Origin of the sequence: Burkholderia sp. Bp9142 (assembly GCF_003853415.1) — a bacterium.
Taxonomy (GTDB): domain Bacteria; phylum Pseudomonadota; class Gammaproteobacteria; order Burkholderiales; family Burkholderiaceae; genus Burkholderia.
On the sequence record NZ_QTPP01000020.1, the window covers coordinates 1 to 55610 of the forward strand.

Annotated in this window: 53 protein-coding genes, 1 tRNA gene, 1 pseudogene and 2 riboswitches; of the genes and pseudogenes, 33 read left to right on the forward strand and 22 right to left on the reverse strand. The window is 67.7% G+C overall.

Going from position 1 to position 55610, the window contains the following annotated elements:
- From DIE22_RS21490 to DIE22_RS21505, 4 genes are all read right to left on the reverse strand, one after another.
- Window positions 1-452 (reverse strand): transposase (locus DIE22_RS21490; protein ID WP_409410198.1); only part of this gene is annotated, 452 nt, incomplete at its 3' end.
- 119 nt (window positions 453-571) lie between these two features.
- Window positions 572-1042, reverse strand: a complete 471-nt coding sequence (locus DIE22_RS21495) for an OB-fold protein (RefSeq protein WP_124606059.1) — start codon at window positions 1040-1042, stop codon at window positions 572-574.
- Window positions 1043-1094: 52 nt separating this feature from the next.
- A complete protein-coding gene (locus DIE22_RS21500; RefSeq protein WP_124606060.1) occupies window positions 1095-1850 on the reverse strand; it encodes an alpha/beta hydrolase in 756 nt (251 codons plus the stop codon).
- Between the two features lie 54 nt (window positions 1851-1904).
- Entirely contained in the window at window positions 1905-2360 is a 456-nt protein-coding gene (locus DIE22_RS21505; RefSeq protein ID WP_124606106.1) for a helix-turn-helix domain-containing protein, read from the reverse strand.
- A gap of 82 nt (window positions 2361-2442) precedes the next feature.
- On the opposite strand from DIE22_RS21505, the gene DIE22_RS21510 reads away from it, so the two are divergent.
- From DIE22_RS21510 to DIE22_RS21570, 12 genes and pseudogenes are all read left to right on the forward strand, one after another.
- The gene (locus DIE22_RS21510) at window positions 2443-2679 is read left to right on the forward strand and encodes a hypothetical protein (protein ID WP_185640664.1); all 237 of its coding nucleotides are present in this window, start codon (window positions 2443-2445) and stop codon (window positions 2677-2679) included.
- 3 nt (window positions 2680-2682) lie between these two features.
- Window positions 2683-2961, forward strand: coding sequence for a hypothetical protein (locus DIE22_RS21515; RefSeq protein WP_006757082.1), 279 nt, complete (start codon window positions 2683-2685; stop codon window positions 2959-2961).
- Window positions 2962-2972: 11 nt separating this feature from the next.
- Window positions 2973-3221 carry an ogr/Delta-like zinc finger family protein gene (locus tag DIE22_RS21520; protein ID WP_124606061.1) on the forward strand — a complete coding sequence of 83 codons (249 nt, stop codon included), beginning with the start codon at window positions 2973-2975 and terminating at the stop codon, window positions 3219-3221.
- Window positions 3222-3309: 88 nt separating this feature from the next.
- Window positions 3310-3504 (forward strand): hypothetical protein, encoded by a 195-nt coding sequence (locus DIE22_RS21525; RefSeq protein WP_124606062.1) that lies wholly within the window; start codon window positions 3310-3312, stop codon window positions 3502-3504.
- A 4-nt stretch (window positions 3505-3508) separates the two neighbouring features.
- Window positions 3509-3703 (forward strand): hypothetical protein, encoded by a 195-nt coding sequence (locus DIE22_RS21530; RefSeq protein WP_124606063.1) that lies wholly within the window; start codon window positions 3509-3511, stop codon window positions 3701-3703.
- A 43-nt stretch (window positions 3704-3746) separates the two neighbouring features.
- On the forward strand, window positions 3747-3941 hold the full coding sequence (locus DIE22_RS21535; RefSeq protein WP_124606064.1) for a hypothetical protein: 195 nt from the start codon (window positions 3747-3749) through the stop codon (window positions 3939-3941).
- A 4-nt stretch (window positions 3942-3945) separates the two neighbouring features.
- Window positions 3946-4332 (forward strand): hypothetical protein, encoded by a 387-nt coding sequence (locus tag DIE22_RS21540; protein WP_124606065.1) that lies wholly within the window; start codon window positions 3946-3948, stop codon window positions 4330-4332.
- Window positions 4333-4494: 162 nt separating this feature from the next.
- Complete coding sequence (locus DIE22_RS21545; RefSeq protein ID WP_124606108.1) at window positions 4495-4857, forward strand: hypothetical protein; 363 nt, start codon at window positions 4495-4497, stop codon at window positions 4855-4857.
- Window positions 4854-5102: a hypothetical protein gene (locus tag DIE22_RS21550; RefSeq protein ID WP_124606066.1), complete on the forward strand. Its 249-nt coding sequence runs from the start codon at window positions 4854-4856 to the stop codon at window positions 5100-5102. The genes DIE22_RS21545 and DIE22_RS21550 overlap by 4 nt, the downstream gene beginning before the upstream one ends.
- A 2-nt stretch (window positions 5103-5104) precedes the next feature.
- Window positions 5105-7897 (forward strand): toprim domain-containing protein, encoded by a 2793-nt coding sequence (locus DIE22_RS21555; RefSeq protein WP_124606067.1) that lies wholly within the window; start codon window positions 5105-5107, stop codon window positions 7895-7897.
- 719 nt (window positions 7898-8616) lie between these two features.
- Window positions 8617-8721, forward strand: a pseudogene (locus tag DIE22_RS38925) (DNA-binding protein); the annotation flags it as partial.
- Window positions 8722-8786: 65 nt separating this feature from the next.
- Entirely contained in the window at window positions 8787-9863 is a 1077-nt protein-coding gene (locus tag DIE22_RS21570; RefSeq protein WP_124606069.1) for a tyrosine-type recombinase/integrase, read from the forward strand.
- A 65-nt stretch (window positions 9864-9928) separates the two neighbouring features.
- On the opposite strand, the gene DIE22_RS21575 is transcribed toward DIE22_RS21570, so the two are convergent.
- A tRNA-Arg gene (locus tag DIE22_RS21575) sits at window positions 9929-10004 on the reverse strand.
- Window positions 10005-10265: 261 nt separating this feature from the next.
- Here DIE22_RS21575 and DIE22_RS21580 point away from each other — a divergent pair.
- Window positions 10266-11147, forward strand: coding sequence for a cytochrome c5 family protein (locus DIE22_RS21580; protein ID WP_124606070.1), 882 nt, complete (start codon window positions 10266-10268; stop codon window positions 11145-11147).
- Between the two features lie 97 nt (window positions 11148-11244).
- On the opposite strand, the gene DIE22_RS21585 is transcribed toward DIE22_RS21580, so the two are convergent.
- Window positions 11245-13332 (reverse strand): UvrD-helicase domain-containing protein, encoded by a 2088-nt coding sequence (locus DIE22_RS21585; RefSeq protein ID WP_124606071.1) that lies wholly within the window; start codon window positions 13330-13332, stop codon window positions 11245-11247.
- Window positions 13333-13772: 440 nt separating this feature from the next.
- Here DIE22_RS21585 and DIE22_RS21590 point away from each other — a divergent pair, with 440 nt between their 5' ends.
- The 7 genes from DIE22_RS21590 to DIE22_RS21620 all read left to right on the forward strand — a co-directional run bounded on the left by DIE22_RS21590 (window position 13773) and on the right by DIE22_RS21620 (window position 23196).
- Window positions 13773-14825, forward strand: a complete 1053-nt coding sequence (locus tag DIE22_RS21590; protein ID WP_124606072.1) for an oxidoreductase — start codon at window positions 13773-13775, stop codon at window positions 14823-14825.
- Window positions 14826-15040: 215 nt separating this feature from the next.
- Entirely contained in the window at window positions 15041-15412 is a 372-nt protein-coding gene (locus tag DIE22_RS21595) for a hypothetical protein (RefSeq protein ID WP_124501598.1), read from the forward strand.
- 120 nt (window positions 15413-15532) lie between these two features.
- A riboswitch (glycine riboswitch) is annotated at window positions 15533-15637 on the forward strand.
- A gap of 31 nt (window positions 15638-15668) precedes the next feature.
- A riboswitch (glycine riboswitch) is annotated at window positions 15669-15801 on the forward strand.
- An 84-nt stretch (window positions 15802-15885) separates the two neighbouring features.
- Window positions 15886-17004, forward strand: coding sequence for a glycine cleavage system aminomethyltransferase GcvT (gene gcvT, locus DIE22_RS21600; RefSeq protein ID WP_124501597.1), 1119 nt, complete (start codon window positions 15886-15888; stop codon window positions 17002-17004).
- A gap of 114 nt (window positions 17005-17118) precedes the next feature.
- Complete coding sequence (gcvH, locus tag DIE22_RS21605; RefSeq protein WP_124501596.1) at window positions 17119-17499, forward strand: glycine cleavage system protein GcvH; 381 nt, start codon at window positions 17119-17121, stop codon at window positions 17497-17499.
- A gap of 61 nt (window positions 17500-17560) precedes the next feature.
- Window positions 17561-20488 (forward strand): aminomethyl-transferring glycine dehydrogenase, encoded by a 2928-nt coding sequence (gene gcvP, locus DIE22_RS21610; protein ID WP_124501595.1) that lies wholly within the window; start codon window positions 17561-17563, stop codon window positions 20486-20488.
- A 152-nt stretch (window positions 20489-20640) separates the two neighbouring features.
- The gene (locus DIE22_RS21615; protein ID WP_124501594.1) at window positions 20641-21777 is read left to right on the forward strand and encodes an alginate lyase family protein; all 1137 of its coding nucleotides are present in this window, start codon (window positions 20641-20643) and stop codon (window positions 21775-21777) included.
- Window positions 21778-21807: 30 nt separating this feature from the next.
- Window positions 21808-23196, forward strand: coding sequence for an L-serine ammonia-lyase (locus tag DIE22_RS21620; RefSeq protein ID WP_124501593.1), 1389 nt, complete (start codon window positions 21808-21810; stop codon window positions 23194-23196).
- Between the two features lie 67 nt (window positions 23197-23263).
- Here the strand turns inward: DIE22_RS21620 and DIE22_RS21625 are convergent, their stop codons facing one another.
- Both DIE22_RS21625 and vapB read right to left on the reverse strand, forming a co-directional pair.
- A complete protein-coding gene (locus DIE22_RS21625; protein ID WP_124501592.1) occupies window positions 23264-23665 on the reverse strand; it encodes a type II toxin-antitoxin system VapC family toxin in 402 nt (133 codons plus the stop codon).
- Window positions 23665-23901 carry a type II toxin-antitoxin system VapB family antitoxin gene (vapB, locus tag DIE22_RS21630; RefSeq protein ID WP_124501591.1) on the reverse strand — a complete coding sequence of 79 codons (237 nt, stop codon included), beginning with the start codon at window positions 23899-23901 and terminating at the stop codon, window positions 23665-23667. The genes DIE22_RS21625 and vapB overlap by 1 nt, the downstream gene beginning before the upstream one ends.
- A 408-nt stretch (window positions 23902-24309) precedes the next feature.
- Here vapB and DIE22_RS21635 point away from each other — a divergent pair, with 408 nt between their 5' ends.
- Both DIE22_RS21635 and DIE22_RS21640 read left to right on the forward strand, forming a co-directional pair.
- Window positions 24310-26013: a thiamine pyrophosphate-binding protein gene (locus tag DIE22_RS21635; RefSeq protein ID WP_124606073.1), complete on the forward strand. Its 1704-nt coding sequence runs from the start codon at window positions 24310-24312 to the stop codon at window positions 26011-26013.
- On the forward strand, window positions 26010-27104 hold the full coding sequence (locus DIE22_RS21640) for a glycosyltransferase family 9 protein (protein WP_124606074.1): 1095 nt from the start codon (window positions 26010-26012) through the stop codon (window positions 27102-27104). The genes DIE22_RS21635 and DIE22_RS21640 overlap by 4 nt, the downstream gene beginning before the upstream one ends.
- Window positions 27105-27164: 60 nt before the next feature.
- Here DIE22_RS21640 and DIE22_RS21645 read toward each other — a convergent pair whose 3' ends face one another.
- The 3 genes from DIE22_RS21645 to DIE22_RS21660 form a co-directional block, all read right to left on the reverse strand.
- Window positions 27165-28199 carry a helix-turn-helix domain-containing protein gene (locus tag DIE22_RS21645; RefSeq protein WP_124501588.1) on the reverse strand — a complete coding sequence of 345 codons (1035 nt, stop codon included), beginning with the start codon at window positions 28197-28199 and terminating at the stop codon, window positions 27165-27167.
- A gap of 185 nt (window positions 28200-28384) precedes the next feature.
- On the reverse strand, window positions 28385-28927 hold the full coding sequence (locus tag DIE22_RS21655; protein ID WP_124606075.1) for a hypothetical protein: 543 nt from the start codon (window positions 28925-28927) through the stop codon (window positions 28385-28387).
- Window positions 28928-29260: 333 nt separating this feature from the next.
- Window positions 29261-30787, reverse strand: coding sequence for an aldehyde dehydrogenase family protein (locus DIE22_RS21660; protein WP_124501586.1), 1527 nt, complete (start codon window positions 30785-30787; stop codon window positions 29261-29263).
- 318 nt (window positions 30788-31105) lie between these two features.
- On the opposite strand from DIE22_RS21660, the gene DIE22_RS21665 reads away from it, so the two are divergent.
- Window positions 31106-31534, forward strand: coding sequence for a pyridoxamine 5'-phosphate oxidase family protein (locus tag DIE22_RS21665; RefSeq protein ID WP_124501585.1), 429 nt, complete (start codon window positions 31106-31108; stop codon window positions 31532-31534).
- A 247-nt stretch (window positions 31535-31781) separates the two neighbouring features.
- Here DIE22_RS21665 and DIE22_RS21670 read toward each other — a convergent pair whose 3' ends face one another.
- The gene (locus DIE22_RS21670) at window positions 31782-33389 is read right to left on the reverse strand and encodes an MFS transporter (protein ID WP_124606076.1); all 1608 of its coding nucleotides are present in this window, start codon (window positions 33387-33389) and stop codon (window positions 31782-31784) included.
- Between the two features lie 146 nt (window positions 33390-33535).
- Here DIE22_RS21670 and DIE22_RS21675 point away from each other — a divergent pair, with 146 nt between their 5' ends.
- Window positions 33536-34420, forward strand: a complete 885-nt coding sequence (locus DIE22_RS21675; RefSeq protein WP_124501583.1) for a LysR family transcriptional regulator — start codon at window positions 33536-33538, stop codon at window positions 34418-34420.
- Between the two features lie 30 nt (window positions 34421-34450).
- Here the strand turns inward: DIE22_RS21675 and eutC are convergent, their stop codons facing one another.
- The 4 genes from eutC to DIE22_RS21695 form a co-directional block, all read right to left on the reverse strand.
- On the reverse strand, window positions 34451-35245 hold the full coding sequence (eutC, locus tag DIE22_RS21680; RefSeq protein WP_124501582.1) for an ethanolamine ammonia-lyase subunit EutC: 795 nt from the start codon (window positions 35243-35245) through the stop codon (window positions 34451-34453).
- A complete protein-coding gene (locus tag DIE22_RS21685) occupies window positions 35242-36639 on the reverse strand; it encodes an ethanolamine ammonia-lyase subunit EutB (RefSeq protein ID WP_124501581.1) in 1398 nt (465 codons plus the stop codon). Before DIE22_RS21685 ends, eutC begins: the two co-directional genes overlap by 4 nt.
- Before the next feature lie 111 nt (window positions 36640-36750).
- Entirely contained in the window at window positions 36751-38163 is a 1413-nt protein-coding gene (eat, locus tag DIE22_RS21690) for an ethanolamine permease (protein WP_124606077.1), read from the reverse strand.
- A gap of 200 nt (window positions 38164-38363) precedes the next feature.
- Complete coding sequence (locus tag DIE22_RS21695; RefSeq protein WP_124499713.1) at window positions 38364-39827, reverse strand: mechanosensitive ion channel; 1464 nt, start codon at window positions 39825-39827, stop codon at window positions 38364-38366.
- Window positions 39828-40104: 277 nt separating this feature from the next.
- Here DIE22_RS21695 and DIE22_RS21700 point away from each other — a divergent pair, with 277 nt between their 5' ends.
- The gene (locus DIE22_RS21700; RefSeq protein WP_124606078.1) at window positions 40105-40983 is read left to right on the forward strand and encodes a GyrI-like domain-containing protein; all 879 of its coding nucleotides are present in this window, start codon (window positions 40105-40107) and stop codon (window positions 40981-40983) included.
- Between the two features lie 226 nt (window positions 40984-41209).
- Here the strand turns inward: DIE22_RS21700 and DIE22_RS21705 are convergent, their stop codons facing one another.
- Window positions 41210-41575 (reverse strand): zinc ribbon domain-containing protein, encoded by a 366-nt coding sequence (locus DIE22_RS21705; protein WP_124499711.1) that lies wholly within the window; start codon window positions 41573-41575, stop codon window positions 41210-41212.
- Window positions 41576-41585: 10 nt separating this feature from the next.
- Window positions 41586-44180, reverse strand: a complete 2595-nt coding sequence (locus DIE22_RS21710; protein ID WP_124606079.1) for a heavy metal translocating P-type ATPase — start codon at window positions 44178-44180, stop codon at window positions 41586-41588.
- An 81-nt stretch (window positions 44181-44261) separates the two neighbouring features.
- Here DIE22_RS21710 and cadR point away from each other — a divergent pair, with 81 nt between their 5' ends.
- Both cadR and DIE22_RS21720 read left to right on the forward strand, forming a co-directional pair.
- Window positions 44262-44693 carry a Cd(II)/Pb(II)-responsive transcriptional regulator gene (cadR, locus tag DIE22_RS21715; protein ID WP_124499709.1) on the forward strand — a complete coding sequence of 144 codons (432 nt, stop codon included), beginning with the start codon at window positions 44262-44264 and terminating at the stop codon, window positions 44691-44693.
- 68 nt (window positions 44694-44761) lie between these two features.
- Window positions 44762-45334 (forward strand): PadR family transcriptional regulator, encoded by a 573-nt coding sequence (locus DIE22_RS21720; RefSeq protein WP_124499708.1) that lies wholly within the window; start codon window positions 44762-44764, stop codon window positions 45332-45334.
- 26 nt (window positions 45335-45360) lie between these two features.
- Here the strand turns inward: DIE22_RS21720 and DIE22_RS21725 are convergent, their stop codons facing one another.
- The 4 genes from DIE22_RS21725 to DIE22_RS21745 all read right to left on the reverse strand — a co-directional run bounded on the left by DIE22_RS21725 (window position 45361) and on the right by DIE22_RS21745 (window position 49757).
- Window positions 45361-46791 carry an FAD-binding oxidoreductase gene (locus DIE22_RS21725; protein WP_124606080.1) on the reverse strand — a complete coding sequence of 477 codons (1431 nt, stop codon included), beginning with the start codon at window positions 46789-46791 and terminating at the stop codon, window positions 45361-45363.
- 11 nt (window positions 46792-46802) lie between these two features.
- Window positions 46803-47591: an ABC transporter substrate-binding protein gene (locus tag DIE22_RS21730; RefSeq protein WP_124499706.1), complete on the reverse strand. Its 789-nt coding sequence runs from the start codon at window positions 47589-47591 to the stop codon at window positions 46803-46805.
- Window positions 47592-47704: 113 nt separating this feature from the next.
- Complete coding sequence (locus tag DIE22_RS21735; protein ID WP_124606081.1) at window positions 47705-48859, reverse strand: pyridoxal phosphate-dependent aminotransferase; 1155 nt, start codon at window positions 48857-48859, stop codon at window positions 47705-47707.
- Window positions 48860-49088: 229 nt separating this feature from the next.
- Window positions 49089-49757 (reverse strand): TetR/AcrR family transcriptional regulator, encoded by a 669-nt coding sequence (locus tag DIE22_RS21745; protein ID WP_124606082.1) that lies wholly within the window; start codon window positions 49755-49757, stop codon window positions 49089-49091.
- 119 nt (window positions 49758-49876) lie between these two features.
- On the opposite strand from DIE22_RS21745, the gene DIE22_RS21750 reads away from it, so the two are divergent.
- The 6 genes from DIE22_RS21750 (at window position 49877) to DIE22_RS21775 (ending at window position 55552) form a co-directional block, all read left to right on the forward strand.
- Window positions 49877-51529, forward strand: a complete 1653-nt coding sequence (locus DIE22_RS21750) for an acyl-CoA dehydrogenase family protein (protein WP_124606083.1) — start codon at window positions 49877-49879, stop codon at window positions 51527-51529.
- 50 nt (window positions 51530-51579) lie between these two features.
- Window positions 51580-53088, forward strand: a complete 1509-nt coding sequence (locus DIE22_RS21755) for a class I adenylate-forming enzyme family protein (RefSeq protein ID WP_124606084.1) — start codon at window positions 51580-51582, stop codon at window positions 53086-53088.
- Between the two features lie 172 nt (window positions 53089-53260).
- Window positions 53261-53920 carry a PAAR domain-containing protein gene (locus DIE22_RS21760; RefSeq protein WP_124499701.1) on the forward strand — a complete coding sequence of 220 codons (660 nt, stop codon included), beginning with the start codon at window positions 53261-53263 and terminating at the stop codon, window positions 53918-53920.
- 10 nt (window positions 53921-53930) lie between these two features.
- Window positions 53931-54476 carry a hypothetical protein gene (locus tag DIE22_RS21765; protein ID WP_124499700.1) on the forward strand — a complete coding sequence of 182 codons (546 nt, stop codon included), beginning with the start codon at window positions 53931-53933 and terminating at the stop codon, window positions 54474-54476.
- A gap of 4 nt (window positions 54477-54480) precedes the next feature.
- Window positions 54481-55149, forward strand: a complete 669-nt coding sequence (locus tag DIE22_RS21770) for a M35 family metallo-endopeptidase (RefSeq protein ID WP_124499699.1) — start codon at window positions 54481-54483, stop codon at window positions 55147-55149.
- The gene (locus DIE22_RS21775; RefSeq protein ID WP_124499698.1) at window positions 55142-55552 is read left to right on the forward strand and encodes a hypothetical protein; all 411 of its coding nucleotides are present in this window, start codon (window positions 55142-55144) and stop codon (window positions 55550-55552) included. The genes DIE22_RS21770 and DIE22_RS21775 overlap by 8 nt, the downstream gene beginning before the upstream one ends.
- Window positions 55553-55610: the final 58 nt, after the last annotated feature.

Sequence of the window (55610 nt, forward strand, 5' to 3'; positions counted from 1 at the left end):
TCGGTGCCGTAGTGCTCGGCCAGAAATCCCTGAATCTCGCGCACGCTCATGCCGCGGGCGTACATCGCGATGATGCGTTCGTCGAAGCCGGTGAAACGGCGCTCGTGCTTGGGAATCAGGATCGGCTCGAAGCTGCCGTCACGGTCGCGGGGGACGTCGACCCGGACCGGACCACGATCGGTGATGACCGTCTTGCCGCTGGCGCCGTTGCGCTCGTTGACCTGACCGGGCGGCTTGGGCTGACCCGACGGGTAGCCCAGATGCAGGTTCATCTCAGCGCCCATCGCGCGCTCGATGATTGCCTTGTTGAACGCCAGCATCAGATCCTGGACCTCGGCCGGCGTCATCGGCCCCTTGACCAACTGGTCCAGCAATTCCTTGGGCAGTTCAGGCAGCGGCCCGCGGGCCGCTGCCTGACGCGCTACAGTTTGCCTTTTCTTCTTCATCGGCATATCCATGACTTTTACACCTCATGATATGCCTCGCCCACGAAATCACGGATAGGTCCCGTTTGACCGTCGCATCAAAAAAGCCCGCAATCGCGGGCTTCAGTTCATTCGTGCATCGACTGTTACGCCGGCGTGCAATCGCGCAGCATCGGGCTACCGATCAGCCGACCGTCACCTTCGCAAGTCCACGTCACCTTCTTGCCTTTCTCGAGCGACGCCGCAAGTGCTTCGTGTTCTTTGCTCAGGTACGCGTTGACGGGCATGAATTCGTTACTGGACCGAAGCTTCACCACGATATTGTCGAACGCATCCTTGTCGATGCTCTGAATCGTTCCGCTCACCGACAGGGCCTTGCCCTTGTATTTTTGGTCTGCGGCGACTTCGTTTTTTTCGTATGCAGTGAAAAGCGCACCGGCCGTTACACTGACTTTCTCAACCGGCTTGGCAGCCTCGCTTCCCGAGTTCGTCACGGTCGTTGAGTTCGACGCGGTTGATGTTCCTGTTGCGGGCTTCTCGCCAAAGATGGCTCCCACGATCCCAATAGCGAAAACAACACCGACAACGATGCCAAGCACTTTGAGCAATTTCTTCATAGGTCCCTCGGATAGGTAGCGCGTTGCGCCTGTTGGAAATTGGTATAGGAGGTCAGCGACGAGCTGCGTCAGCTTTCTGCCATGCTGCGCCGCCGTCGACGGCGACACACTGTCGGCGAACACCTGCCTGCATGACAACACTGCCTGGCGAATAGCGATCGCCGCCGTACTCGCAATGACCTGGCGGTTCTGTTGCCGGTGCTTGTGCGGGAGCATCAGAGCGGTGCGTTACAACATACAGCGCCACAGCAATGGCTCCCGCTGCAGTCGCCGCGACCGCCACCGCGAGCCAGGGCGATCGCTTGCTCTGTTGATGCACCGGTGTGGGCGCGGGCACTGGTGAGGGCGAGGGGGCGGGCTCCGGTGTCGTCGCTGTAACGGCCGGCGGTACAGGGTTCTCAGCCGGCAAATCGCTCGGCGCCACCGGCTGCGGCGCGGCGGGTTCCGGCTCTTTGGCTTCCTGTTGTGCTGGCGCGGTTGGCGTCTGTGCGAGCGTGCCGTTCCGTATCCAGCCATTGAGGTACTTGATCGCACGCTCATACACATTGCGCGGCATCTCGTCCATTCGCTCGAAGTCGAACACCGTCATGAGCCGACGGTACACCATCAGCTTATCCGTGCCGGTTTTCTCCTCGATCTCGAACGCCTTGCGCGCGATCGCGTTGCGCTGCCTATCGCTAATGAACTTCGTCACGACCGGAACCTGCTTCTCACTGTGGAAGTGAAAATTGACGTTCGCCTGTGCGCTGTTGCTCTTCACATCCCCGCCGGCAACTTGCCCGACATCACCACTGAACTTCTGATTCATTGACTTCTTTTTCTCCTACGGCTGGCCTTGCCGTTTAGTGCTCTTTCGCTGTGGTCAGCTTTCCCGCTTCTTCTTTCGTCCTGTACCACCCATGTTGATTGAGAAAGGGGCCGTCACATCACCGGTAACGTGCTGACCGACGTTGGCGCCTTCGAAATTCTGATGAACCGTCGTGGTTTTCGTGGACTTTGGTGCGGTAGGTGTCTGCGTCATTCCTCCGATCATCCCAAGCACGCCGGCTCGGCCCTTCGGGTCGAGCGAGCGATAACCTGCCACCAACACTTCCTCATCACCCGACAGCTCAGTCGTGTTTCGTTGCCCCGTAAGGACGTAGAGCACATCGACACCAGCAGCAGCGATCTGCGCCAGATACACCGCATCAGGTGCTCGCTCCCCTTTTTCATAAAGGACCTGAGTTTTCTCCGTCACGCCGCCGCGTTCAGCAAACGCGCGCTGCGATAGAGAGGTGCGCTTCCGCTCATCGCGCAATCGATCGCCAATATTTACCATTCGGTTTGTTTTATGTTGCATACACACCGAACGGTGTGTATTATCTGTGTTGTGCAAGGTTAACGAAGGGAAGTATACCGCCATGCTTCGTAAGAAAGCTCCCGTTACACGCTCGCCGCGCGGCGTGTTATCCAGCAAGCCCGTCTACATGCGACTGATGCCGGACGAGCGCCGCGCGCTTGAGGAACTGTCCGCGTTCCTGAACCGCTCCACATCGAGCGTCGCCCGCCTGATTTACCTCGAGGGTGTTGAGCGGTACCGGGCCAAAGTTACCGGCTCGGCCACTCAACCGCACTCAAGTTCTTTTGCCGGGCGTTGAGTCATGCAACCGCCCGCCCTCATCGAACCCGCGTTACGCCATGCGCTGCATGGTCCCAAACGTCACGAAGTACAAACAGCGCTCGGATGGGACGACTCCGAAGTCAGTCGCTTCTTGAGCGGTGGCAAGGGCATCGTCATCGACAAGATTGACACACTTGTTGCGGCGGTGGGCTTCGTGTGCGTGACCCGCAAATATCTCGACGCTGTCGCGACCTTGGGTGAAGTCGGCATGTTCTGCCAATGCGCGCGTCAAGGTCGCGGCGAATGCAGCCGCCCGTAGGAGCATCCGGAATGAAATTGAAGTGCCATCACTGCGGCAGCCGCGCCGTCATTCGAACCAGCCGCACCCTGTCCGCTCTCGTTCGCGAGGCGTACTGCCAGTGCACCAACATCGAATGCGCGACGACCTACAAGATTCACGTCGCGACCGTCCACACGATCGCGCCAAGCCTCAACCCGAATCCGCACGTCTACGTGCCGATCGGCAAAGTTGATCGGCTCCCGACCGATTCGCGTCAGCTCCCGCTGATCGACGCCTAAACCCTAGCCCGCTTTTTCGCTGAACACCCATCGCGCCCGCTCTGCGGGCGTGAGGGACTCCTTTTGCCTGAAATTTCTTGGAGGCCGTATGCAAACGCTAACTCCCGCTCCGATCGCCGCGCTCGCTGAATCGCTGTCCTACGACGAACGCGTCGCCTACCTCACGAAGATCTCTGCCGCCGACGTGCGCGTCGACGTGTTCGTCGCCTCTGCCCGTGCCCTGGGTTTCGTCGTGTCGTGGGACCTCGCACGCGGTACGCCGGTGCTCGACTGGATGCACTGACACGATGCGCGCGCCCCTCACCGACGTCGAGCTTCGCGAAGCCTGGGAAGGCTTGCGCATAGTCGGCGACTTCGACAACGCTCCCCCAGCCACCCGCATCGTCTTCAAAAACGCGGCGCGCACTTGGCTGAACCGGAAAGCCGCCCCCGAGCCCCCGTCAATCGATGGGAAGCGCCGTGCCGCAAACGACTTCGACTGACCGATCCGCGCCGGCCGCCGGCGCACTCACCTGGAACCACACCATGAAGCCCTACGTTTTCAGCATCGGCGTGCTGCTGATGCTTTCCCTCTCCCTCACCGGCGCCTACAGCCTTAGCGCCGACGTGCTGCGCCTGTTCGACGTTCGGAACGTCCGCGCGATCGCTTTCGCGATCGGCGTCGTCGCGATGATCGTCCTGGTCGCGGTGCTCGCCGTCACCGTTCCGCCGCGGGGTTGATGACATGGACGCACAAGAATTCGAAATCCTGGCCTTCAACGCCACCAACATGCCGCGCGATATGTACTTCTGCGCCACTGCCAATTCAACTTGGTCCGACCCGGACGTCATCCTCCACGCCGACGGCCGTATCACTGTCGCCGATCGCATGACGGTCGATGAAGCGGCCCGTGCATTCTGGATCGCGGTGCGACGCTTCAATCCGTTCCTGCCGAAGCTCGACCGCGAGCAATGCGTGCGCGTCATCGTCGCGAAGCTCATGTCGCACCACGGATTCGAGCTCGCCAACCCGAACGCGGACGTGCTCGAGCTCGAGAATCCCCGCGCCCGCGCTTCGGTATCTCTGGCGCGCGAGATCGTCGATGCGCTGCTCGCAGACAAGCAGGGGTGACGCGATGTCAAAAGCATGGAACAGCTACACCCGGGAAATCATGCTCGAAATGATCGCTGAGTGGCGAGCAGCGGAATTGGGTACGTGGGGACGCGTCCTGCTCCGGCGCCGAATCGGGGAGCTCCTGGACGAACTCGGCGGCCTGGCCGGGGAGTGGTGAACATGGCGCACGAACCCACCATCCGTTACGAGCTGCTGACTTCGGCCGGCCTGCGCACCGTCGCCGGCGATCACGTCGTCATTCCGAACGACGCCGGCGCCGCGTTCGGTATCCATGCCGAGCCGCACGTACGCGACGGCCACCCCGAAAAGTGGATCGTCACGCACCTGGCCTCGGGCATCCGGATCGGCCACGGCGCAACGCGTACCGCCGCACTCGCGAGGGCGACGTCGAATGTCGATCGCAACCGCGACCGCCTGCGCGCCACGCTCGACCAGGCGACGACCTCGCGCTACGAGCTGCAGCACGCCGTTCAACGCCTGCAACAGAACCGCAACGACATCCTCGGAGGTGCAGCAGCATGACGCACACGACCACCCCTCACGATGCCGCGCTCGCGGCTTCCATCGCGGCAGCCGCCGACGTCCTGCGCTTCGACCACGGGCCCGGCGGCCTGCAGCGCGTCGCGGTGCTCGCGCTGTTCGTCAGTGTCCTCGGCGATCGCCTGGCGCTGGCCTTCCCCGCGTCGGCCGGCGCGCTCCGCGCGCTCGTCGACAGCCCCGCGACACCCGGCAATCCTGCCGCCCTCTCTCTGCATCAACAGCAATAACGATGGCCTCGATCGACGAACTGAAACAACGCATCGACCTGCACGACCTCGCCGACCGCCTCGGCATGAAGCGCGGTCGCGGCGGCGACAAGGCGCTCTACCACTCGCCGCAGCACGACGACAAGAGCCCGTCTCTGTCGATCTACGTGAACCATCCGAAGCACGGCACCGGCTGGCGCGACCACAGCGCCGACGTCGGTGGCTCGTGCATCGACCTGGTCATTCACGTGCGCGGCGGCTCCGTCGCCGACGCGGTGCGCTACCTGCACGACGCGTACGGCATTCCGCTCGACCGTCCGGCGCCGGCCGAGCGCCGCGAGAAAACGACCGTCGAATACATCGCCGATCGGTGCTTCGCCGAACGCGACCAGGTGCGCGAATACCTTACCGGTCGTGGCATTTCCGCCAGCGCGATCGACGCGGCGATCGCCGCGCGCTCGCTAGGCTTCAACACGTGGACCAGCTCGAAGGTCGCCGCCGGCGAAGTCGGCCACGCCGGCCCGGCCGTTGCGTTCATCGTGCGCGGGGCCGGCGACGGTCGCGTCGTCGCCGTCGACATGCGCTATATCGATCCGGCGCTCAACGGCAGCGTCAAGACGCAAACCCAGGGCGACAAGGCCGGCTACGGCTGGACCGCGGACCCTCGCCGGCTTGACAAAGCGAAGCGCGTGTTCATCGTCGAAAGCGCGATCAATGCGCTGTCGATCGACACCTGTGCGCTGCTTGGCACGGCCGCACTCGCGCTGCGCGGTCTGGCGAACGTCGACGGCATCGACTTCGCGTTCTTGCGCGGCAAGCAGGTCGTAATCTGCCTGGACAACGACGAACCATTCGCGGACGGCCACCCGCGCGCCGGCCGCCGCCCTGGGCCAGAGGCTGCGTGGGCGCTTTACGAACGGCTCACGGCGCTGAACATCAGCGCCATGCTCGTCGACCAGGCCGGCTGGCTCGCCGACCTCGCGGACGGCGAGAAGACCGCCAAGCCCATCAACGACGTGAACGACTACCTGCAGATGCGCGGCGCGGCCGGGCTGCAACACGCGCTCGAGCAGCTCGAGCCGTGGCTCATCGCCGGCATGCCGGGCGACGCCACGCGACGCGGCCGGCCGCGCATTTTCCTGCCGTCGCACGACTTCGCGCAGTACTGGCGATTCCGCGTCCGGCCGGACTTCACCAGCTACATCACGAAGATGGACCGCAACGAGGAATCCGGCGTCGAAACGCCCGTCGTGACGGACCTGTGCGGCTTCCGCATTGCCGGCATCAGCCGCGTGTCCGTCGCGAGCGCGACGTCGACCATGACGGGCGACGCCGACCAGGCGCCCACCGTCTATTTCGCCGTGTCCGTCCAGGCGCCGCGCCACGGCGCGCAGCTCGTGCGCCGCGTGATGCTCGACGACCAGCTCCACAACGTCGACCAGTGGGGCAAGTTCGGCCCGATCTGGGCGCCGGCGCCATTCAAGCGGATGGTCAACATCCTCGAGCGCGGCGCCGACCTCGGCGCCCGTCAGGCAGCCAACTTCGTCGGCCTCGCCTGGCGCGACGGCCGCCTGATCGTCAACGAAGGCCCGGACTGCTACTTCACCGAAGCCGACAAGCAGTGCCCGTATCACAACCTGACCTTCCCGACCGGCCCGGCCAGCGACGCGCGCCGCGTCATCACCGCGTACCAGGCGACGTTCAAACAGAACGCCGCGACGATCCCGCTCGTGTGGGCGCTCGGCGGCCACCTGAAGGCGCTGCTCGGTTTCTGGCCGCACATTACGATTCAGGCGAACAAGGGCGCGGGTAAGTCGACACTCATCAAGCGCCTCGAGCGCTCGCTCGCGTTCACGATGTTCTCCGGGCAGTCGCTGCAGACCGAGTTCCGCCTGCTGACCAGCATCAGCCACACGAGCCACCCGGTCGGATGGGAAGAGCTGTCCGCGCGCCGGCAGGACGTGATCGACAAGGCAGTCGGCCTGCTGCAGGAGAACTACCAGTACACCGTGACACGTCGCGGCACCGACATGACGGAATACCTGTTGTGCGCGCCCGTGATGCTCGCCGGCGAGGACGTGCCCGTGCGCAGCCTGCTCGGCAAGCTCGTGCGCACGACGCTGACCGGCAAGCGCGGCCCGCTGATGCCCGATGATCTGCCGCGCTTCCCCGTTCGGCAGTGGCTCGAATTCCTCGCCGGCCTGGACAAGCGCGCCGTAGCCGACCAGTACGCGACGCTGCGCGACAAGGCCCTGGCCAACTGCCGCGCGAGCGGCGAGGACGACGGCGCGAAGCGGATGGCCGGCAACTATGCGGCCATCGCGCTCGCCTGGCGCTACCTGTGCGAGTTCGCCGGCATGGACCCGAGCGAAGGGGACTTCCCGCGCGACCTGCTCACCGAAATGAACGGCCACATCTCCGAGACCAGTTCCGATCGTGAGCCGTGGGTCTGGATCATGGAAACCGCGATGTCGGAAATGGACTGCGGCAACTACAAGCACCCGTTCACCTTCGACACTGTCGACGGCGAGTTCTGCCTGCTGCTGAATACCGGCCACGTCATGGACCACCTGGCGCACACGAGCGCACTGCGCGACAAATGGAACGGCCTGCCCGTGAAATCCGATCGCGTGTTCAAGGCGCAGCTCAAGCACGCCGGCGTCATCGTCGGCGACAAGGAAGTCGAGCGCCGGATCTACACGCGTCGCGTGCGCTACCTCACGCCGATCTCCGTCGACCGTCTGGCCGCGTTTGGCCTGCACGTGTCCATCCGCGAAGACTTGGCGACCGATGCATTGCAGGGGGCCGCAGCGTGACGCCCTCTCAGCCGATGCGGCCGCCGTGCGGCCGTACCCCTTCCCTCATCCTTTCTGGCCGCGTAGCGGCCCTGTATTCGGGTTTCCGGTGCGTGCGCCGATGCGCGCAGCAATCGGCGCACGCCGTCACGCGGCCGCCGTGCTGTCCGCTTCCCCCCGTACCCCCCGCGAGTCGAAACGGCCGGGCAACTGCGCTGGCCTTGAGGGAGGGGGGCCGCACGGACCGGTTTTTCCACAGGGAACGGGCAGGCAGCGCAGAAAACTCGGGGTTTTGGGGCGTCTTTGCTCGTAAGTCATTGATTGTTGAGAAGACACCCGCCCCGTGTCGCATCGCTTTTGCCCCCATTCATGCCGGTTTTGCCCCTAGTCCGATTTTGGCGCCGGCCGCCGTCGCCCCTTTCTCTTCTCTCTCTAATTCATTGAAAAAGAAGAAGAAAGAATACGAAGAAAGGCAAGGAATCAACCCGAATGCAACGCCCCGAGTCATGCCCGTTTTGCCCTCAATTCCGGACGCTGCCTATTTTTTAGGCCCCGAGTTAAGACGGCATGCCCCGCGTATTTGGGGGCAAATAGGGGCAATAAATGCCCAATAAAATCAATTGGTTATGACCGAATTTCGCCAAAACCCCCAATCCCCGATTTGCGCTGCGTATGCCTCCCCCACGAGTGGCGCGGGCGCCGTGTCGGCAAGCACCGTCGACCTGCTCGGCGCTGCGGCAATGCTCGGCGCGCACCCTGAAACGGTGCGCCTGAAAGCCAAGGCCGGCGCGCTGCCTGGTCGGAAGGTCGGCAAGCGCTGGATGTTTTTGACGGTTGCCCTGCAGCGCTACCTCGCCGGAGAATGGATTCCGCGAGTTGTGCAGGGCGACCCGCAGGAGAAATTGGAATCATGTCGCTCTATAAACGCAGTAACAGTCCCAACTGGTATTACCGCCTCACCCCGCCTGGCGGTGGTCCGGTCGTACAAGGCAGCACTGGCACCAGCAACAAAGCCCAGGCGGAAGAGCTGCACGATCGGCTGAAAGTCGATCTGTGGAACCAGGCGCGGCTCGGCCACAAGCCCCGCTACACCTGGAACGACGCCGTCGTGCGCTATGTCAGCGACCGCGAAGGGCTGTCGAGCCTGGATACATCGAAGACGCATCTGCGCTGGCTCGATCAGCACCTGTCGGGCGTCGCCCTGGTCGACATCGACCGCAACCGCATCGACGCGATCGCACTCGCCAAACGGAGGGAGCCGAAGATCATCCACACGAAGGCCGGGATCGTGACCACCGACCAGTACGTCAGCGCCGGCACCGTGACGCGCGTGATCGGTGTGCTGAAGGCCGTACTAAATGCGGCGGTCGAGTGGGAATGGCTGGACCGCGTGCCGGTCACGAAGCGCGCGAAGGTCGTGCAGAAGCGGATTCGCTGGCTCACGCAGCCGCAGGCCGAACGGTTGATCGCCGAGCTGCCCGACCACCTGGCCGAAATGGCGCGCTTTGCGCTCGAGACAGGGCTGCGCCGCTCGAACGTGACCGGGCTGCAGTGGTCGCAGGTCGACATCGTGCGGCGCGTCGCCTGGATTCATCCGGACCAGGCGAAGGCGAAGAAGGCGATCACGGTGCCGCTGTCCGATACGGCGATCGCGGTGCTGCTGCGCCAGCGGGCGAAGAAGCGCGCGCCCGAATGCGTCGACAACGTGTTCGTGTACCACGGCCGGCCGGTCTATCAGACCGTGACCGAAGCCTGGCGCAAGGCGCTGAAGCGCGCCGGCATCAGCGACTTCCGCTGGCACGATCTGCGCCACACCTGGGCGAGCTGGCACGTGCAGCGCGGCACGCCGTTGCAGGTGTTGAAGGAGCTGGGCGGATGGGAAACGCTGGAGATGGTGCAGCGCTACGCACACCTGTCAGCGGACCACCTGACGCAGTGGGTGCAGTCGCACACGCAGGCCGCCGAGCTGCACGTCGTCGCCGGCTGACTGTAATTTCACTGAAGTGGGAGAAAACGATGAAGTAGCGAAACCGCTGGAAGCCTTACTAGGCTTGGCGCGCCCGGCTGGGATCGAACCAGCAACCCCTGCCTTCGGAGGGCAGTACTCTATCCATTGAGCTACGGGCGCGTGTGACACTGACGACAGTGAAACGACCCCAACAAACCGGCCGCCCACCATTGGCAAGACGGCAAGGATACCCGGTTTCCCATGACGCGTCCACCTTGCCCGCCGAATCCCCGTCAGGCCCCCATTCGTGCGGGTAAACACGCGCCCTCGCGCCGCTCGCCGTGATGTAAACGTTCCGTCTATAATCGTCCGTGCTTCATTGGACTGCCATTTTGCCGTTGCACCGCGCTCACAATTCCTATTCACGGAGACGAGGCAAGCATGAGCGAAGCACCCCACGAATCTCCCGTCAAAACCCCCGGGCAGCTGATTGCCGTCGTCATCGCATCATTCGCGATTCCGATCGCCCTGATCGTCCTGTTTGCCACCTATGCCAACCACGCGTTCCGTTCGGGCGCGGGCACGGACGCGCTATCCGACGAACAGGTCGCCGCGCGCATCGCACCGATCGCGAAGGTCGACGTGAAAGACGCCAATGCGCCCCGCACGTACAAGACCGGCGAGGAAGTCTACAAGGCCGTGTGCGTGACCTGTCACGGCACGGGCGCCGCGGGCGCGCCGAAGTTCGGCAACAAGGACGACTGGGCGCCGCGCATCTCGCAGGGCTTCGACACGCTGCTGAAGACGGCGCTGTCGGGCAAGGGCGCGATGCCGCCGCGCGGCGGCACGAGCCCCGACGACGTCAGCGACTATGAAATCGCGCGCGCGATCGTCTACCTGGCGAACAACGACGGCGCGAACTTCCCCGAACCGGCTGCTCCGGCCGCCAACGCGGCGCCGGCAGCGAGCGGCGCGGCGGGCGCCGACGCATCGAACGCGCAGGCCGCCGCCGCGATGGCCGCGATCGCCGCGATTCCGAAGGCCGGCGAAAAGCCCGCGGCCGCGCCGACCAGCGCCGACGCCGCGTCGGCCGGCAAGGCGCTGTACACGCAGGTGTGCCAGGCGTGTCACGCGGCCGGCGTGCTCGGCGCGCCGAAGTTCGGCAGCAAGGAGGACTGGGCGCCGCGCCTGAAGGAATCGATGGATACGGTCTACAACTACGCGCTGCACGGCAAGGGCGCGATGCCGCCGAAGGGCGGGGCCAGCGCGTCCGACGCCGACGTGAAGGCGGCCGTCGACTACATGGTCAACGCGGCGAAGTAACGCCAGCCGGCCAGGAAAAACCCCCGCGGTGCTCGCGCATCGCGGGGGTTTCGTTTATCCGGATCGCCCGGGCGTCAGCGCGCCGAAACGCGCCGCATCACTTCTGCAACAACGCCTTCAGGCTCGCGAGGCGGTCCTTCGGCGTCATCGGCGCCTCCTCCGGCGTCGGCGGCGGCGCTTCGTCGAGCCCCATCTCCGGGATGAAGCGCGACGGCTCGCACACGACCGTCTCGCGCGCCCGCTTGCGCTTCTTGCACCAGTTCAGGTGCAGGCTGCGCTGCGCACGCGTGATCGCGACGTACATCAGCCGGCGCTCCTCCTCGATCCGCTCGCTGTCGATCGGGCCGTCGTCCTCGCTGCCGCCGCGGTGCGGCATGATGCCCTCCTCGACGCCGACCAGGAACACGTGCGGATACTCGAGCCCCTTCGACGCATGGACGGTCGACAGCCGCACGGCATCCGGATCCTCGTCCTTGCCTTCGAGCATCGACATCAGCGCGACGGTCTGGATCAGGCCGAGCAGGTTCTTGCCGGTATCGGCCAGGCCGTCCGCGTTGTGGAACCCTTCCGCCTCGCCGTCGACGGCTTCCGTCTCGGGCTTGGTGCCCTTGCGCTTCAGCCATTCGAGGAATTCGAGCACGTTCTGCCACTTCGACTGCGCCTGCCGCTCGTCGAACGCGTCGTACAGGTAGGCCTCGTAATGGATGGCCTCCATCATGTCGTCGAGCACGACGGTCGCGGGCTCCTTGTCCGCGCGATCGGTCAGGCGCTGGATGAAGTCGCAGAACATCCTGAGCGGCTCGACCTGCCGCGCGGACAGCCGCGCCTCGATCCCGCCCATGTACACGGCCTCGAACAGCGACACCTTCGCCTGGCCCGCGAACGAGCCGAGCGCCTCGAGCGTCGTGTTGCCGATCCCGCGGCGCGGCGTCGTGACCGCGCGGATGAACGCGGGATCGTCGTCGGCGTTCGCGATCAGGCGCAGGTACGCGCACAGATCCTTGATCTCGGCCTTGTCGAAGAAAGACTGGCCGCCCGACAGCACGTACGGGATCCGCTCGCGCCGCAGCACCTGCTCGAAGATCCGCGCCTGGAAGTTGCCGCGGTACAGGATCGCGTAGTCGCGGAATTGCGCGCGCCGCTCGAACTTGTGCGCGGACAGCCGGAACACGACCGATTCGGCTTCATGCTCCTCGTCGTTGCACGGCGTGACGGTGATCGAATCGCCCATCCCGTGCTCGGACCACAGCTTCTTCTCGAACAGCTTCGGGTTGTTCGCGATCACGTTGTTCGCGGCAGTCAGGATCCGTACCGTCGACCGGTAGTTCTGCTCGAGCTTGACCAGGTGCAGCCTGGGGAAATCCTTGCCGAGCTGCGCGAGGTTCTCGAGCGTCGCGCCGCGCCAGCCGTAGATCGCCTGGTCGTCGTCGCCCACCGCCGTGAACGCGGCGCGCGGGCCGGCGAGCAGCTTCAGCAGCTCGTACTGGCACGCGTTCGTGTCCTGGTATTCGTCGATCAGCAGGTAGCGCAGCTTGTTCTGCCAGCGGTCGCGCACCGGCTCGTTCTTCGCGAACAGCTCGGCCGGCAGGCGGATCAGGTCGTCGAAATCGACCGCCTGGTACGCATGCAGCGTCGCGACGTAGTTGCGGTAGACCAGCGCGGCCTGGTGCTCGTCCTCGTTGGCCGCGATCGTCATCGCCTCCTCGGGCATGATCAGGCCGTTCTTCCACAGCGAAATGGTGCTCTGGATCTTGCGGATCAGGCCCTTGTCGGTGGTGCCGATCTGCTCCTGGATCATCCCGAAGCAGTCGTCCGAATCCATGATCGAGAACTGCGGCTTCAGGCCGACGTGCTCGGCTTCCTGGCGCAGGATCTGCACGCCGAGCGAGTGAAACGTGCACACGGTGAGCTGGTTGACGGGCACCTTGCGGCCTTCCTTGCCGGGCGTGGTGAGCGTCTTGCCCTCCAGCAGCTTCGACACGCGCTCGCGCATTTCGGCGGCGGCCTTGTTCGTGAACGTGACGGCCGCGATGTGGCGCGGCTCGAAGCCTTTCGCTTCGATCAGGTGCGCGATCTTCTGCGTGATCACGCGGGTCTTGCCGCTGCCCGCGCCGGCGAGCACGAGGCAGGGACCGTCGAGGTAGCGCACCGCTTCGTTCTGAGCGGGGTTGAGGCCTGCGGACATGATGGCGGATGATGTTGCGGTTGACGGCGGAACGCCGGGAGGATGCCGCGCGCGGCAGGCCTGGAATGCAGGCGGACACGCGGGCAGGACGCGCATGTTAACACGTCGGCGGCGCGCTTTTCGCGAGCCCCGCCGGACGGGGCCGCGCGGGCAGGCTGGCCGTTTCGCGCCCTGCCCGATCGGCCAATCCGGCCCCATCCACGGCCCGATCGGCCACAATGGACGCACGTCGGCGCGGCAGCACCGGTCCCACGGCCGGCCGCGCGCAGTGCGCTCCCGTGCCGCGCCAAACGCCGGCCACGGCCGCGCGTGCGCCGCACCCTGCCGTGCGTTTTGCCGAACGCGTCGGTGCGGGCCGCCGCGCCATGCCAAAATAGCCGGTCGTCCTCGCGCCTCCACGGCGCGCCATCCTTTCGTTTCGTTCGCAGCCAGGGATTGCCATGTCGTCATTGCTCAGGATTGGTTTGATGGGTTTCGGTTTCGCCGGCGCGACGTTCCACGCGCCCGTGATCGCCACGAGCGGCCGCACCGAGGTCGCCGCGATCGCGACCGGGCAGCCCGATCGCGCACGCGCCGCGTATCCGGGCGCGCGCATCGTCCCCGATCTCGATACGATGCTCCGCCTCGACGACATCGACTGCGTGGTGATCGCCACGCCGAACGACACGCACTTCACGCTCGCGCGCCAGGTGCTCGAAGCCGGCCGCCACGTCGTCGTCGACAAGCCCGTCACGCTCACGGCCGACGAAGCGCTCGCGCTCGCGCGGCTCGCGAACGCGCGCAGCCGCCTGTTCGCGCCGTTCCACAACCGCCGCTGGGACGGCGACTTCCTCACCGTGCGCCGCGTCGTCGAATCCGGCGAACTCGGCCGGCTCACCTATTTCGCGTCGCACTTCGACCGCTTCCGGCCGACGCCGCGCATGCGCTGGCGCGAGGAGCCCGCACGCGGCGGCGGCCTGCTGCTCGACCTCGGCCCGCACCTGATCGACCAGGCGCTCGCACTGTTCGGGCTGCCGGAAACGGTCAGCGCCACGGTCAAGACGCGCCGCGACAACGGCACGGCGCCCGATTTCGTGCACCTGCTGCTCGGCTATCCGGACAAGGACGTCGCGCTGCACGCGAGCGCGCTGTCGGCAATCGAGCCCGCGCGCTTCACGCTGCACGGCACGCGCGGCAGCTACCAGAAGTTCGGGCTCGACACGCAGGAAGACCAGTTGAAGGCCGGTCTCACGCCGGACCACGTCGAGTTCGGCGGCGGCAACCCGCCCGGCGTGCTGCGCACGCTCGACGGCGACGTCGAGCTCGAGCGGCCGGTGCCGACGCTCGACGGCCAATATGCGGAGTTCTATCGCGCGCTCGCGGCGTCGGTCCACGACGGCGCGCCGTTCCCGGTCACGCCGCAGGACGCGGTCGACGTGATGACGATCATCGAGCTCGCCGCGCAGAGCGAGCACGAAGGCCGCCGGGTGCCGTTCGTGCGCCGCACCGTCTGACGGCCGCCGGCCGGGTCGGCGCCGATCCGGCCGCAGCCGCCCTCCCGCGTCATCCCGCGCCGCGCCGCACGCCGGCGGCGGCCATGCGTCAGCCGCCCCGGCGGCACGCTCCCGAACATTCCGTTACAAATGGTGCGGGAACGAAAGTCAGCGGTCGTCCGGTCTGAAGCGTTTCTCGAAAAGTCGATCCGACACCAAACCGTCAGGAGAATGTAATGCAACGGTTGATTCGCGCAGCGGCATGCTGCGTCCTGGTTTCCTCGCTCGCGGCCTGTGTCGTGCAGCCGCAGCGGCCGGTCCGGCAGGCGCCCCCGCCCCCGCCGCGACCGAATCCGCAGGTCGTCGCGAACGACCGCCTGCAGGAGGTCCAGGTCCGGATCGACAACCTGCACCGCCGGATCGACGCACGCGTCAACGGCGGCTACTACCCGCCGCCGTACGGCGCGCAGCTGCACCACCGCCTCGACGTGATCCGCCAGGAAGCGAACGACATGTCGACCCAGCACAACGGCGGCCTGTCCGGCGACGAGCAGCGCGTGCTGAACCAGGAACTCGACACGGCCGCGCGCGCGATCGGCGAGCAATGACCCGCCATGCCGGCCTGCTCCGGTGCCGGCAAAAAACGGCGGCGGCCCGCGCCGCCGCATGTCGCGAAGCGACATGCTTTTGCTCAAATTGACAATGCCCACCTGCTCGCGTACAGTCGCCCGCACGCGTCGGGAGAGCGTGTGACCGCGTAGCTAGCAACGCCGGTCGCGCCGCCGAAGGGGCACACCCGCAAACTCTCAGGCAAAAGGACCGACCGCGTCGGGGAATCCCGTCCGCGCATTGCGCGGGCCGCACTCCCCGCACTCTGGAGAGCGGCAGTAGCCCGTTGCGCACATGCAGCGCGGGCAAGCTGCCCACCGAAGGGGCGCGCGTTCGCCGGCCTTGCCCGCAACGCAATCTCTCAGGTATCGAGGACAGAGGGGCATGTACCGGATCGCTTCGCAGGCCATGGCCGCGACGGTCGGCACATGGCCGTTCTGACCCGCGCGCAAGCGCCTTGCCTGAGGCCTCGATGACTGCCCTGAATCACACCCCGCTCAACGCCGCGCACCGCGCGCTCAATGCCCGCATGGTCGACTTCGGCGGCTGGGACATGCCCGTCAACTACGGCTCGCAGATCGAAGAACACGAAGCCGTGCGCACCGACGCCGGCATGTTCGACGTGTCGCACATGTGCGTCGTCGACTTCACCGGCAGCCGCGTGCGCGCGTTCTTCGAGCACGCGATCGCGAACCACGTCGGCAAGCTCAAGACCCCCGGCAAGGCGCTCTACTCGTGCCTGCTCAATCCGCAGGGCGGCGTCATCGACGACCTGATCGTCTATTACTTCACCGAAGACTTCTTCCGCGTCGTCGTCAACGCCGGCACGGCCGAGAAGGACATCGCGTGGTTCAACCAGCTCAACGAACAAGGCGGCTACGGCCTGACCATCGCGCCGCGCCGCGATTTCGCGATCGTCGCCGTCCAGGGCCCGAACGCCCGCGAAAAAGTCTGGACGACGGTGCCCGCCGCGCGCGCCGCGACCAGCGAACTGAAGCCGTTCAACGCCGCGCAGGTCGCCGGCACGCCGTTCGGCGATCTCACCGTCGCGCGCACCGGCTACACCGGCGAAGACGGCTTCGAAGTGATCGTCCCGGCCGTGCACGTCGAAGCGCTGTGGACCGCGCTGCAGCAAAACGGCGTGCGCCCGTGCGGGCTCGGCGCCCGCGACACGCTGCGCCTCGAGGCCGGCATGAACCTGTACGGCCAGGACATGGACGAGACCGTGTCCCCGCTCGACGCCGGCCTCGCGTGGACGGTCGACCTGTCGGCGCCGCGCGAGTTCGTCGGCCGCGCCGCGCTCGAGCGCGACGGCACGCGCGCCGCGTTCGTCGGCCTGATCCTGCTGAAGGAAAACGGCAAGGCGGGCGGCGTGCTGCGCGCGCACCAGAAAGTCGTCACGCCGCACGGCGAAGGCGAGATCACGAGCGGCACGTTCTCGCCGTCGATGCAGGAATCGATCGCGTTCGCGCGCGTGCCGGCGGCCGTCCAGGTCGGCGACACCATTCATGTGCAGATTCGAGACAAGCAACTTCCCGCGCGCGTGGTAAAACTGCCGTTCGTGCGCAACGGCAAGGTCCTCGCTGCGTAACGACCGGGGGCCCGCCTCCCGGAAAGCCGGGAAATGGCGCCCGGCGCAACCCCATCCGGCGCGTCCCGGCGGCGCGCCAGCATAACGAACACATCTTTTATCCAGGAGCATCCGATGAGCAACGTCCCGGCCGAGCTGAAATACACCGACGAACACGAGTGGATCCGCACCGAGGCAGACGGCACGCTGACGGTCGGCATCACCGATCACGCGCAGAACACACTTGGCGACATCGTGTTCCTCGAGTTGCCGAAAGTCGGCACGCAGGTCAAGGCAGGCGACGCCATCGGCGTCGTCGAATCGGTGAAAGCCGCGTCGGACATCTACTCGCCCGTGACCGGCGAAGTGGTCGCGATCAACACGGACGTGGCCGACGCACCGGAAGAGGTGAATGGCGACGCGTACGACGCCTGGCTGTTCAAGATCAAGCTCGCGGCCGACGCATCGACCGACACCCTGCTCGACGCTGCCGCCTACAGCAAGCTGATCGACTAATTTTCCTTACCCGAACCGTGCGCGGCCGGCCAGCCGGCCCGCGCGGGACCAGAGTCACGCCATGAAGCTCGAACACCCGGACCGCCTGATGAACCGCACGCCCCTCTCGCTCGCCGCGCTCGAAACGCACGACGCGTTCGCAGAACGCCACATCGGCCCCGATGCCGCCAGCCAGCAGGCCATGCTCGACACGCTCGGCTTCGCGTCGCGCGCCGCGCTGATCGACGCCGTGATCCCGGCCTCGATCCGCCGTGCCGAAGCGCTGCCGCTCGGCCCGTTCGCGCAACCGAAAAGCGAGGCCGAAGCCCTCGCCGCGCTGCGCGCCCTCGCGGACAAGAACCAGGTGTTCCGCTCGTATATCGGCCAGGGCTATTACGACTCGCACACGCCGGCCGTGATCCTGCGCAACGTGCTCGAAAACCCGGCGTGGTACACGGCCTACACGCCGTACCAGCCCGAAATTTCCCAGGGTCGCCTCGAGGCGCTCCTGAACTTCCAGCAGATGGTCGCCGACCTCACGGGCCTCGCGATCTCGAACGCGTCGCTGCTGGATGAAGCCACCGCCGCGGCCGAAGCGATGACGCTGCTGCAGCGCACCGGCAAGCCGGCGTCGAACGTGTTCTACGTCGCCGACGACGTGCTGCCGCAGACGCTCGAAGTGATCCGCACGCGCGCGCTGCCGATCGGCATCGAGGTCAAGACGGGCCCGGCGGCCGACGCCGCGCAGGCCAACGCGTTCGGCGTGCTGCTGCAATACCCGGGCGTGAACGGCGACGTGCGCGACTACCGCGCGCTCACCGAAGCGATCCACGCGGCCGGCGGCCACGTCGTCGTCGCGGCCGACCTGCTCGCGCTGACCGTACTGACGCCGCCCGGCGAATGGGGCGCGGACGTCGCGGTCGGCAACACGCAGCGCTTCGGCGTGCCGATGGGCTTCGGCGGCCCGCACGCCGCCTACATGGCCGTGCGTGACGAATTCAAGCGCCAGATGCCGGGCCGCCTCGTCGGCGTGACCGTCGACGCGCAGGGCAAGCCCGCGCTGCGCCTCGCGCTGCAGACCCGCGAACAGCACATCCGCCGCGAGAAGGCAACGTCGAACGTGTGTACCGCGCAGGCGCTGCTCGCGATCATGGCGAGCATGTACGCGGTCTACCACGGCCCGCACGGCCTGAAGACGATCGCGCTGCGCGTGAACCGCATCGCGGCGCTCCTCGCCGCCGGCGTGAAGCAGCTTGGCTTCGCGACCGTCAACGACACGTTCTTCGACACGCTGACGATCGACACCGGCTCGCGCACCGCGCAGGTCCACGCATTCGCGAAGGCCGCGCGCATCAACCTGCGCCGCGTGAGCGACACGCAAGTCGGCGTGTCGGTCGACGAAACGACGACCCGCGACGACCTCGCCGATCTCCTCGCCGTGTTCGCGCAGGCCGCGGGCGGCACCGCGCCGGGCGTCGACGCGCTGGATGCGGGCCTCGCCGGCGTCGCCGCGCTGCCGGCCGGCCTCGAGCGCACGAGCGCGTACCTGACGCACCACGTGTTCAACCGCCATCATTCCGAAACCGAAATGCTGCGCTACCTGCGCAGCCTGTCGGACAAGGATCTGGCGCTCGACCGCTCGATGATCCCGCTCGGCTCGTGCACGATGAAGCTGAATGCGACGTCGGAAATGCTGCCGGTCACATGGCCCGAATTCGGCGCGATCCACCCGTTCGCGCCGGCCGAGCAGACCGCCGGCTACCGCGAGATGATCGACCAGCTCGAGCAGATGCTCGTCGCGGCCACCGGCTACGCGGCCGTGTCGCTGCAGCCGAACGCCGGCTCGCAGGGCGAGTACGCGGGCCTGCTGATCATCCACGCGTACCACGCATCGCGCGGCGAAGCGCATCGCGACGTGTGCCTGATCCCGGCGTCCGCGCACGGCACGAACCCGGCGTCCGCCCACATGGCCGGCATGAAGGTCGTGGTCGTCGCCTGCGACGCGCAGGGCAACGTCGACATCGACGACCTGAAGGCGAAGGCCGAGCAGCACGCGAACGACCTCGCGGCGATCATGATCACGTATCCGTCGACGCACGGCGTGTTCGAGCAGAACGTCCGCGAGATCTGCGAGATCGTCCACGCGCATGGCGGCCAGGTATACGTCGACGGCGCGAACATGAACGCGATGGTCGGCCTGACCGCGCCGGGCCAGTTCGGCGGCGACGTGTCGCACCTGAACCTGCACAAGACCTTCTGCATCCCGCACGGCGGCGGCGGCCCGGGCGTCGGCCCGGTCGCGGTCGGCGCGCACCTCGCGAAGTTCCTGCCGAACCAGCGTTCGAGCGGCTACGCGCGCGGCGAGGAAGGCATCGGCGCGGTATCGGCCGCGCCGTACGGCTCGGCGTCGATCCTGCCGATCTCGTGGATGTACATCGCGATGATGGGCGCGAAGAACCTGACCGCCGCCACCGAAACCGCGATCCTCAACGCGAACTACATCGCGAAGCGCCTCGCGCCGCACTACCCGGTGCTGTACTCGGGCCCGGGCGGGCTGGTCGCGCACGAGTGCATTCTCGACCTGCGTCCGATCAAGGACACGAGCGGCATCAGCGTCGACGACGTCGCGAAGCGCCTGATGGACTACGGCTTCCACGCGCCGACGATGAGCTTCCCGGTGCCGGGCACGCTGATGGTCGAACCGACCGAATCGGAATCGCAGGAAGAACTCGACCGCTTCATCGCCGCGATGATCGCGATCCGCGACGAAATCCGCGCGGTCGAGGAAGGCCGCGCCGACCGCGAGGACAACCCGCTGCGTCACGCGCCGCACACGGCAGCCGTCGTCACCGCGAACGAATGGCCGCACGCGTACTCGCGCGAGCAGGCGGCGTACCCGGTCGCCTCGCTCGGCACGAACAAGTACTGGCCGCCGGTCGGCCGTGCGGACAACGCTTACGGCGACCGCAACCTGTTCTGCTCGTGCGTGCCGATGTCGGAATACGCATAACGCCCGCCGCGCGCCGGAGTCCGGTCGTGACCACACCGCACGCAACCGCAGGTTGCGTGCGGTTTTTGCATTCGCCGCCCGGTCATCCGGTTCACGCGCGTCCGCCAATCCGGCTAACATCACACGCGATCCAGCCAATCAAGGAGTTCCGCATGGTGCGTCCGATGTTTCCGGGCCATGGTGCAACGCAGGAGCGGCCGCGCACGCGCCGCTTCATGCCGCTGCTCGTCGCGTCGCTGTCGTTTGCCGCCGCCGGCCTCGGTACGGCCGGCAGCGCGCGCGCGGCGATGAATTTCTGCGCGGCGCCCGCGCTGCAGGCGAGCGAGACGACCCAGGCCGAGCCGGGGGTGCAGGCGTTGATCCGCAGCGTCGACGCGCGCATCGGCGAGCAGCCGAAGGCGATGCCGCGCGTGCACACCGAGGGCACGTTGCCGCACGAGGGCATCCACGACCAGAGCGCCGACGCGCTGAAGGACATGGAGCTGATGCGCGACGCCGCGCTCGCGTGGCGCGTGACGAATGCGCCGCGCTACCTGCAGCTCGTCGACCGCTTCCTGTCCGCGTGGGTGTCGACCTACCAGCCGAGCTTCAACCCGATCGACGAGACGCGCTTCGACAGCCTGATCGTCGCGTACGACATGACGGCGAGCGCGCTGCCGGTCAAGACGCGCAACGCGACCGCGGCGTTCATCGCGAAGCTCGGCGCCGGCTATGTCGCGCAGATCGACGCGCAGAAGCGCCCGCTCGCCGGCACGTGGCGCAACAACTGGCAGAGCCACCGGATCAAGCTGATCGCGCTGTCCGCGTTCACGCTCGGCGACCGCAGGATGATGAACGCCGCCCAGCGGCTGTTCGTCGAGCATCTCGCCGACAACATCGGCCCGGACGGCAAGACCTGGGATTTCGACGAACGCGATGCGCTGCACTACGCGGTGTACGACCTGCAGCCGCTGGTGACGGCCGCGCTCGCCGCGCGCCGCTTCAACCGCAACTGGCTGCGCGAGCGCGGCGCGAACGGCGCGACGCTCGCGGCCGCGCTCGACTGGCTCGTGCCGTACGCGCTCGGCGAGAAGACGCACGAGGAATTCGTGAATTCGCCGGTGCCGTTCGACGCGAAGCGCCGCGAAGCCGGCTTGCCGGGCTACGCGGGGCAGTGGGACCCGAAAAACGCCACTGAACTCTTTCATCTGGCCGCGCGGCTCGACGGGCGCTATGCCCGCGTCGCGCGGCAGTTATCCGTCATGCCGCCGGCGTGGCTGGCCGCGTGCCTGCCATTGCAGGCGCGCTAGCATTATTCTTAAAGCAAGGCAGGAATCGAAATGGCAGTCAGCGTGTTTGACCTCTTCAAGATCGGCATCGGCCCGTCCAGTTCGCATACGGTCGGACCGATGCGCGCGGCGCTGATGTTCGTCCAGGGCCTCGAGCACGACGGGCTGCTCGACGCGACGGCCAATGTGAAGGTCGAGCTGTACGGCTCGCTCGGCGCGACCGGCAAGGGCCACGGCACCGACCGCGGCGTGATGCTCGGACTGCTCGGTGACGCGCCCGACACCGTCGTTCCCGACACGATCGACGCGCGGCTCGAAGACGTCCGCAAGTCGAAGAAGCTCGCGCTGCTCGGCACGCATCCGGTGCCGTTCGTGCTGAAGGAGAACATCGCGTTCTACCGGCAGGCGCTGCCCGAGCACCCGAACGGGATGAAGCTGCGCGCGTCCGACGCGAACGGCGACGTGCTGGTCGAGCGCACCTACCTGTCGGTCGGCGGCGGCTTCGTCGTGACGGCCGGCGCGCCGAACACGAAGGTGCTGAGCGCGGCCGAGCAGATGGCGCACCCGTTCCGCACCGGCGCCGAGCTGCTTGCGCTGACCGAGTCGACCGGCAAATCGATCGCGCAGCTGATGTGGGAAAACGAGCGCGCGTGGCACACCGAGGAAGAGACGCGCGACGGGTTGCTGAAGATCTGGGCCGTGATGCAGTCGTGCGTGTCGCGCGGCTGCGGGATCGGCAACCCGGACGCCGACGGCAACCTGCCCGGCCCGCTCCAGGTCAAGCGGCGCGCGCCGCAGCTGTATCGCGCGCTGACCGGCAACCCCGAACAGGCGCTGCAGGATCCGCTGTCGATGGTCGACTGGATCAACCTGTACGCGATCGCGGTCAACGAGGAAAACGCGGCCGGCGGCCGCGTCGTCACCGCGCCGACCAACGGCGCGGCCGGCATCATCCCCGCCGTGCTGCACTACTACACGCGCTTCACGCCGGGCGCGAACGAACAGGGCGTGATCGACTTCCTGCTGACCGCCGCCGCGATCGGCATTCTGTACAAGCTCAACGCATCGATTTCGGGTGCGGAAGTGGGCTGCCAGGGCGAAGTGGGCGTCGCGTGCTCGATGGCGGCCGGCGCGCTCGCGGCCGTGCTCGGCGGCACGCCGCGCCAGGTCGAGAACGCGGCCGAGATCGGGATGGAGCACAACCTCGGCCTCACCTGCGACCCGGTCGGCGGGATGGTGCAGATCCCGTGCATCGAGCGCAACGCGATGGCGTCGGTGAAGGCCGTCAACGCGGCGCGCATGGCGCTGCGCGGCGACGGCTCGCACTACGTGTCGCTCGACTCGGTGATCAAGACGATGCGCGAGACGGGCGCCGACATGAAGACGAAGTACAAGGAAACGTCGCGCGGCGGGCTGGCGGTGAATATCGTCGAGTGCTGATGCCGGATCCGGCGGCAATGCGGGGCGGATCGATATCCCGCATTACCGTCGGACGCAGCAGCGGACATTAATCGTTCAGCCAGTTCTCCAGCCGCAATCCCGGGTAGCTGACAAAATCCCGCTCGTTGTTGGTCACGAGGGCCACATCGAGCGACACCGCATGCGCGGCGATCAATTTGTCGAGATGATCCTTCTTCCGCTCGCGGGTTGCGTCGCGGACCGGACCGTACGCTTGCGCAGCCGCGACGTCGAACGGAGCAACGGGAATATCGTCGATCAGCGCGGCAAGATTGCGACGCGCCCGCGCAGGACTCGCACATGCGGCGACGCCGTACTCGAGCTCGGCATACGTAATCGCCGACATCACGACCTCCCCCGTGTAGCACTGCGCAAATCGTTTCGCCACCTGCTCAGGCTGATTCTTCATCAGATAGATGCACATGTTGGTGTCGAGCATATAGCGCGGCATCACAACCCCTCGCGATCGGCTTGCTCCTGGTCGCCACGCCCTTCGACCATGAAATCCGGTCCGAATTTCGCGAATTTCTCAAGTACGTGGGTCAACGGCCGCCGTGTCGGCCGAATACGGATTTCGTCACCCACGCGCTCGATTTCCAGTTCGATATCGCTGCGCTCATAAGCAAGGTCCGCAGGAATTCGCACGGCCTGCGAGTTGCCGTTCCGAAATACCCTCGTGGTATGCATGTCGACCTCTCGCCGGATGTACACAGGATGTACATTATACAGCGCGACGCGCAATGTAAATCCATGTGTGTACATAACACGCCTTCCCGTGGAATTCTGATCGATCCGCCAACATCGATTCGCCGGCCAACAGCGACACACCAATCCAGCCTCACCTCCCCCGGCAGGCGAGCCGGCGGTAGATATCGTGCATCACGGCCACTGCCGTCGGGCATGCAGCATCGAGACAGCCGCCCGGCCCGACATCCGTAGCGCTCACTTTCCACCGTCGTGCAAGCGCGCACAAGCTGGCCGTTCGGCTATCCGAAGCCGGGGCGCGCGACCCGAACCATCCACGTTCCGGCACTTTTCACCGGCCCGCCAACGGGCGTAAGCTGTACGTCCCGCTACCCAGGGAGACGGCAGCCCATGTCGCATTCCAAGGATCTCGAGCCGCGCGCCACCACCGGTGCGCGCCTGCTCGTCGATGCGTTGCTCGCCAATCACGTCGAACGCGTGTTCTGCGTGCCCGGCGAGAGCTTCCTCGCCGTACTCGACGCGCTGGCGGACGACACCGCGCGCATCCAGACGGTCGTCTGCCGGCACGAAGCGGCGGCCGCGAACATGGCCGAGGCGGTCGGCAAGCTGACCGGCCGCCCCGGCATCGCGTTCGTCACGCGCGGGCCCGGCGCGACCCATGCGTCGATCGGCGTGCACACCGCGTTCCAGGACTCGACGCCGATGATCCTGTTCGTCGGCCAGTGCGCACGCGAGCACCTCGACCGTGAAGCCTTCCAGGAAATCGACTACCGCCGGATGTTCGGCCAGATGGCCAAATGGGTCGCGCAGATCGACGACCCGCGCCGCATTCCCGAATACCTGAGCCACGCGTTCCACGTCGCGACGTCCGGCCGCCCCGGCCCGGTCGTGCTCGCGCTGCCGGAGGACGTGCTGTCCGAAGCGTGCGTGTCGCAGCCCGTCGTGCCGGCCGCGAAACGCGTCGCGGCGTCGCCGTCGGCCGCGCAGCTCGATGAGTTGCGCGAACGGCTCGCGCGCGCCGAGCGGCCGTTCGCGATCGTCGGCGGCAGCGGCTGGACGCCCGACGCATGCGCGAACCTGCGCACCTTCATCGAGCGCTGGCAGCTGCCGGTCGCGTGCGCGTTCCGCTTCCAGGACACCTTCGACAATGCGCATCCGAACTACGCGGGCGACGTCGGCCTCGGGATCAATCCCGCGCTCGGCAAGCGGATCCGCGACGCCGACCTGCTGCTGGTGCTCGGCCCGCGCCTCGGCGAAGCGACGACGGGCGGCTATACGCTGCTCGACATCCCGAAGACGCGCCAGACGCTGATCCACGTGCACCAGGGCGCCGACGAGCTCGGCCGCGTGTATGCGGCCGACCTGCCGATCGTGTCGGGGATGCCGGAGATCGCGGCGCCGCTCGCCGCGCTCGAACCGCCGGCGCCCCCCGCGTGGGCCGGCACGGCCGCCGATGCGCACCGCGCGTACCGCGAATGGCATGCGCCGCTGCCGATGTCCGGCGACGTCCAGCTCGGCGACGTGATGGTGCAGTTGCGCGAGCGCCTGCCGCACGACGCGATCCTGACCAACGGCGCCGGCAACTATGCGATCTGGTTGCATCGCCACTTCGCGTACCGGCACTTCCGCTCGCAGCTCGCGCCGACCAGCGGCGCGATGGGCTACGGGCTGCCCGCCGCGCTCGCCGCGAAGTCGCTGTATCCGGCGCGGGCCGTCGTCGCGCTCGCTGGGGACGGCTGCTTCATGATGGCCGGCAACGAGCTCGCGACCGCGATGCAGTATGGGCTGAACATCGTCACGATCGTCGTCAACAACGGGCATTTCGGCACGATCCGCATGCATCAGGAGCGCAACTACCCGGGCCGCGTGCACGGCACGGGGCTCACGAACCCCGATTTCGCCGCGTATGCGCGCGCGTTCGGCGCGCATGGCGAGACGGTAGAGCGCACCGCCGACTTCGCGCCGGCACTGGAACGTGCACTGACCTGCGGGCTGCCGGCGCTGATCGAGATCCGCATCCCGCAGGACGCCAGCACGCCGGCCGCGACGCTCGAGCAGATCCGCGAGCAGGGCCGCCGCGCACGCGGCGAATGACCGTGGGAATGTGCGCCGCACCGGCCGGCCTCGCGTTGTCGCACGACGATGCGCTCGTCTACCGCGGCACGCTGCTCGCGCCCGACGGTACGCTCGTCGCGCCCTACGACCTCGAGCACGGCAGCGATCGCGCGGAAGGCTACGTGCCGGCCGCGCCGGCGCTCGGCCTGCTGCATGCCGTCCATCGGCCGTTCCGGCTCGACTACGACCGCACGCCGGACGTGCACGTGATCAACGGGATGGGCGTCGCGCTCGGCGACTCGGTGATCGGGCTGACCGCCCTCGCCGCGCTGCGCGCGATGCATCCCGGCCTGCGCTTCACGCTGTACCGGCCGGCCCGCGCGCCGCGCTACGTCGACGCGCTGTATGCGCTCGCGGCCGACGTCGTCGCGCCGTCGCGGGCGCTGCCGTATGCCGTCGACGCGCTGCCCGCGCACGCGCCGTGCATCGATCTCGGCAATCACCTGTACTGGCCCGCGTTCGCGCGGCAGCCGATGATCGACTTCTTTCTCGACGCACTGGGCGTGGATCCGGCCACGGTGCCCGCCGCGGCGAAGCGCAATCGCTGGCTCGCGCGACTGCGGCTGCCCGCGCTGCCGGCCGAATGGCAGCGGCCATACGTGTTGTTCTGCCCGGCCGCGAGCACCGCGGTGCGCAGCGTGCCGCCCGCGCTGCGCGCGGCATTCGTGGCGCGACTCGTGCGGCGTTACGGGCTGCCGGTGGTCGGGTTCGGCCCCGTCGCACATCCCGCCTACGTCGATGCGAGCCGCGACGCGACCGACACCGCGCGCTTCATTGCCTGGGTGAAGGGTGCCAGCGTGCTGTTCGCGCCCGACACGGCCGCGCTGCATCTCGCGGACGGCTTCGACGTGCCGACGCTCGGCTGCTTCACGACGATCGGGCCGGCGCTGCGCGTGCGCGACTATCCGCACTGCGTGCCGGTCGCGCTCGACGTGCCGGCCGAATTGCATGGGCTGCATCGCAGCGAGCGGCCGGACGATCTCGCGGCGGTCGAGGCCGCTTACCGGGCGATCGACTGGGATGCATTGCCGTGGCCGGCGCCACGCGAAGCGGCCGCCGCGGCCGAATAGAAAAACGGAAGTCGCCTGAAAGATCGAACGCGCGGCGGCATCCACGCGCCGCCGCCCCGTTCACCCGGCCGTCACCATCACGGCACGATCGCGCAGCGTCTCCGACGGCCGCTTGCCGAACAGCCGCCGGTAGTCGGTCGCGAACTGGCTCAGGTGCCAGAAGCCCCACGCCTCCGCGACGTCCTGCACCGAGCCGGCCGCCCGCCCGCACAGGTCGCGCCGCGCGCCGTTCAGCCGCAGCGTGCGCAGGTAGGTCGCGGGCGCCATGCCGAGCACGTCCTGGAAGCAGTACTGCAGCGTGCGCCGGCTCACGAGCAACTGCTCGCACAGCTCGGGCACGCCGACCGGGCGCGTGCGGTGCGCGAGCACGTAGTCGCGCGCCTGCTCGACGATCCAGCGCCGCGTCGACGGCGCGCCGCCGGCACCGTCGTCCGCCGGTTGCGCGCACGCGTCGAACAGCGCGGCCAGCACCTCGGCCTGCAGGTCGTCGCGCTGCGCGTCGGGCAGCGGCCCGCCCACGGCCGCCGCGCCGTCGAGCCGGCGGCCGAGCAGCGCGCACAGGCGCGCGAGCCGCGTATCGCCGACCTGGATCACGCGCTGCGTGAACAGCCGCTCGTCGAGCGCGCGGCGTTCGACTTCCTCCGCGTAACGGCGCAGCACGTCGCCGCGCACGACGACGCCGTAGATCGAGAACTGCGCGGGCGTCAGCAGTTCGAATTCGACGTTGCCGGGCCGGAACGCGAGTGCGCCGGGCCCGATGCGGCACGCATCGACGCGCGCGGTGCCGTCGCTGACCAGCGGGATGCCGAACCAGTACGCGTCGCCGCGCACCTCGCACGCCTGCCGCAGCAGGTGGCTGGTCGATTCGCGAAACAGCTTCATCGTGTCGAGCGGCAGCTCGGTCAGCGTGCCGACGAAGCGGCCGGCCGCGAGCTGGTCGTAGGTCTGCCGCCAGCCGATCAGGTTGCGCGCCTGCTCGTCGGCATCGTGCGCGACGCTGACCACGGCCTGGCCGGCCAGCGCGTCGTCACCCTGCGCGCTGCATCGCGTGTCTTCGGCCGTCGGCTCGGCCATGCACTCCACTCGTTGATCCATCGTGTTCTCCTCACCTGCCCGGGACCGCGTCCATCACGCAAGTCCCGTGCCGAACCGCGCGGTCCGGCGACAAGCCCGTCATTCCACGCCGTGCGGCCGATGCGCGCCATGCGGGCGCACCCGGGGGCGGCGTTCCGCGCACCGCGCGGGTGCGGCCTGCGCCGCCGGGGGGGCCCGGCCACGCGCTACGCGCCCGGCCTCAACCGCACGACCCGCGTGCCGCAGTTGCCGTACGCCTGCGCGACCGCCAGTTCGACGATCGGACTGCCCGCCCGCCAGGGCGCCGCGTCCGCTTCCTGCAGATCGGTCCGCAACGTCGCGAGGCCGTTGATCCGGTAGCGGATGCCGCGCACGAAATCGATGAACAGCAGCCCGACGCCGCTGCCGTCGCACGCGAGCGCATCGATCCGGTTGCCGTCGCCGTGCGTCGGCAGCGCGAAGCGCAGCGTCTTCGTGTCGATCACGCGCACGACCGGCCACAGATCGCCGTTCGCGTCGCGCAGGCCCTGCACGATGTCGCAGGTCACGCGCGCCGCGCCGCCGCACGTCGTGCCGACGAACATGAACGGCTGCGATTCGACGAACTGGCGCACGCCGATGCTCAGCCGCGTCGTCACGACGTCGCTCATCCGCTCGGCTTCGTCGGCGACGCCGAACCGGTGATGGGCGTCGCGTTCGCCCGCGTGAAACACCGGGTGACGCGAAATGGATCGGGGCGGTTCTGCCATGCGGGTTTCCGTCGGGGCCATCGGTGCGCAATGCGGCCGCGAACGCGCGACGGCCGGAGCGGTTGCCGAGGCTGGCCGCCAGCGACGCACGGCCGACGCCTCGTATCGAATCTCGAAACGCGAACACGGCGAAGTACCGGACGAACGGTCGTCAGCGCATTGCCGCCTCGCCGCGGACACCGCCCGGCGGCCGGACAGCCATCGCCCGGCCGTCGCACCTTCCGCGGAAAGCCGGCGCAGGACGCGTCGCCGCCGTCCGGAACCGGCCGCCATACCGGGCAGCGTTGCGCTGCCGCCCGGCCGGCCCCGGCACTTCGCCACCTGCTCCGGCGATCAGAAGAACCCGAGCGCCTCGGCCTGGTAGCTGACCAGCAGGCACTTCGTCTGCTGATAGTTCGACAGCGCCATCTTGTGCGTCTCGCGACCGATGCCCGACTGCTTGTAGCCGCCGAACGCCGCGTGCGCCGGGTACAGGTGGTAGCAGTTGGTCCACACGCGGCCGGCCTCGATCTCGCGGCCCATCCGGTACGCACGCGTGCCGTTGCGCGTCCACACGCCCGCGCCGAGCCCGTAGAACGTGTCGTTCGCGAGTTCGATCGCTTCCTGCTCGTCCTTGAACGTCATCACCGACGCGACCGGCCCGAAGATCTCTTCCTGGAACACGCGCATCTTGTTGTTGCCGAGCAGCATCGTCGGCTTCACGTAGTAGCCCGTGCCGAGGTCGGCCGCCGGTGCCGTGCGCTCGCCGCCCGTCAGGCATTGCGCGCCTTCGCCGCGGCCGATGTCGATGTACGACAGGATCTTGTCGAGCTGCTGCTGCGACGCCTGCGCGCCGATCATCGTCTGCAGGTCGAGCGGGTGGCCGGCCTTGATGCGCTCGACGCGCGCGACGGCCTTCTCGATGAACTTCTCGTAGATCGACTCCTGGATCAGGATCCGCGACGGGCACGTGCACACTTCGCCCTGGTTCAGCGCGAACATCGCGAGGCCTTCGAGCGTCTTGTCGAGGAACGCGTCGTCCTGGTCGAGCACGTCGGCGAAGAAGATGTTCGGGCTCTTGCCGCCGAGTTCGACCGTCGACGGGATCAGGTTCTCGGCCGCCGTGCGCAGGATGTGCTTGCCGACCGGCGTCGAGCCGGTGAACGCGATCTTCGCGATCCGCTTGCTGGTCGCGAGCGCCTCGCCCGCTTCCTTGCCGAAGCCGTTCACGATGTTGATCGTGCCGGCCGGGAACAGGTCGCCGATCAGCTCCATCAGCACCAGCACCGACGCGGGCGTCTGCTCGGCCGGCTTCATCACCACGCAGCAGCCGGCCGCGAGCGCCGGCGCGAGCTTCCACGCGGCCATCAGCAGCGGGAAGTTCCACGGGATGATCTGGCCGACGACGCCGAGCGGCTCGTGGAAGTGATAGGCGACGGTGTTGTCGTCGATCTCGGAAATGCCGCCTTCCTGCGCGCGGATGCAGCCCGCGAAATAGCGGAAGTGGTCGACCGCGAGCGGCAGGTCGGCCGCCATCGTCTCGCGCAGCGGCTTGCCGTTGTCGATCGTCTCGGCCACGGCCAGCAGCTTCAGGCTCTTTTCCATCCGGTCGGCGGCGGCGAGCAGCAGGTTGGCGCGCTCGGCGACCGACGTCTTGCCCCACTTGCGGCGCGCGGCGTGCGCGGCATCGAGCGCGAGCTCGATGTCGTCGGCGCCCGAGCGCGGCACGCGGCAGAACGGCTTGCCGTTGATCGGCGACACGTTCTCGAAATACTCGCCCTTCACCGGCGGAACCCACTTGCCGCCGATGTAGTTGTCGTACTGCTGACGATACGGATATTCGACGTCGAGGCCCAGTTGCTTCAGGTCAAACGGGTTCATACATGTCTCCTGTTCATCGTGCTTGTGTGAATGCAGCGCCGGTTGGATCGCGCTGCCTCGGTTTATGCAACATGCGTGCCACACCGGGCGAGAATGGAACAGGAGCGGTGCGTCCGGCCGCCCGCCGGGCGCGGTACCCGCGCACGGGCAACGAGTGTACCGATTCTGAACACCGCGACGGCACAGCGGCGCGGCGGGTGTTCGGTTTTTTCACAGCGCACCCGTGCACGCGTCGCTGCGCGCCCCGCGCGCCGCGTGGCATGTCGCTTGCGTGCGGAACGCGGATCCGCACGCAGCGGCCACGCGCCGACCGACACCATGAACGACCCCGGCCCCCTCAGCGACGACGCCGTCGCGTTCATCCGCGCACAGGCATTCCTGATCGTCGCGACCGCGAACGCGGCGGGCGACAGCGATTGCTCGTATCGCGGCCGGCAGCCGCGCGCGGACGGTTCGTTCGCCCCGCTCGTCGACCTGCCCGATCGCCGTACGCTCGTGCTGCCCGACTTCGCGGGCAACAACCTGTTCAACACGATCGGCAACCTGCTCGTGAATCCGGCGATCGCGCTGCTGTTCGTCGATTTCGTCGGGCAGACGACGTGGCTCGTGCAGGGGCGCGCGACGATCGACGAGGCTGCAGGAAGCCATGCGCATCTGTGGCCGGATGCGCTGCGCCATGTGGTCGTTGAAGTGGACAGTGTGCAGGCCCGGGCCGATGCGGCGCTGCCGCCGCTCGCGCTGGCGTGATACGCGGCGCCATGCCGTCGCAGCAGTAGAGCGGGCATGCACGAGCCGGCGCGACGCTGCGGCCGCTTGTGCCGCGTGATACGCCGGGCGGGTCGTCGATACAGGCGCACTTCAGCGCCATCGCCGATAGACGCATGCGCGGCAATTCAACGCTCAACGATCATCCACGCACGGGGCCGATCGTCAGTACGCGAATACGCGTGATCGCAGGATAAGCGGGCACTGTCTGCGATTTCCGATACACCGCTCACCGCCCGTTTGCCTGCGCACACGCCGGTTCGTTCCGGCGCCGCGCCGGCGCTTCGCCATGCGGCGGCGCACCGTCATCGCCGCGCCCTTCCGCAACCGCCGGCCGCGCACCGAGAAACGCGAACACCACGCCCGCGCACAGCACCGTGACAACCGCAAGCCCGATCAGCAGCCGATCGAACGCGTGCGTGTAGCTCGCGAGCAGCGCCGCACGCTCGACGCCCGGCAACACGGCCGCCGCGCCGCCGAGGTCGCCGGTCGCGAGCCGCGCGGCCGCCCGCAGCGCCGCATCGGACGTGCCCGCCGCCGCCTGCCGCAAATCGGCGTGCGCAAGCGTCGCCAGCACCGCGCCGACGATCGCGAGCGCGATCCCCTCGCCCGCCACGCGCGTCGTGCTGAAGATCCCGGTCGCCATCCCCGCGCGCTCTTTCGGCACGACGCTGACCGACAGCCCGTCCATCAGCCCCCACGGCATGCCGGCTCCGACGCCGATCGCGAGCATCGGCGCGATCGCCGCCGGCCCCGCGCCGCCGCGCAGCGCGGCGCCCAGCCACACGAGGCCCGCCGCCGCGAGCAGGAGCCCGAGCCCCGAGATCACGCCGGCCGACAGCCAGCGCGTGAGCGTCGCCGCGACGAGCGGCACGACGAGCATCGGCGCGGAGATCGCGAGCATCAGCCAGCCCGCACCGATCTCGCTGAAGCCGTCGATGCCGATGAAGCGCAGCGGCAGCACGACGAGCAGCACGATGTAGCAGCAGCAGGTCGACACCGGTAGCACCTGCACGCCGACGAAGCGCGGAATCCGGAACAGCGACAGGTCGAGCATCGGCCGCGCGACGCGCGTCTCGATCGCGACGAACGCGCATGCGCCGAGCGCCGCGCCCGCCAGCAGCATGACAACGAGCGGATGCGTCCAGCCGCGCGCGGGCGCCTCGATCACGCCGAACGTGAACAACGTGAGCGCGGCGGTGAACGCGGCCGTGCCGGGCCAGTCGAGCCCCGTCGCGTGCGGATCGCGCGACTCGTGCATGCGCGGCAGCCCGACCGCGAGCGACAAGGCGCCGGCCGCCGCGCCCGTGACGAAGATCGCGCGCCAGCCGAAGTGCGCGATCAGGCCGCCGGCGAGCACGGGCCCGAACGCGAGCCCGATCCCGAAGGTCGTGCCGAGCAGGCTGAACGCGCGCGTGCGCGCCGCGCCGTCGAACTCCTGCGCGAGCGCGGCCGTGCCGCCCGCGAGCGCCGCGGCCGCCGCGAGCCCCTGCGCGGCGCGCAGCAGGTCGACCGCGCGCATCGACGGCGCGAACGCGAGCGCGACCGACATCAGCGTGAAACCGCCGACGCCGATCGCGAACACGCGCTTGCGGCCGAACTGGTCGGCCAGCGCGCCCGCCGCCATCAGGAAACTGCCGAACGCGAGCATGAACGCGTTGGTGATCCAGTTCATCGCGACCGTGCCGCCGTGCAGGTCGCGCCCGATCGCGGGCGTCGCGACCGCGCCGCCCGAAAACGACAGCGGCAGCGCGACGGCGGCCATGCAGACGGCAGCCAGCACCCATGCGCGCCGGCGCGCCGACCGGGCTGAATCAGCTGAAAACGGGTGATCCATCATCGCTCCTCGAAAAGCGGGCGCGGATGCGCCTCAAGCGCGATAAAAGATAAATCCGATTCAATTGTCGAAAAACCACGCAAGACTCCGGATATAACGAACTAGAATTCCGCAATGACCCGCCTCCTGCCAACCCACTCCCGTCGATGGAAAACCTGAACGGCATCGCCGCCTTCGTCCGCACCGCCGAAGCGCTCAGCTTCGTCGCGGCCGGCCGTGCGCTCGGCATTTCCGCCTCCGCCGTCGGCAAGACGATCGCGCGGCTCGAGCAGTCACTCGGCGTGCGCCTGTTCAACCGCACGACGCGGCGCGTCACGCTGACCGACGAAGGCCGCCATTTCTACGAACGCTGCCAGCGGATCCTCGAGGATTTTCGCGACGCGGAAGCGACCGTGACGGCATCCGCGCAACGCCCGCGCGGCAAGCTGCGCGTGAGCCTGCCGGTGATCGGCTACCGGTTCCTGCTGCCGGTGCTGCCCGAATTCAGGCAGCGCTATCCGGATGTGGAACTCGACCTGGATTTCAACGACCGGATGGTCGATGTCGTCGAAGGCGGTTTCGACGCGGTGATCCGCAGCGGTCCGCTGTCGGATTCGAGCCTGATGTCGCGGCGGCTCGGCCCGTTCGCGTTCGTGCTGTGCGCAACGCCCGCGTATCTCGCGCAGGCCGGCACGCCGCGGGCGCCGCACGATCTCGAAGCGCACGATTGCGTGCGCTACTGCTTTCCGACCACGGGGAAGCTGCAGGACTGGGCGCTCGCCGCCGACGACGGCACGCCGCTGAAGCTGCGCACCGCGATGACCTGCAACAACATGGAAGCGCTGCGCGGCGCGGTCATGGCGGGGCTCGGCATCGGCTACATGCCCGACTTCCTCGCGCGCGACGCGCTGGACACGGGCGCGCTCGTCACCGTGCTCGACGACTACCGGATCGCGCCGGGGCAGTTCTCGATCGTGTGGCCGTCGAGCCGGCAGTTGTCGCCGAAGCTGCGCGTGTTCGTCGACTTCCTGTGCGAGCGGCTGTTCAAGTAGACGAACGGCGCGCGCCGCACGGTCGCCCCGTCATTCCGTGCCGATCCGCTCCGCTTCCGCCTGCGGCAACAGCGCATCGCTGTCGTCCTTCAGCCCGACGCCCGTCAGGCCGAGCCGGCGCGCATGCGTCATCAGGTAATGCAGCTTGTGCGCGGCGGCGGCATGCGGCAGCCCTTCGGGCCGCACGTTCGAGATGCAGTTGCGCAGTGCGTCGTGGCAGCCGACCTTCGGCGCCCAGGTCAGGTACACGCCGAGGCTGTCCGGCGAACTGAGCCCCGGCCGCTCGCCGATCAGCATCGCGACGACCTGCGCGCGCAGCAGCTCGCCGATCTCGTCGCCGAGCGCGACGCGCGCCTGCGTCGCGACCACCACCGGCCCGATCCGCCAGCCGTCCGCGTCGAGCCGCGGGCACACGGCCCGCAGCAGCGGCAGCGCCTGTTTCGCGGCCGCGAACGCCGACAGCCCGTCGCCGACCACGAACACGACGTCCGGCGCATCGTCGAGCGCCGCGCCGTAGCCGGCCAGCAGCCCGCGGCTGTCGTCCGACAGCTTGCGGCCGAGATCGGGCCGGCGCAGATAGTGGTCGCGGTCCGGCGCGGCGCTCTGCACGCCGAGCGTCGGCAGCAGGCCGGCCGCCTCGATCTCGCGCCGCAGCGCGTCCGCGTCGAGCGGCTGGTGCACCGCATCGCGCGCCTGCGCGTGCGACAGGTTGAAGGCCAGCAGCGGCGCGGTAGGCAAGCTGTTGCCCGCGCGGCCGAGCGCGATCCGCGCATTCGTGAACGACTTCAGCTGCGCCCAAGGGTTCTTTTCGACGGCGTCGCTCATGCGGAAATCCCCATCCAGTCGTTCGCACCCGCGAGCAGCGGCACGCGCGACGTTGCCGCGCGCAGCGCGCCGTGCGCGTCGGCGATTTCCATCGTCTCGAGCCATTCCTCGAACTCGGGCGCGCGGCGCAGGCCGAGCACCTCGCGCACGTAGAGCTGGTCGTGAAACGACGTGCTCTGGTAGTTCAGCATCACGTCGTCCGCGCCCGGAATGCCCATGATGAAGTTGATGCCGGCCGCACCCAGCAGCGTGAGCAGCGTGTCCATGTCGTCCTGATCGGCTTCCGCGTGATTCGTGTAGCAGATGTCGCAGCCCATCGGCACGCCGAGCAGCTTGCCGCAGAAATGATCCTCGAGCCCCGCGCGGATGATCTGCTTGCCGTCGTACAGGTATTCGGGCCCGATGAAGCCGACCACCGTGTTCACGAGGAACGGGTCGAACTTGCGCGCCACCGCATACGCACGCACCTCGCAGGTCTGCTGGTCGACGCCGAAGTGCGCGTTCGCCGACAGCGCGCTGCCCTGGCCCGTCTCGAAGTACATCAGGTTGTTGCCGACGGTGCCGCGCCCGAGCGACAACGCGGCCTCGCGCGCCTCGCCGAGCAGCGCGAGCGAGATCCCGAAGCTCGCGTTCGCCTTCTCGGTGCCCGCGATCGACTGGAACACCAGGTCGACCGGCGCGCCCTTCTCGATCGCCGCGATCGTGTTGGTCACGTGAGTGAGCACACACGACTGCGTCGGCACGCCGTAGCGCTCGCGGAACGCGTCGATCATCGCGAGCAGCTTCACGATCGCCGCGAGGCTGTCGGTCGCCGGGTTGATGCCGATCATCGCGTCGCCGCAGCCGTACATCAGCCCGTCGAGCATCGACGCGGCGATGCCCTTCACGTCGTCGGTCGGGTGGTTCGGCTGCAGCCGCACCGACATCCGGCCGGCGAGCCCGACCGTGTTGCGAAAGCGCGTGACGACGCGACGCTTCCTCGCGGCCGCGATCAGGTCCTGGTTGCGCATCAGCTTCGACACGGCCGCGACCATCTCGGGCGTGAGGCCCGGCGCGATCCGCTCGAGCGCGGCGCCGTCGGCCGCGGGCGACAGCAGCCAGTTGCGGAAGTCGCCGACCGTCAGGTGCGAGATTTCCGCGAACGCGGCCGCGTCGTGATCGTCGAGGATCAGGCGCGTGACCTCGTCGTGTTCGTACGGAATCACCGCTTCGTTCAGGAACGCCTTCAGCGGCACGCCCGCGAGCGCGATCTTCGCGGCGACGCGCTCCTCCTCGCTCGCCGCCGCGACGCCGGCGAGCTGGTCGCCGGAGCGCAGCGGGCTCGCCTTCGCGAGCAGCGTCTTCAGGTCCGCGAAGCGGTACGTGCGCGGGCCGATCGTCTCCGTATAGGACATCGTTCGAATCTCCTTGCCAGTCCTTTCCCATCCTTGCCGAACGCCGACGGCGCGCCCGTTCGACGGGGCGCGCCGGATGCCGTCAGGAACGGCCGTTCGGGTTCGCCATGCTCATTCCTCGAGCAGCACGTCGGCCGGCGCGCTCGCGCGCTGCGAACGGGTCGCGAGGAAGTACGCGTAGCCGAGCGCGAGGAACGCGACGAACACCATCGCCACCAGCCCGTTGAAAACCACCATCGTCCCGAGGCAAACGAGGGCCGCGACGATCGCGAATGCCGGGAACAACGGGTACAGCGGCGCGCGGAACGGCCGCGCCATGTTCGGCTGCGAACGGCGCAGCTTGAACAGTGCCGCCATGCTTACGATATACATCACGATCGCGCCGAACACCGACATCGTCACGATGTTCGCGGTGAGCGTCTGGCCGCCGAACTGGATCAGCTCGTCGCTGTAGATCGCGGCAATCCCGACCACGCCGCCCGCGAGGATCGCGCGGTAAGGCGTCTTGAAGCGCGGATGCACCTTCGCGAGCCATTCGGGCAGGTAGCCTTCGCGGGCCAGCGCGAAGATCTGGCGCGAATAGCCGAGGATGATCCCGTGGAACGACGCGACGAGCCCGAACAGCCCGAGCCACACGAGCATGTGCATCCAGCCGCTGTTCGCGCCGACGATGTACTTCATCGCCTGCGGCAGCGGGTCGTTGATGTTCGCGAGCTTGGTCCAGTCGCCCGCGCCGCCGGCGAACACCATCACGCCGACCGCCAGCACGACGAGGGTCAGGATGCCGGCCACGTACGCGATCGGGATCGAGCGCTTCGGGTTCTTCGCCTCCTCGGCGGCCATCGCGACGCCTTCGATCGCGAGGAAGAACCAGATCGCGAACGGAATCGCCGCGAACATCCCGTGGAATGCGCCGACGCTGAAATGATCGGCACCCGACCAGCCGCCCTTCATGAAGTTGCTCCACGCGAAGCCCGGCGACACGACGCCCATGAACACCAGCAGCTCGAAGATCGCAAACAGCGTGACGACCAGCTCGAACGTCGCGGCGATCTGCACGCCGACGATGTTCAGCGCCATGAACACGAGATACGCGCCCATCGCCGCGTGTTTCGGTTCGAGCCCCGGAAACTGCACGTGCAGGTACGCGCCGATCGCGAGCGCGATCGCGGGCGGCGCGAACACGAACTCGACGAGCGTCGCGGCGCCGGCCAGGTAGCCGCCCGTCGGGCCGAACGCACGGCGCGCATACGCGAACGGGCCGCCCGCGTGCGGGATCGACGTCGTCAGTTCGGTGAAGCTGAAGATGAAGGTGGTGTACATCGCCGCGACGAACAGCGCGGTGATCACGAAACCCAGCGTGCCCGCGCTCGCCCAGCCGTAGCTCCAGCCGAAGTATTCGCCGGAAATCACGAGGCCGACCGCGATGCCCCACAGTTGCCAGGTCCCGAGCGTCTGCTGCAGCACGGGCTGGCCGGACGACTTGGCGCCGGCGGCGGGCCGGCCATTCGACTCTGCTTTCATCGGATTCTCCTGAAAGGCGCCGGCCTGCCGGCCCGCGCGACTGAGAATCGATGCTAGAGAGTCATTAAACGACGTGTTATCGAAATTCGGCAAAGATGACGACTGACGTTTCGCTGACCGCAACGCCGGCCGCGGTCGGCGTGCGGCGTGCGGCGTGCGGCGTGCCGTCCGGCCGCACGAGGCGGCCGGACGGCCGACGCTCACTGGCCGCCGCCGCGCTGGTTGAACCAGCGGTCGAGCAGCTTGCCGGCCGCTTCGCGGCCGCCGAGGCCGAACGACAGCGCGATCGCCACCGCGATCGCGCCGAGCACGAGGCCGAACGCGAGCTGCACGATCTCGTTGGCGATGCCCATCGCGCGCAGCCCCATCGCGAACACGAGGCCCAGGATCGCGAATTGCGCGATCCGCGCGAACAGCACGCTGTGTTCGCGGTCGGCCTGCTCGATCACGCGGCGCGCGAGGCCCGCGAGCCACACGCCGATCACGAGGATCACGCCGCCCATCAGCACGTGGCCGCCGAATTCGATGAACAGCGTGACGACGTCGCGCACCTGCGAGAAGCCGAGCCGGTTCGCGGCCTCGACCGACGCGAACAGCATCGCGAAGAACACGATCAGCCGCGCGACCAGCACCGACGGCTGCAGGATCCCCGAAAACACGCGCTCGACGCCGAGCACGGCCGGCAACCCGTCGGCGCCGGCGGCTTCCAGCAGCTTCTGCGCGAGCGACGCGACGAAGCGCGCGAAGTAGAACGTGGCGAGCACGATCACGATCGCCGCGACGATGTCCGGCACCGCGCCGAGGAACTGGTTCAGCATGTTGGTGGCCGGAATCGAGATCGCGTCGATCTTCAGCGCGTCGAGCGCGGAGATCAGCGTCGGCACGAACACGAACACGTAGACGATCGTGCCGATCAGGCTCGACACGCGCACCGGCGTCGGGCTGTCGAGACCCTGCGTGAGGCGGTCGGCGCCGGCGGCGACGAGCAGGTTCGTCACGAGGCCGCGCAGCACGCGCGCGACGATCCAGCCGACGAAGCCGATCACTGCGGCCGCGAACAGGTTCGGCACGATCGCGAGCAGTTTGTCGACCATCCCCTGCACCGGCGACAGCAGGCCGGACAGCGCGAACGACGCCAGAATCGCCGGCAGGAACATCAGGATCACGAGCCAGAACAGCACGTCGCCGAGATAGCCGCTCATCGGCTGCATGCCCGCGCTTTCGGACAGCTTGTCGTCGACCTTGCTCGCCTTCAGCGCGCGGTTCGCGAGGCTGCGCAGCAGCGACGCGATGAGCCACGCGATCAGCGTCAGCGCCGCGCCGCCGATCAGGTTCGGCAGGTAGTTGACGATGTGGGTGACGAGCAGCGAGAACGGATTGGAGACCGCATACAGGTTGAGCACGTTGAAGATGCCCACCGCGGTGACGAGCAGCACGAGCCAGAACAGCCCGGCGGCGATGATCCGCTCGACATACGCGCCCTGGCCGGTGCTTTCATTGATCCGCTGATCGACCTTCAGCGCGCCGAGCAGCCGCAGCGCGCCGGCCCGCACCGCGACGGCGATCAGCCAGCCGATCACCAGGATGCCGATCGCGCCGGCGATCTTCGGCAGGTATCCGCCTAGCGTGGTCTGCAGCGACGTGATGAAGCTGGAAGCATCCATTTCTTCTTCTCCCGAAAAACGTGGCGTTGCGATTGAACATCGACGAACTACCTGCGTACTTCGAAAACCGTGCGTTGCCGCCACTGGCAACTTACCCGAGAAAAATGACGCGATCACCCGATTTCACCGTCTTTAACTTTAGACAGTTATCGGCGGGGACGAGACCCAATTTCGCCGAAATAAAACAGGGCCTGATTTATCGGCCCTACGCATCTCCGCAAGATTTATCAATCGGCGGCGTGCTACCGTGACGTCGATTCCTGCCGGGAACGCACGCATGACCGTCGACACGAAAGCCGAAACGCCCGCATGGGTCCGCTATGCGACACGCGTCGCCCGCGTTCACGAGTACATCCGCACGCACCTCGACGACACGCTCGACCTGAACCGGCTCGCCGAAATCGCGTGCCTGTCGCCGTATCACTGGCAGCGCGTGTATCGCGCGCTGTACGGCGAGTCGATCGTGCTGACGGTGCGGCGCATGCGGATCGTGCGCGCGTCCGAGGATCTCGTCTGCACGGCGCTCCAGCTCGACGCGATCGCGCGGCGCGCCGGCTACGGTTCCACGCACGCGTTCGCGCGCGCATTTCGCGACGCTTACGGCGTGCCGCCCGCGCAGCACCGGCGCGCCGGGGTCCACCGGCCGATCTATCCGCTACAGCGAGGAGAGGAAGACATGGTCAAGCATGAGGTCGAGATCCGGCGGCTGCCGGAACTGCACGGTTATGCGGTCGCGCATACGGGCGCGTACCTGAAGGTCGGCGACGCGTTCGGCCAGATCGGTGCGTGGGTTGCGCAGCACGGGCTGATCGGCCCCGGTGCGAAGATGATCGGAATCTTCTACGACGATCCGGATACCACCCCCGAGGCGCAACTACGCGCGAAAGCCTGCATCGTGCCGGCCGACGGCGCGCCGGACGTCGAGCCGGCGCCGCCCGTCGAGCGCATGACGGTCGCCGGTGGCGAGTACGCGGTGCTGCTGCATACGGGGCCGTATGCGGACCTGAAGACGGCCTACCAGTGGCTGTACGGCGACTGGCTGCGTCACTCGGGCCGCGAAGCCGCCGACGCGCCGCCGTTCGAGCTGTATCTGAATACGCCGATGGACGCGGCGCCGGCCGACCTGCGCACCGAGATTCATTTGCCGCTGCGTTGAGCGTTGAGCGTTGAGCGTCGGGCCGGGCTCCGGCTCTCCGGCTCTCCGGCTCTCCGGCTCTCCGGCTCTCCGGCTCTCCGGCTCTCCGGCTCTCGGGGGCTCGGGGGCTCGGGGGCTCGGGGGCTCGGGGCGAACCGGCACGCCGTGCCAGACGACGCTCGTTGCGGACGCCATGCCGTCCTTAAAGACCGGCTGTCACGCCGGCAACACGGCCGGCGATCGAGCCTTACCCGGCCTGCGTGCCGCAGCCCGGACAGAAGCGCGCGTCGGCGGCCAGCGCCGCGTGGCAGCGGCTGCACGCCTTGCCGCGCTGCGATGCGCCGCACTGCGCGCAGAAGCGCGCATCCGCCGCGTTGATGGCGCCGCAGCCCGCGCAGGCGAGCTGGCGCAGCGGCACGTTGCTGCCCGGGCCGCCCTGCACATCGGCCGACTGCTGCCAGCCCCAGCCGTGACGGTCGCGGCCGCGTGCCTCGTGGCCGCCATGGCCGTCCCGGCCTGCCTCGCCGTGATGCCCGCCGCTACCGTGACCGCTTCCATGCCCACCGCCGTGGCCGCCACCGTGCCCGCCCAGGATCCGTTTCAGAAAGCTCATCGCCCGCTCCTCATCGCTTCGACGTCGCCCCGTCGAACACGCCCGCCTTCGACAGCAGCCGCAACCCGTTGCCGACGACGATCAGGCTCGCGCCCGCGTCGGCGAACACGGCCATCCACATCGTGCCGAGCCCCGCGACCGTGAGGCCGAGGAACACGACCTTCACGCCGAGCGCGAAACCGATGTTCTGCACCAGCACGCGATGCGTCGCGCGCGACAGCCGCACGAACGCGGGGATCTTGCGCAGGTCGTCGTCCATCAGCGCGACGTCGGCCGTCTCGATCGCGGTATCGGTGCCCATCGCGCCCATCGCGAAGCCGATATCGGCGCGCGCGAGTGCCGGGGCGTCGTTGATCCCGTCGCCGACCATCCCGACCGCGCCCGCGCCACCGGCCGACAACTCCTCGACCGCCGCGAGCTTGTCCTCGGGCAACTGGTTGCCGCGCGCATCGTCGATGCCGGCCTGCCGCGCGATCGCCTGCGCGGTGTGCGGGTTGTCGCCGGTCAGCATCGCGGTGCGGATGCCGAGCGCGTGCAGGTCGGCGATCGCCGCGCGGCTGGTGTCCTTGATCGTGTCGGCCACCGCGAAGATGCCGAGCACGCGCGTGTCGTCGACCAGCATCACGACGCTCTTGCCCTGCCGCTCGAGTGCGTCGAGCTTCGCCTCCAGCACCGGCGAGCAGCGTTCGAGCTCCTCGACGAGCCGGTGGTTGCCGAGCCAGTAGTGTGTGCCGTCGATCGTGCCGCGCACGCCGCGCCCGAGGATCGCTTCGAAGTCCTGCACATCGGCGAATGCCGTCGTGCCGGCGTCGCGGGCCGCCGCGGCGATCGCCTGCGACACCGGATGATCGGAGCGCGCCGCGAGGCTTGCGCCGAGGTGCCGCACGCGTGCGGCATCGACGTCCGTCGCATGCAGGTCGAAATCGGTCTGCACCGGCTTGCCGTGCGTGATCGTGCCGGTCTTGTCGAGCGCGAGCCACGCGAGCTTGCGGCCTTCTTCCAGATACACGCCGCCCTTCACGAGAATTCCGCGCCGCGCCGCGGCCGCGAGCCCCGACACGATCGTCACCGGCGTCGAGATCACCAGTGCGCACGGGCAGGCGATCACGAGCAGCACCAGCGCGCGGTAGATCCAGTCGTGCCACGCGCCGCCCAGCACGAGCGGCGGCACGACCGCGACCAGCAGCGCGACGGCGAACACGATCGGCGTATAGATGCGCGCGAACTGGTCGACGAAACGCTGCGTCGGCGCCTTCGCGCCCTGCGCTTCCTCGACCGCGTGGATGATCCGCGCGAGCGTCGAGTTGGCGGCAACCGCCGTCACGCGATAGTCGAACGACCCCGCTTCGTTGATCGTGCCCGCGTACACCGCATCGCCGGCCGTCTTGTCGACCGGCAGGCTCTCGCCGGTGATCGGCGCCTGGTTCACCGTCGAGCGGCCCGCGACGACTTCGCCGTCCAGCCCGATCCGCTCGCCCGGCTTCACGCGCACGAGCGCGCCGAGCGCGACCTGCGCGGCCTCGATCGTGCGCCACGTGCCGTCGGCGTCCTGCACGGTCGCGGTGTCCGGCGCGAGCTGCATCAGGCCCTGGATCGCGTTGCGCGCGCGATCGAGCGACTTCGCCTCGATCAGCTCGGCGATCGTGAACAGCACCATCACCATCGCGGCTTCCGGCCACTGGCCGATCGCCATCGCGCCCGTCACCGCGATGCTCATCAGCGCGTTGATGTTCAGGTTGCCGTTGCGAATCGCGATCCAGCCCTTCTTGTAGGTGGTCAGCCCGCACGCGAGCACCGCCGCGAGCGCCAGCACGGCCGCGAGCCACACCGGCAGGCCGGCCCAGCTCGCGGCCTCGGATGCGATCGCGGCGACGCCGGCCAGCGCGAGCGGCCACCACGGCTTCGCGGGCGACGGCGCGACGGGTGCCGCCGGCGCATCGGCCGACGCGGCCTCCGGCGTCATCCCGAGCGTGCGGATCGCGCTTTCGATCGCCGGCTGCGCGCCCTGCACGTGGTCGACGGTCAGCATCCGCTGCATCAGGTTGAATTCGAGCGCCGACACCTGCTGCATCCCGCCGAGCTTCTTGCGGATCAGCGTTTCCTCGGTCGGGCAGTCCATCTGCATGATCCGGAATGCGGAGCGCACGTGGCCCGATGCGGTCGCCCGCGCGACCGGCAGCGGCGCGAGCGTCAGCGCGGCCGGCGCGCAGCAGTCGCCGGCCGCGTGGTCGTGGTCGTGGTCGTGGTCGTGGTCGTGGTCGTGGTCGTGGTCGTGACCAGCATGGTCATGCGCCGCGTGGTCGTGCGAGCACGCCGCGCCGTGCCCATGCCCGTCGCCGTGCGCGTGGCCGGCATGGTCGCCGTGGTCGTGATCGTGCCCCGTGCCGTGCGCGGACGCGTGATCGTGGTCATGGCCACATCCACGCGACTGCGCGCCGTGCGCTGCCGCGTCGCCGTGCGCGTGCTCGCCGGCCGCCGGCGCCGTGTCGGCAACGGTCGCCGCCTGCGTGGCGCGCGCGTCGGCGCGGCATGCATCGGTGCGGCATGCATCGGCGCCGCCTGCATGACGGTGTCGTGGGTCGTGGGTACGCTGGGCGTCGGTCATGACAACCTCCTCTATGGCTGGACGGTGTAGAGTTAACACCCTGAAGCCACTACAAGGTCAACCCTTGCAACGGAGAAAGCCATGAAGATCGGCGAACTGGCCAAGGCGGCCCGCTGCACGCCCGAAACGATCCGCTTCTACGAGAAGGAGGGCTTGATGCCGGATGCGGAGCGCACCGATTCGAACTACCGCAACTACACCGACGTGCACGTCGAACGGCTGCGCTTCATCCGCAACTGCCGCGCGCTCGACATGGCGCACGACGAAATCCGCGCGCTGCTGCAGCTCACCGACACGCCGGCCGACCCGTGCGATTCGATCAACGCGCTCCTCGACGAGCACATCGGCCACGTCGACGCACGCCTCGCCGAACTGACGCATCTGCGCGACCAGCTCACCGAATTGCGCCGCCAGTGCGTCGGCGAACATTCGGTCGAGGAGTGCGGAATCGTGCATGGACTCGCGACGATGGAAACCGTCGCGCCGGCCGCAAAGCGCTCGCACCTCGGCTGAAACCCTTGTGAAATATGATAGTCTAGTCAATACTAGTTAGAGTATTACTAGATATAAACGAACTATTCATGTCATTGAGTCGCCCGTCTCCGCTCGCGCTCGCCGTCCTCGCGACGCTCACCGAAACGCCGATGCATCCGTACGGAATGCTGCAGCAATTGAAGGCGCGCGGCTACGACGAAGTCGTCAACGTGCGGCAACGCACGAGCCTCTACCAGACGATCGACCGGCTGCTGCGCGACGGGCTGATCGCCGTGCACGACACCGAGCGCGACGGCGCGTTTCCCGAGCGCACGCTGTACACGCTGACCGAGGCCGGGCATACGGCCGGCCAGGCGTGGCTGCATGCGCTGCTCGCGGAGCCCGCGCGCGAGTTTCCGGCGTTCGGCGCCGGCCTCGCATTCCTGCCGCTGCTCGATGCCGACGATGCGCGTCACCAGCTCGAGCGCCGCATCGCCGCGCTCGAAGCCGAACGCGAACGCCTCGAGTCGCTGCGCAACGCCGCGCAGAACGACCAGGTGCCGCGCCTGTTCCTGCTGCAGAACGAGCACGCGCTCGTGCTGCTCAACGCGGAGCTCGACTGGGCGCGCAGCGTCGTCGAACACCTGAAGATCGGCGCGTTGCGCTGGGTCGACGGCTGACGCGCATCGCCATCGGCTCGCGCCGATCAGAGCACCTTGCCGGGATTGAGCACGCCAGCAGGGTCGAGCGCGGCTTTCAGGCGGCGCATCAGGCCGATTTCGGCTTCGCTGCGCGTGTGTGCGAGATACGCACGCTTGAGCATGCCGATGCCGTGCTCCGCCGACACGGAGCCGCCCATGTCCCGCACGACCGCGTAGACGCACCGATCGATCGCATCGGCATCCGCGTCGCGCATGCCGGCAAGCGACACGCCGATGTGCACGTTGCCATCACCGACGTGGCCGAAGAACAGGCATACGATATCGGGCCAGAGCGCACGCAATGCCGCTTCGCAGCGTTCGGCGAACCGCCCCAGTTCGCCCGTCGGCAGGCTGACGTCGAAGTTCACCAGATGCGGCAGCGCATCGATCGCGAGACCTTCGCGCAATGTCCACAGGTCGCGCGCCTGCCGCTCCGATGTCGCCAGCGCCGCATCGTCGACGAGCCCTGCGTCGATCGCATCCGCCAGGCCGGTTTCGAGCGCCTGATGCGCATCGCCGCCCGGTGCGCTCGTCGCACATTCGATCAGCACCGCGAAGCCGCCGTCGCCCGGAAACGGCGCGACGACGCCGGACGTGTGATGCGCCACGTAGTCGTAGAACGCCGGCCACATCGCTTCGAAGCTGACGATCTCCGGTAACGCGCGCATGCGGTTCCACAACCCGACGACGGCATCGTAGCCATGCACCCGGCAGAGCGCGGTGGCTGGCGCGGCGAGCTTCGGATGCAGCCGCAGCACGGCGCGCGTGACGACGCCGAGCGTCCCTTCGCTGCCGATGAACAGTTGCTTCAGGTCGTAGCCCGCGTTGTTCTTCAGCATCCGGTTCATCGACGACACGACCGTGCCGTCGGCGAGCACGGCCTCGAGCCCGAGCACCTGTTCGCGCATCATTCCGTAGCGGATCGCACGCGTTCCGCCCGCGTTGGTCGCGAGCATGCCGCCGATCTGGCACGAACCGCGCGCGCCGAGATCGACACCGAACGTGAAGCCGGCCTCGTCCGCTGCCTCCTGCACCGTCTGCAGCGGCGTCCCGGCGCGTACCGTCATCGTGCCCGCCGCGGCGTCGATCGCCTCGACGCCGGCGAAACGCTCCATCGACAGCACGATCTCGCCGCCCAGCGCGACCGCGCCGCGCGCGAGCCCCGTCAGGCCGCCCTGCGGCACGACCGGCTGCCCGAGCCGCGTGCACAGCGCGAGCGTGCGCGACACGTCGTCGACGCTGCGAGGCCGCACCAGCGCGCGCGGGCGCACGCCGGCCGGCTCATTGTACGCGGTGAAGTAGCGCGGATCGATTTCGGCCGACCGCGTGACGAGCGTGTCGCCCAACCCGGCGACGAGCGCCGCCTCGAGCACGTCGTCCGCCGGCGGCGCGGCACCGTGGCCGCCTTTCGCGCCGGCCGCCTCCAGGCTCTGCATCGTGCGCCCGCTCACTTCGTGGAAATGTCGATATCGCCGAAGTACTTCTGGCCGAGCGACTTCACCGTGCCGTCCGCCTTCAGCTTGTCGATCGCCGCATCGAGTTTCGCCTTCAGCGCGTCGTCGCCCTTGCGCAGGCCGAACGCGATGCCGCTACCGAGAATCCGGTCGTCACGCACCGGCTGTCCGACGAACGCGAAACCCTTGCCGTCCGCACGCGACAGGAAGCCGCGCTGGCCGGCCGGCGCGAGCACCAGCGTCGCGTCGAGACGGCCTGCCACGAGATCCGCATAGACCTGGTTCTGGTCCTGATACGCGACGACCGACACGCCGGCCGGCTCCCAGTGCGCCTTCGCATAGGTTTCCTGGATCGACGCCTGCAGCACGCCGACGCGCTTGCCCTTCAGCGATTCCGGCGTCGGCAGCAGGCCGCTGCCGGTGCGCGCGATCAGCTGCGTCGGCACGCGGTAGATGATCGTCGTGAAATCGATCGCCTGGCGCCGCTGTTCGGTTGCATTCATCGCCGAGTTGATCGCGTCGAACTTGCGGCCCTTCAGCGCGGGAATCAGCCCGTCGAACGACGTCTCGACCCACTTGCACGACAGCTTCGCGGTCTGGCAGACGGCGTTGCCGACATCGATGTCGAAGCCCTGCAGGTCGCCGTTCGGCGCCTTCGACTCGAACGGCGGGTATTGCGCCTCGAGGCCGAAACGCAGCGCCTGGCCGTCGGCGAACGCCGCGCCGCAGCCGAGCGAGCACGCGAGTGCGAACGCGAGTTTCAGGGTGTGTGCATGCTTCATCGTGATCTCCTGGCTTGTCGGCCGGCGCCGTGCTTCGGCACGTGCTTCCGGTCCATCCGTGGCTTTCGGTGCGACGTATACGTCGCCGGCTTGGGTGCGGGCCGCGCCCGCGATTACAGCGAACGCAACCGCCGCGCGCCCTCGATCAGCGTCGCGTCGTCCTTCGAGAAACTGAGGCGGATCACGCCCGCGTCGGTGCCGTCGGTGTAGAACGCCGACAGCGGAATCGTCGCGACGCGCGCATCGCGGATCAGGCGCAGCACGAAGTCGCTGTCGCGCTCGTCGGAGAAGTGCCGGAACCGCGCGAGCATGAAGAACGAGCCTTCGCTCGGCAGCAGCTCGAAGCGCGAATCGGCCAGCTCGCGCGCGAGCAGGTCGCGCTTGGCCTGGTAGAACGCCGACAGGCCGAGATAGCTTTCCGGCCGCGCGAGGATCTCGGCGAACGCGACCTGCATCGGCGTATCGGCCGAGAACACCATGAACTGGTGCACCTTGCGGATCTCGTCCATCAGTTCGGCCGGCGCGATGCAATGGCCGACCCGCCAGCCCGTCACGTGGAACGACTTGCCGAACGACGACACGACCACGCTGCGCTCGGCCAGCTCGCAATGACGCGCGACGCTCTGGTGCTGCGCGCCGTCGAACACGACGTGCTCGTAGACCTCGTCCGACAGGACCACGATGTCCGTATTGCGCGTGAGCTGCGCGAGCCGTTCGAGATCGTCGGCCGAGAACACGGTCGCGGTCGGGTTGTGCGGCGTGTTCACGATGATCATCCGCGTGCGCGACGTGATCGCCGCGGCCACTTCATCCCAGTTCACGCGGAAATGCTCGGGCGACAGTTTGATCGCGACCGGCGTCGCGCCCTGCATCCGCACGATCGGCGCATAGCTGTCGAACGACGGCTCGAAATAGATCACCTCGTCGCCCGGATGCACGAGCGCGCTGATCGCCGCGTAAAGCCCTTCGCTCGCGCTCGCGATCACCGTGATTTCGGTGCCCGGGTCGTAGCGCGTGCCGTACAGCGCCTCGGTCTTCTCCGCGAGCCGCTCGCGCAGCGACGTGATCCCGGCCATCGGCGCGTACTGGTTGTGGCCGTCGCGCATCGCACGCGCGACGCCCTCGACCAGCGCCGGATCCGGCGCGAAATTCGGTGCGCCCTGCGACAGGTTCAGCGCATCGTGCTGTGCGGCAAGCTGGCCGATCACCGTGAAGATCGTCGTCCCGACGTCCGGCAGTTTCGAACGGGGCGTGGTGGCGCTTCGCATGACTCCTCCTTCTGATGTCCTTCGGGCCGGCCACGCGCGACGCGCGTAGCCGGCCTCATGCCGCATGATTTAGCCCGAGCCAATATCGGCGGACAATCGAAAGTTCGTCATGGCGGCCATGCATTTTTCTCATGGCTCGGTATCCGAAGGGCGCGAAACCCAGTCGATGCCGCCGGCCGCGCATGCGAATCAGGCATTTCCCCCTGGGGCCGTGGGACCGCAGCGGGCATTACACGCCCGCTGTCGCCAGATACGCGCGCAGCACAGCCTGCAGCTCGCCGCGCAATTCGGCGAAATCGAGTGCGGGCCCGATCGTCAGCAGCGCCTGCGACACACCGCCGTAGCAGACCGCATGTGCCATCCGTGCGATCCCGTCGAGCCGCGCGGCCGGCGGCGGATCGGCGGCCTGCGCGAAGGCGTCGCGCCACAGCGCGACATACGCGTCGTAATGCCGGCGGTACGCGGCGAGCGGCGACACCTGCCGCTCCAGCGCGAAGAACGCGCTCCACAGCGCGGCGTCCGCGCCGATCGCATCGACCTGCAGGTCGACGAGCGCGGCCGCGAGCTCTGCGCGCGGCTCGCCGCGCAGCCCGTGCGCCGCATCGCGCAGCCGGTCGGCCAGCGCCAGCACGCGCCGGTGGATGCACAGCGCGGCGAGGCTCTGCTTGTCGCCGAAATATTCGTAGAAGGTGCCGATGCTCACGCCCGCGACGGCCGCGATCTCGCGGATCGTCGCCTTCGCGTAGCCGCGCTCGAGCAAAAGCTGAACGAACGCCTGCTGGAGCGCATCGGACGTGGCCTGCGCGCGCGACTGGCGCGGCCGGCGGCGCAACGCGGGCGCGGGTTGCGCCGCCGGCTGGCCGGGCGGCGCCGGAACCTGAACATGTCGCGGCGGCATATTTGCTACTCTGGAATTCAGCGGAAACACGTTTGACCGGAAGCCGGCGCAGGCGCGCAAACGCCAGCGGTACGACACCCGCCCGGCAGACCGCGAAGGATGAGACCGGAGACAGCCCGATGACCGAATCGACCCACGCCGTCACGAACCAGTTCGACGAACTGGTCGACTATAACCTCTTCGCCACCGACGTCGCGCTGCGCGAGGCACTCGCCCGCGCGGGCGCAGACTGGGCCGTGCCGCGGCTCGACGCGTACGGCGCGCGGCTCGGCAGCGCCGACACCGCACAGCTCGCCGACGCAGCGAACCGCCACACGCCGGAGCTGAACGCGTTCGACCGGCGCGGCCGGCGCATCGACCGCGTCGACTTCCATCCGGCGTGGCACACGCTGCTCGGCATGTACCGCAACGAGGGCTTCGTGTCGCTCGCGTTCCGCGACACGCGCCCCGGCCGCTGGGCCGCGAGCGCGGCCGGCTTCTACCTGCACGGCCAGATCGAGGCCGGCACCCTGTGCCCGGCGACGATGACGCAGGCCGCGATTCCGGTGCTGCAGAAGGAACCCGCGCTGTGGGGCCTGCTGCGCGACAAGCTGTACAGCGACGACTACGATCCGCGCGACGTGCCGGTCGCCGAGAAGCGCTCCATCTGGTTCGGCATGGGGATGACCGAGAAACAGGGCGGCTCCGACGTGCGCGCGAACACGACGCTCGCGACCGCGGCCGGCGCGGGCGGGCGCGGCGGCGAATACCGGCTGCGCGGCCACAAGTGGTTCTTCTCCGCGCCGATGTGCGATGCGCACCTGGTCGTCGCGCGCACCGAGGCCGGCAGCCCGTCGTGCTTCTACGTGCCGCGCTGGCGGCCCGGCGGCACGAAGAACGCGGTCGAGATCCAGCGGCTGAAGGACAAGGTCGGCAACCGCAGCAACTCGAGCAGCGAGATCGAGCTGAACGATGCATGGGGGATCATGCTCGGCGACGAAGGCCGCGGGATTCCGACCATCATCGAGATGGCCACCTACACGCGACTGAGCTGCGTGCTCGGCAGCGCGGCGATGCTGCGCCAGGGCGTCGTGCAGGCGATCGCGTACACGCGCCAGCGCCACGCGTTCGGCCGCGCGCTCGCCGAGCAGCCGCTGATGCGCACCGTGCTCGCCGATCTCGCGCTCGAAAGCGAGGCCGCGCTCGCGCTCGCGATGCGCCTGGCGGACGCGTTCGAGCGCGACGACTCGCCGCGCGAACGCGCGTGGAAGCGGATCGTCACGCCCGCCGCGAAATTCTGGGTCTGCAAGCGCGCGGTCGAACTGACCGGCGAGGTGATGGAGGTATTCGGCGGCAACGGCTACGTCGACGACGGCCCGATCGCGCGGCTGTTCCGCGAAGCGCCGGTCAACTCGATCTGGGAAGGCTCGGGCAACGTGATGTGCCTCGACGTGCTGCGCGCGGTGTCGCGTGAGCCCGACGCGGCCGCGGCGCTCTTCGCCGAGCTGGCCGACCTCGGCGCGGGCGAGCCGCGCATCCGCGCAGCGCTCGATGCGCTGCGCGCGATGCTCGCGGCGCCGGCCGACACGCTCGAGGCCTCCGCGCGCATGTTCGCGCAGCGGCTCGCGCTCGTCGCGCAGGCCTGCCTGCTGCGGCGCGACGCACCCGCGGCCGTCGCCGACGCGTTCGTCGCGACGCGGCTCGCCGCGCCCGACTGGGGCCGCATCGCGGGCGGCTTCGATCCGCATGCGCTCGACGTCGCTGCGTTGCTGCAGCGCGCGTACCCGGCCTGACGCCGGCCCGTTCACCCGAATTCACGTTCGTTCGCCTGCCCGGAGCCTCGATGAACCTCGTCGCCGCCCTCGACCGCGCCGCTCGTGCGACGCCCGACAAGCCGTTCCTCGTCAGCGAATCCGCGACGATCACGTATGCGGCCGCGCGCGAGCGTTCGCACCGCGCGGCGGCCGTGCAGAGCGCGCTCGGCGTCGCGGCCGGCGATCGCGTCGCCGCGATGTGCTTCAACACGCCGGCCTTCGTCGACCTGATGTTCGGCGCATGGCGCCTCGGCGCGGCGTTCGTGCCGATCAACCACAAGCTGCAGGCGCCGGAAGTCGACTACGTGCTCGAACACAGCGGCAGCACCGCGCTGTTGTTCGACGTGGCGCTCGCGCCGGTGGTCGAGCGCCTCGTGCATCCGGCGCGGCGGCTCGTGACCGAGGGCGAACTCGACGGCGTGCCGGACTTCGACACGATGTGCGCGACGATGGATGGCCTCGCGGGCATCGAGCCGGCCGACGACGACATCGCGCAGATCCTCTACACGTCCGGCACGACCGGCCGCCCGAAAGGTTGCGTGCACAGTCATCGCACCGTGACGCTCGCGGCGATGCAGGCGGCGCTCGCGATCGGCATCAGCCGCAACGAACGCACGCTGATGGCGATGCCGATCTGGCATTCGTCGCCGCTGAACAACTGGTTCGGCGGCACGCTGTACGCGGGCGGCACCGTCGTGCTGCTGCGCGAATACCATCCACAGCGCTTCCTGCAGACCGTCGAGCGCGAGCGCGTGACGCTGTATTTCGGCGCGCCGGTGTCGTACACGCTGCCGCTCGACACGGTCGACGGCTTCGCGGCATTCGACCTGTCGAGCGTGCGCGCGTGGCTGTACGGCGGCGGCCCGATCGGCGCCGCGCAGGCAGAACGGCTTACGCACGCGTACCGCAGCCGCGCGTTTTTCCAGGTGTACGGGATGACGGAAACGGGGCCGGCCGGCACGACGCTGTATCCGGACGAGCAGATCGCGAAGGCCGGCTCGATCGGCCGCCACGGCGGCCCGGGCGTCGACCTGCGGGTCGTGCGGATGGACGGCGTCGACGCGCAACCGGGCGACACCGGCGAGATCTGGCTGAAGGCCGACAGCATGATGCTCGGCTATCTCGACGACGCGGCCGCGACGCGCGCCGCGTTCGCGCCGGACGGCTGGTACCGCACCGGCGACATCGCGCGGATCGATCAGGATGGCTATCTGTTCATCATCGACCGGCTGAAGGACATGATCGTGACGGGCGGCGAGAACGTCTACTCGAAGGAAGTGGAGGACGTGCTCGGCGCGCACCCGGACATCGCCGAGGCAGCCGTCGTCGGCGTCGCGCATCCGGACTGGGGCGAAACGGTCGTCGCGCACGTCGTGATGCGGGCGAACGCGCTGCCCGATGCGGATGCGCTGCGCGCGTTCTGCGGCGAGCGGCTCGCCGCGTACAAGATCCCGCGCGAATTCACGTTCGTGCAGGCGCTGCCGCGCACGCCGACGGGCAAGCTGCAGAAGTTCTTGCTGCGCGGGCGCAGGGACTGAGTATCCGCGATTGAGCTAGCGCATTCGCGCTCGCGTGATCAATGCAACAGGTAGAACGGAACAAGTAATAGTAGTAACCCGCTCTGAATCATATTCGTCCGATTGATCGACGTTTCTTATCTGGAATAGCGTCTCTAGGCAGCCATTCCATTTACTGAGACAGGGAAGCCGGATGAAAAACGAACACAAAGCACCGCCCCATCTTTTCGCCACCGTTGGCGCACTCACGGAACGCGGTGGACGCGTCACCACCGCAACCAGCGGTTTGACCTTGGCTGGATTGGAAGTCGCCTGCGTCGGCGACGTAGTGACCTATGACGACGGCAGCGAGGCCGCGATTATCGACGGCGCGGGAAACAACCATAGCGGAGGTAAGCCGTTCGCGCTGGTCGGCAGCCGGTTGAGCAACGGTGACCGCATTACCGAAACGCTGCGCACCTCATGGGGCATTCACGTGCGGGAGGGGCAAAGCGTTGCGGGCCTCTTCGATCCCACCTATGTGCCGCCACCCGCGCCGCGTGCCTACAGATTAGCGGTACGTGGCGCTACAACAGCGCGCGGCGGTGCATTGCGCGAGCCGTCCGGCACATGGGAAGTAGCACCGCACTTGGGCAAAGCTGCCACGGTGGGCGACCTGATCCATTATCCGGACGGTTCAACCGCGCGCGTTACGACCGGTCTGGGTTTGGCCGACGGGCCCAACTTCGCGCCGCTCGCATTCGTTGGCAGCGAACTCGATAACGGCGACACGATCACCGATAGTCCCGAGCGACAAGGCGTGGCATCGTCCGTTGTATTTGGCGTCGTCACCCGCTCGTCCATGCCCCGCTGAGGTAGCGCCCATGATTCGCTACTTTCTTGCCAAAGGCGACCGCGCCGGGGAAGCGGTCATTGTCGAAGGCCTCGACAGCGTGACCTGTTCCAATCCGCCGCCGAAGGTTCATATCGCCACGCTGGATATGAAGACCTACTGTTCGGCCTGCAAGCGTGAAGGGTACATCGCACCGCAAGGGCCGCGCTGGCCAGGTACCGGCCCGAACGGCAAACAGTGGGCATTGAGCGGGGATATCAATGTCTGCGGATGCAACCCACCGCCGATCTTCTACGCTGAGCGCGGCATGCGGATGACTTTTACTGCAGGAGAGACTGCGACGCTGACTGGGCGCCAACCTGATGCGGCCAAGCGGTCATTTGCTCGATCGGCGGTCGTACACGACGAGCAATTCACCTTGGTCGATGACTCTCGCCACCCGCTCGCGAACATCCGCTACCGAATCGTTACCGACACTGGCCAGATTTTCACGGGCACCACGGACGCGGCCGGGCAAACACATCGAATCGCCACCGACGCCTCGGCAACCCTGAAAATCTATACGACGGAACATTGAGGCAATGAAAAATTTTGATATGAATGACGGCGGAGAATGGTTCCTCGTACACTCAGGCGCAGTCACCAATACCAATCCTGGGTCGATGGTGGAAGTAACGATCAATACCGAAAAAATATGTCACAACATGACAAACAAGGAATTTCGAGAAATGGTCTTGAGTAAGCGCGATCGGGCCGTTTCTCTCGTCGAAAAAAGAATCGAGGATTTGCACCGCTGGTCCTATGCTGATAAGGCACGCGTATTACAATGGTTCGGCAGAACCGATGACGGCACTCGCATAGCGCTATCAACAGGCCTGACTGCAATCGCTCGAGTACTAAAGTCACTCACAGGCTACAATTTCACGCGATGGGATAGCGAGCGATTCAAACACATTGGATGCGTGCCAAATCCAAACAGATCGGGAGTCGCAGCATCAGTGTGCTCACCCGATACCGCAACTCATACGATTGCAATACATCCTGATTTTTGCACAATGCGAGATTTCTCATGGGAAAAGGATTCCGTGGTTTCCACGCTGATTCATGAGGTGAGTCATTTCGACGACACAATGGGCACCAAGGATCACCGATATTTCATGGAGGAGTGTTTGACGTTGGGATCCGAAAGCCCGAATCAAGCAATCAACAATGCCGACAGTATTGCGGGATACGTCATCTACAATGCTTAAGTTTATTCTTGGCCTAAGCCTTCTTACCTCCAATCCGGTATTCGCATGCATTGCCAGCGAGAACGTCGACATCTACTTTTCGAGAGATAGCGCGTACATATCGAATTCGGAGATCGTCCGCATTGCAAAATGGGTAGCCGACCAAAAACTCAATTATGCAAATCACCTGACCAAAGAAACGACACTGATCAGCGGTCATGCCGAGGAAAGTGAACCGACAGCACTGGCCCTTGCGCAATCAAGATTGCAAGCCGCGTATGTGCTGTTGGAGCAACTCGGCTTTTTACGCGGCATCGTCAAGAAGAGCGCCCGCGTCTATTCGCATGGCGACGTGGACAATGGGCGGCGTGTGGAAATTTCCTTCCTGCCCGATTGCCCTAACAAGTGCTGCGACGGCAAGTAACGTCACACCGCCGCCGATCATGGCGATGCGGTCTCGACATACGCACGCGGCGCCCCTG

What these genes read in the sequence shown, in the direction of transcription:
- DIE22_RS21495 (WP_124606059.1), bottom strand. Translation starts at nt 1,042, where the DNA reads ATGAAGAAATTGCTCAAAGTGCTTGGCATCGTTGTCGGTGTTGTTTTC.
- DIE22_RS21500 (WP_124606060.1), bottom strand. Translation starts at nt 1,850, where the DNA reads ATGAATCAGAAGTTCAGTGGTGATGTCGGGCAAGTTGCCGGCGGGGAT.
- DIE22_RS21505 (WP_124606106.1), bottom strand. Translation starts at nt 2,360, where the DNA reads ATGGTAAATATTGGCGATCGATTGCGCGATGAGCGGAAGCGCACCTCT.
- DIE22_RS21510 (WP_185640664.1), top strand. Translation starts at nt 2,443, where the DNA reads ATGCTTCGTAAGAAAGCTCCCGTTACACGCTCGCCGCGCGGCGTGTTA.
- DIE22_RS21515 (WP_006757082.1), top strand. Translation starts at nt 2,683, where the DNA reads ATGCAACCGCCCGCCCTCATCGAACCCGCGTTACGCCATGCGCTGCAT.
- DIE22_RS21520 (WP_124606061.1), top strand. Translation starts at nt 2,973, where the DNA reads ATGAAATTGAAGTGCCATCACTGCGGCAGCCGCGCCGTCATTCGAACC.
- DIE22_RS21525 (WP_124606062.1), top strand. Translation starts at nt 3,310, where the DNA reads ATGCAAACGCTAACTCCCGCTCCGATCGCCGCGCTCGCTGAATCGCTG.
- DIE22_RS21530 (WP_124606063.1), top strand. Translation starts at nt 3,509, where the DNA reads ATGCGCGCGCCCCTCACCGACGTCGAGCTTCGCGAAGCCTGGGAAGGC.
- DIE22_RS21535 (WP_124606064.1), top strand. Translation starts at nt 3,747, where the DNA reads ATGAAGCCCTACGTTTTCAGCATCGGCGTGCTGCTGATGCTTTCCCTC.
- DIE22_RS21540 (WP_124606065.1), top strand. Translation starts at nt 3,946, where the DNA reads ATGGACGCACAAGAATTCGAAATCCTGGCCTTCAACGCCACCAACATG.
- DIE22_RS21545 (WP_124606108.1), top strand. Translation starts at nt 4,495, where the DNA reads ATGGCGCACGAACCCACCATCCGTTACGAGCTGCTGACTTCGGCCGGC.
- DIE22_RS21550 (WP_124606066.1), top strand. Translation starts at nt 4,854, where the DNA reads ATGACGCACACGACCACCCCTCACGATGCCGCGCTCGCGGCTTCCATC.
- DIE22_RS21555 (WP_124606067.1), top strand. Translation starts at nt 5,105, where the DNA reads ATGGCCTCGATCGACGAACTGAAACAACGCATCGACCTGCACGACCTC.
- DIE22_RS21570 (WP_124606069.1), top strand. Translation starts at nt 8,787, where the DNA reads ATGTCGCTCTATAAACGCAGTAACAGTCCCAACTGGTATTACCGCCTC.
- DIE22_RS21580 (WP_124606070.1), top strand. Translation starts at nt 10,266, where the DNA reads ATGAGCGAAGCACCCCACGAATCTCCCGTCAAAACCCCCGGGCAGCTG.
- DIE22_RS21585 (WP_124606071.1), bottom strand. Translation starts at nt 13,332, where the DNA reads ATGTCCGCAGGCCTCAACCCCGCTCAGAACGAAGCGGTGCGCTACCTC.
- DIE22_RS21590 (WP_124606072.1), top strand. Translation starts at nt 13,773, where the DNA reads ATGTCGTCATTGCTCAGGATTGGTTTGATGGGTTTCGGTTTCGCCGGC.
- DIE22_RS21595 (WP_124501598.1), top strand. Translation starts at nt 15,041, where the DNA reads ATGCAACGGTTGATTCGCGCAGCGGCATGCTGCGTCCTGGTTTCCTCG.
- gcvT (WP_124501597.1), top strand. Translation starts at nt 15,886, where the DNA reads ATGACTGCCCTGAATCACACCCCGCTCAACGCCGCGCACCGCGCGCTC.
- gcvH (WP_124501596.1), top strand. Translation starts at nt 17,119, where the DNA reads ATGAGCAACGTCCCGGCCGAGCTGAAATACACCGACGAACACGAGTGG.
- gcvP (WP_124501595.1), top strand. Translation starts at nt 17,561, where the DNA reads ATGAAGCTCGAACACCCGGACCGCCTGATGAACCGCACGCCCCTCTCG.
- DIE22_RS21615 (WP_124501594.1), top strand. Translation starts at nt 20,641, where the DNA reads ATGGTGCGTCCGATGTTTCCGGGCCATGGTGCAACGCAGGAGCGGCCG.
- DIE22_RS21620 (WP_124501593.1), top strand. Translation starts at nt 21,808, where the DNA reads ATGGCAGTCAGCGTGTTTGACCTCTTCAAGATCGGCATCGGCCCGTCC.
- DIE22_RS21625 (WP_124501592.1), bottom strand. Translation starts at nt 23,665, where the DNA reads ATGCCGCGCTATATGCTCGACACCAACATGTGCATCTATCTGATGAAG.
- vapB (WP_124501591.1), bottom strand. Translation starts at nt 23,901, where the DNA reads ATGCATACCACGAGGGTATTTCGGAACGGCAACTCGCAGGCCGTGCGA.
- DIE22_RS21635 (WP_124606073.1), top strand. Translation starts at nt 24,310, where the DNA reads ATGTCGCATTCCAAGGATCTCGAGCCGCGCGCCACCACCGGTGCGCGC.
- DIE22_RS21640 (WP_124606074.1), top strand. Translation starts at nt 26,010, where the DNA reads ATGACCGTGGGAATGTGCGCCGCACCGGCCGGCCTCGCGTTGTCGCAC.
- DIE22_RS21645 (WP_124501588.1), bottom strand. Translation starts at nt 28,199, where the DNA reads ATGGATCAACGAGTGGAGTGCATGGCCGAGCCGACGGCCGAAGACACG.
- DIE22_RS21655 (WP_124606075.1), bottom strand. Translation starts at nt 28,927, where the DNA reads ATGGCAGAACCGCCCCGATCCATTTCGCGTCACCCGGTGTTTCACGCG.
- DIE22_RS21660 (WP_124501586.1), bottom strand. Translation starts at nt 30,787, where the DNA reads ATGAACCCGTTTGACCTGAAGCAACTGGGCCTCGACGTCGAATATCCG.
- DIE22_RS21665 (WP_124501585.1), top strand. Translation starts at nt 31,106, where the DNA reads ATGAACGACCCCGGCCCCCTCAGCGACGACGCCGTCGCGTTCATCCGC.
- DIE22_RS21670 (WP_124606076.1), bottom strand. Translation starts at nt 33,389, where the DNA reads ATGGATCACCCGTTTTCAGCTGATTCAGCCCGGTCGGCGCGCCGGCGC.
- DIE22_RS21675 (WP_124501583.1), top strand. Translation starts at nt 33,536, where the DNA reads ATGGAAAACCTGAACGGCATCGCCGCCTTCGTCCGCACCGCCGAAGCG.
- eutC (WP_124501582.1), bottom strand. Translation starts at nt 35,245, where the DNA reads ATGAGCGACGCCGTCGAAAAGAACCCTTGGGCGCAGCTGAAGTCGTTC.
- DIE22_RS21685 (WP_124501581.1), bottom strand. Translation starts at nt 36,639, where the DNA reads ATGTCCTATACGGAGACGATCGGCCCGCGCACGTACCGCTTCGCGGAC.
- eat (WP_124606077.1), bottom strand. Translation starts at nt 38,163, where the DNA reads ATGAAAGCAGAGTCGAATGGCCGGCCCGCCGCCGGCGCCAAGTCGTCC.
- DIE22_RS21695 (WP_124499713.1), bottom strand. Translation starts at nt 39,827, where the DNA reads ATGGATGCTTCCAGCTTCATCACGTCGCTGCAGACCACGCTAGGCGGA.
- DIE22_RS21700 (WP_124606078.1), top strand. Translation starts at nt 40,105, where the DNA reads ATGACCGTCGACACGAAAGCCGAAACGCCCGCATGGGTCCGCTATGCG.
- DIE22_RS21705 (WP_124499711.1), bottom strand. Translation starts at nt 41,575, where the DNA reads ATGAGCTTTCTGAAACGGATCCTGGGCGGGCACGGTGGCGGCCACGGC.
- DIE22_RS21710 (WP_124606079.1), bottom strand. Translation starts at nt 44,180, where the DNA reads ATGACCGACGCCCAGCGTACCCACGACCCACGACACCGTCATGCAGGC.
- cadR (WP_124499709.1), top strand. Translation starts at nt 44,262, where the DNA reads ATGAAGATCGGCGAACTGGCCAAGGCGGCCCGCTGCACGCCCGAAACG.
- DIE22_RS21720 (WP_124499708.1), top strand. Translation starts at nt 44,762, where the DNA reads ATGTCATTGAGTCGCCCGTCTCCGCTCGCGCTCGCCGTCCTCGCGACG.
- DIE22_RS21725 (WP_124606080.1), bottom strand. Translation starts at nt 46,791, where the DNA reads ATGCAGAGCCTGGAGGCGGCCGGCGCGAAAGGCGGCCACGGTGCCGCG.
- DIE22_RS21730 (WP_124499706.1), bottom strand. Translation starts at nt 47,591, where the DNA reads ATGAAGCATGCACACACCCTGAAACTCGCGTTCGCACTCGCGTGCTCG.
- DIE22_RS21735 (WP_124606081.1), bottom strand. Translation starts at nt 48,859, where the DNA reads ATGCGAAGCGCCACCACGCCCCGTTCGAAACTGCCGGACGTCGGGACG.
- DIE22_RS21745 (WP_124606082.1), bottom strand. Translation starts at nt 49,757, where the DNA reads ATGCCGCCGCGACATGTTCAGGTTCCGGCGCCGCCCGGCCAGCCGGCG.
- DIE22_RS21750 (WP_124606083.1), top strand. Translation starts at nt 49,877, where the DNA reads ATGACCGAATCGACCCACGCCGTCACGAACCAGTTCGACGAACTGGTC.
- DIE22_RS21755 (WP_124606084.1), top strand. Translation starts at nt 51,580, where the DNA reads ATGAACCTCGTCGCCGCCCTCGACCGCGCCGCTCGTGCGACGCCCGAC.
- DIE22_RS21760 (WP_124499701.1), top strand. Translation starts at nt 53,261, where the DNA reads ATGAAAAACGAACACAAAGCACCGCCCCATCTTTTCGCCACCGTTGGC.
- DIE22_RS21765 (WP_124499700.1), top strand. Translation starts at nt 53,931, where the DNA reads ATGATTCGCTACTTTCTTGCCAAAGGCGACCGCGCCGGGGAAGCGGTC.
- DIE22_RS21770 (WP_124499699.1), top strand. Translation starts at nt 54,481, where the DNA reads ATGAAAAATTTTGATATGAATGACGGCGGAGAATGGTTCCTCGTACAC.
- DIE22_RS21775 (WP_124499698.1), top strand. Translation starts at nt 55,142, where the DNA reads ATGCTTAAGTTTATTCTTGGCCTAAGCCTTCTTACCTCCAATCCGGTA.